At 69.9% G+C, this 47,150-nt stretch carries 49 protein-coding genes; 28 read left to right on the top strand and 21 right to left on the bottom strand.

Annotated elements, in window-relative coordinates; translation table 11 throughout:
- Nucleotides 1-119: 119 nt before the first annotated feature.
- The 6 genes from ABZ796_RS23660 (at nt 120) to ABZ796_RS23635 (ending at nt 5,880) form a co-directional block, all read left to right on the top strand.
- Nucleotides 120-1,394, top strand: coding sequence for a DUF222 domain-containing protein (locus tag ABZ796_RS23660; RefSeq protein WP_357340265.1), 1,275 nt, complete (start codon nt 120-122; stop codon nt 1,392-1,394).
- 324 nt (nt 1,395-1,718) lie between these two features.
- Nucleotides 1,719-2,288: a Uma2 family endonuclease gene (locus tag ABZ796_RS23655; protein WP_357340263.1), complete on the top strand. Its 570-nt coding sequence runs from the start codon at nt 1,719-1,721 to the stop codon at nt 2,286-2,288.
- A 120-nt stretch (nt 2,289-2,408) separates the two neighbouring features.
- A complete protein-coding gene (locus ABZ796_RS23650; RefSeq protein ID WP_357340261.1) occupies nt 2,409-3,245 on the top strand; it encodes a phosphatidylinositol-specific phospholipase C/glycerophosphodiester phosphodiesterase family protein in 837 nt (278 codons plus the stop codon).
- Between the two features lie 64 nt (nt 3,246-3,309).
- Entirely contained in the window at nt 3,310-4,518 is a 1,209-nt protein-coding gene (locus ABZ796_RS23645; RefSeq protein WP_357340259.1) for an FAD-dependent oxidoreductase, read from the top strand.
- 8 nt (nt 4,519-4,526) lie between these two features.
- Entirely contained in the window at nt 4,527-4,841 is a 315-nt protein-coding gene (locus ABZ796_RS23640; protein ID WP_357340257.1) for a MauE/DoxX family redox-associated membrane protein, read from the top strand.
- Between the two features lie 91 nt (nt 4,842-4,932).
- The gene (locus tag ABZ796_RS23635; protein WP_357340255.1) at nt 4,933-5,880 is read left to right on the top strand and encodes an RNA polymerase sigma-70 factor; all 948 of its coding nucleotides are present in this window, start codon (nt 4,933-4,935) and stop codon (nt 5,878-5,880) included.
- Nucleotides 5,881-6,058: 178 nt separating this feature from the next.
- Here ABZ796_RS23635 and ABZ796_RS23630 read toward each other — a convergent pair whose 3' ends face one another.
- The 3 genes from ABZ796_RS23630 to ABZ796_RS23620 all read right to left on the bottom strand — a co-directional run bounded on the left by ABZ796_RS23630 (nt 6,059) and on the right by ABZ796_RS23620 (nt 9,097).
- Nucleotides 6,059-7,390 carry an MFS transporter gene (locus tag ABZ796_RS23630; protein ID WP_357340253.1) on the bottom strand — a complete coding sequence of 444 codons (1,332 nt, stop codon included), beginning with the start codon at nt 7,388-7,390 and terminating at the stop codon, nt 6,059-6,061.
- A 90-nt stretch (nt 7,391-7,480) separates the two neighbouring features.
- Nucleotides 7,481-8,341 carry a shikimate dehydrogenase gene (locus ABZ796_RS23625; protein WP_357340252.1) on the bottom strand — a complete coding sequence of 287 codons (861 nt, stop codon included), beginning with the start codon at nt 8,339-8,341 and terminating at the stop codon, nt 7,481-7,483.
- A 132-nt stretch (nt 8,342-8,473) separates the two neighbouring features.
- Nucleotides 8,474-9,097 (bottom strand): TetR/AcrR family transcriptional regulator, encoded by a 624-nt coding sequence (locus ABZ796_RS23620; protein ID WP_357340250.1) that lies wholly within the window; start codon nt 9,095-9,097, stop codon nt 8,474-8,476.
- A gap of 82 nt (nt 9,098-9,179) precedes the next feature.
- Between ABZ796_RS23620 and ABZ796_RS23615 the strand changes: the two genes are divergently transcribed.
- Nucleotides 9,180-10,991, top strand: a complete 1,812-nt coding sequence (locus ABZ796_RS23615) for a TIM barrel protein (RefSeq protein ID WP_357340248.1) — start codon at nt 9,180-9,182, stop codon at nt 10,989-10,991.
- 126 nt (nt 10,992-11,117) lie between these two features.
- Here ABZ796_RS23615 and hppD read toward each other — a convergent pair whose 3' ends face one another.
- Nucleotides 11,118-12,323 carry a 4-hydroxyphenylpyruvate dioxygenase gene (hppD, locus tag ABZ796_RS23610; RefSeq protein WP_357340246.1) on the bottom strand — a complete coding sequence of 402 codons (1,206 nt, stop codon included), beginning with the start codon at nt 12,321-12,323 and terminating at the stop codon, nt 11,118-11,120.
- 119 nt (nt 12,324-12,442) lie between these two features.
- Between hppD and ABZ796_RS23605 the strand changes: the two genes are divergently transcribed.
- The 7 genes from ABZ796_RS23605 to ABZ796_RS23575 are packed head-to-tail and all read left to right on the top strand — an operon-like array spanning nt 12,443 to nt 19,200.
- The gene (locus ABZ796_RS23605) at nt 12,443-12,913 is read left to right on the top strand and encodes an Lrp/AsnC family transcriptional regulator (RefSeq protein WP_357340244.1); all 471 of its coding nucleotides are present in this window, start codon (nt 12,443-12,445) and stop codon (nt 12,911-12,913) included.
- 48 nt (nt 12,914-12,961) lie between these two features.
- Nucleotides 12,962-14,155, top strand: a complete 1,194-nt coding sequence (locus ABZ796_RS23600) for a 4-oxalomesaconate tautomerase (protein WP_357340242.1) — start codon at nt 12,962-12,964, stop codon at nt 14,153-14,155.
- The gene (locus tag ABZ796_RS23595) at nt 14,152-15,189 is read left to right on the top strand and encodes an amidohydrolase family protein (RefSeq protein WP_357340241.1); all 1,038 of its coding nucleotides are present in this window, start codon (nt 14,152-14,154) and stop codon (nt 15,187-15,189) included. Before ABZ796_RS23600 ends, ABZ796_RS23595 begins: the two co-directional genes overlap by 4 nt.
- A 24-nt stretch (nt 15,190-15,213) precedes the next feature.
- Nucleotides 15,214-15,897: a 4-carboxy-4-hydroxy-2-oxoadipate aldolase/oxaloacetate decarboxylase gene (ligK, locus tag ABZ796_RS23590; protein WP_357340239.1), complete on the top strand. Its 684-nt coding sequence runs from the start codon at nt 15,214-15,216 to the stop codon at nt 15,895-15,897.
- Nucleotides 15,898-15,901: 4 nt separating this feature from the next.
- Nucleotides 15,902-16,813, top strand: coding sequence for an amidohydrolase family protein (locus tag ABZ796_RS23585; protein ID WP_357340237.1), 912 nt, complete (start codon nt 15,902-15,904; stop codon nt 16,811-16,813).
- Nucleotides 16,806-18,167 (top strand): MFS transporter, encoded by a 1,362-nt coding sequence (locus ABZ796_RS23580; protein ID WP_357340235.1) that lies wholly within the window; start codon nt 16,806-16,808, stop codon nt 18,165-18,167. Before ABZ796_RS23585 ends, ABZ796_RS23580 begins: the two co-directional genes overlap by 8 nt.
- A 10-nt stretch (nt 18,168-18,177) precedes the next feature.
- A complete protein-coding gene (locus ABZ796_RS23575) occupies nt 18,178-19,200 on the top strand; it encodes a VOC family protein (protein WP_357340233.1) in 1,023 nt (340 codons plus the stop codon).
- On the opposite strand, the gene ABZ796_RS23570 is transcribed toward ABZ796_RS23575, so the two are convergent.
- Complete coding sequence (locus ABZ796_RS23570; protein WP_357340232.1) at nt 19,197-20,294, bottom strand: HAMP domain-containing sensor histidine kinase; 1,098 nt, start codon at nt 20,292-20,294, stop codon at nt 19,197-19,199. The two genes, ABZ796_RS23575 and ABZ796_RS23570, sit on opposite strands and share 4 nt — an antisense overlap.
- Before the next feature lie 10 nt (nt 20,295-20,304).
- Nucleotides 20,305-20,970: a response regulator transcription factor gene (locus tag ABZ796_RS23565; protein WP_357340230.1), complete on the bottom strand. Its 666-nt coding sequence runs from the start codon at nt 20,968-20,970 to the stop codon at nt 20,305-20,307.
- Between the two features lie 85 nt (nt 20,971-21,055).
- On the opposite strand from ABZ796_RS23565, the gene ABZ796_RS23560 reads away from it, so the two are divergent.
- Together ABZ796_RS23560 and ABZ796_RS23555 are read left to right on the top strand one after the other, a co-directional pair.
- Nucleotides 21,056-22,186 (top strand): peptidoglycan bridge formation glycyltransferase FemA/FemB family protein, encoded by a 1,131-nt coding sequence (locus ABZ796_RS23560; protein WP_357340228.1) that lies wholly within the window; start codon nt 21,056-21,058, stop codon nt 22,184-22,186.
- 40 nt (nt 22,187-22,226) lie between these two features.
- Nucleotides 22,227-22,811 carry a VanZ family protein gene (locus ABZ796_RS23555; RefSeq protein WP_357340226.1) on the top strand — a complete coding sequence of 195 codons (585 nt, stop codon included), beginning with the start codon at nt 22,227-22,229 and terminating at the stop codon, nt 22,809-22,811.
- Here ABZ796_RS23555 and murF read toward each other — a convergent pair.
- Nucleotides 22,767-24,110 (bottom strand): UDP-N-acetylmuramoyl-tripeptide--D-alanyl-D-alanine ligase, encoded by a 1,344-nt coding sequence (murF, locus tag ABZ796_RS23550; protein WP_357340225.1) that lies wholly within the window; start codon nt 24,108-24,110, stop codon nt 22,767-22,769. The genes ABZ796_RS23555 and murF overlap by 45 nt on opposite strands.
- Nucleotides 24,111-24,318: 208 nt before the next feature.
- On the opposite strand from murF, the gene ABZ796_RS23545 reads away from it, so the two are divergent.
- The 3 genes from ABZ796_RS23545 to vanX are packed head-to-tail and all read left to right on the top strand — an operon-like array spanning nt 24,319 to nt 26,949.
- Nucleotides 24,319-25,299 (top strand): D-isomer specific 2-hydroxyacid dehydrogenase family protein, encoded by a 981-nt coding sequence (locus ABZ796_RS23545; protein ID WP_357340266.1) that lies wholly within the window; start codon nt 24,319-24,321, stop codon nt 25,297-25,299.
- Nucleotides 25,292-26,338: a D-alanine--(R)-lactate ligase gene (gene vanA / locus ABZ796_RS23540; protein WP_357340224.1), complete on the top strand. Its 1,047-nt coding sequence runs from the start codon at nt 25,292-25,294 to the stop codon at nt 26,336-26,338. Before ABZ796_RS23545 ends, vanA begins: the two co-directional genes overlap by 8 nt.
- On the top strand, nt 26,335-26,949 hold the full coding sequence (vanX, locus tag ABZ796_RS23535; protein ID WP_357340223.1) for a D-Ala-D-Ala dipeptidase VanX: 615 nt from the start codon (nt 26,335-26,337) through the stop codon (nt 26,947-26,949). Before vanA ends, vanX begins: the two co-directional genes overlap by 4 nt.
- A gap of 1 nt (nt 26,950) precedes the next feature.
- Here the strand turns inward: vanX and ABZ796_RS23530 are convergent, their stop codons facing one another.
- Together ABZ796_RS23530 and ABZ796_RS23525 are read right to left on the bottom strand one after the other, a co-directional pair.
- On the bottom strand, nt 26,951-27,799 hold the full coding sequence (locus ABZ796_RS23530; RefSeq protein WP_357340221.1) for a CHAD domain-containing protein: 849 nt from the start codon (nt 27,797-27,799) through the stop codon (nt 26,951-26,953).
- 10 nt (nt 27,800-27,809) lie between these two features.
- Nucleotides 27,810-28,796 carry a hypothetical protein gene (locus ABZ796_RS23525; protein WP_357340220.1) on the bottom strand — a complete coding sequence of 329 codons (987 nt, stop codon included), beginning with the start codon at nt 28,794-28,796 and terminating at the stop codon, nt 27,810-27,812.
- A 112-nt stretch (nt 28,797-28,908) separates the two neighbouring features.
- Here ABZ796_RS23525 and ABZ796_RS23520 point away from each other — a divergent pair, with 112 nt between their 5' ends.
- On the top strand, nt 28,909-29,514 hold the full coding sequence (locus ABZ796_RS23520) for a TetR/AcrR family transcriptional regulator (protein WP_357340218.1): 606 nt from the start codon (nt 28,909-28,911) through the stop codon (nt 29,512-29,514).
- 27 nt (nt 29,515-29,541) lie between these two features.
- On the opposite strand, the gene ABZ796_RS23515 is transcribed toward ABZ796_RS23520, so the two are convergent.
- From ABZ796_RS23515 to ABZ796_RS23490, 6 genes are all read right to left on the bottom strand, one after another.
- The gene (locus tag ABZ796_RS23515; protein WP_357340216.1) at nt 29,542-30,036 is read right to left on the bottom strand and encodes a hypothetical protein; all 495 of its coding nucleotides are present in this window, start codon (nt 30,034-30,036) and stop codon (nt 29,542-29,544) included.
- Nucleotides 30,033-30,893 carry a dihydropteroate synthase gene (gene folP / locus ABZ796_RS23510; protein ID WP_357340214.1) on the bottom strand — a complete coding sequence of 287 codons (861 nt, stop codon included), beginning with the start codon at nt 30,891-30,893 and terminating at the stop codon, nt 30,033-30,035. Before folP ends, ABZ796_RS23515 begins: the two co-directional genes overlap by 4 nt.
- Complete coding sequence (locus ABZ796_RS23505) at nt 30,893-31,807, bottom strand: glucosyl-3-phosphoglycerate synthase (RefSeq protein WP_357340213.1); 915 nt, start codon at nt 31,805-31,807, stop codon at nt 30,893-30,895. The genes folP and ABZ796_RS23505 overlap by 1 nt, the downstream gene beginning before the upstream one ends.
- 70 nt (nt 31,808-31,877) lie before the next feature.
- Nucleotides 31,878-32,390 carry a DUF3830 family protein gene (locus tag ABZ796_RS23500; protein ID WP_357340212.1) on the bottom strand — a complete coding sequence of 171 codons (513 nt, stop codon included), beginning with the start codon at nt 32,388-32,390 and terminating at the stop codon, nt 31,878-31,880.
- Entirely contained in the window at nt 32,390-33,838 is a 1,449-nt protein-coding gene (locus tag ABZ796_RS23495; protein WP_357340210.1) for an amidase, read from the bottom strand. The genes ABZ796_RS23500 and ABZ796_RS23495 overlap by 1 nt, the downstream gene beginning before the upstream one ends.
- Nucleotides 33,835-34,830 (bottom strand): D-2-hydroxyacid dehydrogenase, encoded by a 996-nt coding sequence (locus tag ABZ796_RS23490; protein ID WP_357340209.1) that lies wholly within the window; start codon nt 34,828-34,830, stop codon nt 33,835-33,837. The genes ABZ796_RS23495 and ABZ796_RS23490 overlap by 4 nt, the downstream gene beginning before the upstream one ends.
- 96 nt (nt 34,831-34,926) lie before the next feature.
- Between ABZ796_RS23490 and ABZ796_RS23485 the strand changes: the two genes are divergently transcribed.
- The 4 genes from ABZ796_RS23485 (at nt 34,927) to ABZ796_RS23470 (ending at nt 38,715) form a co-directional block, all read left to right on the top strand.
- Entirely contained in the window at nt 34,927-35,637 is a 711-nt protein-coding gene (locus tag ABZ796_RS23485) for an Asp/Glu/hydantoin racemase (protein ID WP_357340208.1), read from the top strand.
- Nucleotides 35,634-36,353 carry a maleate cis-trans isomerase gene (locus tag ABZ796_RS23480; protein ID WP_357340206.1) on the top strand — a complete coding sequence of 240 codons (720 nt, stop codon included), beginning with the start codon at nt 35,634-35,636 and terminating at the stop codon, nt 36,351-36,353. Before ABZ796_RS23485 ends, ABZ796_RS23480 begins: the two co-directional genes overlap by 4 nt.
- Nucleotides 36,354-36,522: 169 nt before the next feature.
- Nucleotides 36,523-37,896, top strand: coding sequence for an MFS transporter (locus tag ABZ796_RS23475; RefSeq protein ID WP_357340205.1), 1,374 nt, complete (start codon nt 36,523-36,525; stop codon nt 37,894-37,896).
- 162 nt (nt 37,897-38,058) lie between these two features.
- On the top strand, nt 38,059-38,715 hold the full coding sequence (locus ABZ796_RS23470) for a GntR family transcriptional regulator (RefSeq protein ID WP_357340203.1): 657 nt from the start codon (nt 38,059-38,061) through the stop codon (nt 38,713-38,715).
- A 7-nt stretch (nt 38,716-38,722) separates the two neighbouring features.
- Here ABZ796_RS23470 and ABZ796_RS23465 read toward each other — a convergent pair whose 3' ends face one another.
- Nucleotides 38,723-40,189, bottom strand: a complete 1,467-nt coding sequence (locus tag ABZ796_RS23465; protein WP_357340201.1) for an NAD-dependent succinate-semialdehyde dehydrogenase — start codon at nt 40,187-40,189, stop codon at nt 38,723-38,725.
- A 107-nt stretch (nt 40,190-40,296) separates the two neighbouring features.
- Here ABZ796_RS23465 and ABZ796_RS23460 point away from each other — a divergent pair, with 107 nt between their 5' ends.
- Nucleotides 40,297-41,550: an aminotransferase class III-fold pyridoxal phosphate-dependent enzyme gene (locus tag ABZ796_RS23460; RefSeq protein WP_357340199.1), complete on the top strand. Its 1,254-nt coding sequence runs from the start codon at nt 40,297-40,299 to the stop codon at nt 41,548-41,550.
- A 16-nt stretch (nt 41,551-41,566) separates the two neighbouring features.
- Complete coding sequence (locus ABZ796_RS23455; RefSeq protein ID WP_357340197.1) at nt 41,567-41,761, top strand: hypothetical protein; 195 nt, start codon at nt 41,567-41,569, stop codon at nt 41,759-41,761.
- Here the strand turns inward: ABZ796_RS23455 and ABZ796_RS23450 are convergent.
- Together ABZ796_RS23450 and ABZ796_RS23445 are read right to left on the bottom strand one after the other, a co-directional pair.
- On the bottom strand, nt 41,745-42,491 hold the full coding sequence (locus ABZ796_RS23450; protein WP_357340195.1) for a DoxX family protein: 747 nt from the start codon (nt 42,489-42,491) through the stop codon (nt 41,745-41,747). The two genes, ABZ796_RS23455 and ABZ796_RS23450, sit on opposite strands and share 17 nt — an antisense overlap.
- Nucleotides 42,492-42,532: 41 nt before the next feature.
- Complete coding sequence (locus ABZ796_RS23445) at nt 42,533-43,642, bottom strand: FAD-dependent oxidoreductase (protein ID WP_357340193.1); 1,110 nt, start codon at nt 43,640-43,642, stop codon at nt 42,533-42,535.
- An 18-nt stretch (nt 43,643-43,660) separates the two neighbouring features.
- Between ABZ796_RS23445 and ABZ796_RS23440 the strand changes: the two genes are divergently transcribed.
- Together ABZ796_RS23440 and ABZ796_RS23435 are read left to right on the top strand one after the other, a co-directional pair.
- Nucleotides 43,661-44,131, top strand: coding sequence for a hypothetical protein (locus ABZ796_RS23440; protein WP_357340192.1), 471 nt, complete (start codon nt 43,661-43,663; stop codon nt 44,129-44,131).
- A 47-nt stretch (nt 44,132-44,178) separates the two neighbouring features.
- A complete protein-coding gene (locus ABZ796_RS23435; protein ID WP_357340190.1) occupies nt 44,179-44,565 on the top strand; it encodes a nuclear transport factor 2 family protein in 387 nt (128 codons plus the stop codon).
- Between the two features lie 6 nt (nt 44,566-44,571).
- Here ABZ796_RS23435 and ABZ796_RS23430 read toward each other — a convergent pair whose 3' ends face one another.
- From ABZ796_RS23430 to ABZ796_RS23420, 3 genes are all read right to left on the bottom strand, one after another.
- The gene (locus tag ABZ796_RS23430; protein ID WP_357340189.1) at nt 44,572-44,883 is read right to left on the bottom strand and encodes a hypothetical protein; all 312 of its coding nucleotides are present in this window, start codon (nt 44,881-44,883) and stop codon (nt 44,572-44,574) included.
- 36 nt (nt 44,884-44,919) lie between these two features.
- On the bottom strand, nt 44,920-46,191 hold the full coding sequence (locus tag ABZ796_RS23425) for a PHB depolymerase family esterase (protein WP_357340188.1): 1,272 nt from the start codon (nt 46,189-46,191) through the stop codon (nt 44,920-44,922).
- A 129-nt stretch (nt 46,192-46,320) separates the two neighbouring features.
- Nucleotides 46,321-46,944: a flavin reductase gene (locus tag ABZ796_RS23420; protein ID WP_357340187.1), complete on the bottom strand. Its 624-nt coding sequence runs from the start codon at nt 46,942-46,944 to the stop codon at nt 46,321-46,323.
- Nucleotides 46,945-47,150 lie beyond the last annotated feature (206 nt).

Raw genomic sequence — 47,150 nt, 5'->3', positions numbered from 1 at the left:
GAAGCGACGCCGTTCGCTCACCGCGAAAATAGTGTCTGACCTGGGGAAATAGATAGCCAGGGAAGTGGTTGAGGCGTAGAATCAGACCCATCACAGCACACCTCTGAAAGAGGCATTCGATGAGTCTCGGCCGCGACATCGACCACTGGGGTACCAACCCCGGCGACGCGATCGACGCTGCCTTGCAGGCCATCGAGACCGCCCTCCACGACCTGCTCGCGAGTGACCCGGTCTATTGGCGCACCGAGCAGAAGAAGGACCTGCTTGAACGCCTGGAGAAACTCCAAGCCCAGCAGGCCGCGCTGAAGCTGCGGGTCCTCGCATCTGCCGGTGATATCGCCGAGGAGACCGGCGCGAAGGATGCCTCTGCCTGGATGCGGGCCGAGTTGTCGGTGGACAGGGGTGTGGCGCGCTCGCAGATCAAACTCGCCGCCGGGGTCGCCAAGTACGACCTGGTGGCCGCCAGGCTGGCCGAGGGTGTGGTGTCTCTGGATAAGGCCCGGGTGATCACCAAGGCGTTGGACAAGATCGACGCCGATCCGGTCGCCAGTGCCGAGGACCTGATCCTCGCGGAGAAGCTGCTGGTCGACTACGCGACCCAGCTGACCGAGAACGAGCTCCGGATCGCCGGGAAGCGGGTACTGGTCGAGATCGACCCGGCCCGGTTCGAGGACGCCGAAGCCAAAGCCCTCCTCGCCGAGGAACAACGCGCCCAGCAGAGGACCGCGCTGCGGGTGTGGGACAACCACGACGGCACCATCGGGTTCGACGGGGTGCTCCCGACCTCGATCGGGATGCGGTTCAAACGACTCGTCGAGGCCTACGCCCAACCCCGCAAACAACAGCTCGTCGCCAAAGGCAGCCCGTTGCCGCCGTGGGAGCGGTTGATGGGCCAGGGGTTCTCGCGGCTGCTGAAGACCATCGACCCCGCCGGCCTGCCCCGTCACGGGGGCGATGCCACCACTGTCAACGTGGTGATCAGCCTCGAGGAGCTCCGCAAGGACCTCGGCATTGCCACCTTGGGTTATGACGAGACCAACGGGGCCACCATCACCGCGGCCGAGGCTCGTCGGATGGCGTGCAACGCGACCATCATCCCCTGGGTGCTCGGTGGTGAGGGTGAGGTCCTCGACGCCGGCCGAGGCAGCAGGTTCTTCCAGCCGATCCAGCGCAAGGCACTCCGGCTGCAGCACAAGTGCTGCCAAGCCGAGGGGTGTGACATGCCACCGGAGTGGTGCGACGCCCACCACCTCGACCCCTGGGCCACCGGCGGAAAGACCGATCTCAAGGACGGGGCCCTGTTGTGTCCGCACCATCACCGGCTCGCGCACAACCCGGCTTACGTTCATGAGCGACTACCGGACGGCACCATCCGATTCACTCGCCGCCCCTAGACCGGCAGGGTCACGACTCAAGCCGGTCAGTCATGACCGTGCTAGCCCGCCCGTTTCCGCAGGTGTTTCCCCACCGGTGCGGAGACTTCCCCACCGACAAAGACGTTCCCCCTGCTCCGGAGCCGGGGGGAACCTCCCGAAGTGGGGGGAGTGTTCGGCCGGGTGGGACGTCGGCTCCCGATTCACCCAACCGAGACTTCCAGCATCGAGCGAACACCCACCCAGCCCCAAGCACGCACCGAACTGAATCCGCTGCACCACACCCTCGCCGCGGAACAGCCGCTTACGCGATCCTCGAGAAGAATCAGGCGGTATCCTCGAAGCATGACCGCGTTGCCCGACTGGATGCACCCTCCCCGTGAGGAGGGTTGGTACTCCGAAGACCTCGACATGCTCGTCGAGGCGCCGCGTCATACCGAACTCATCGACGGAGCCCTGGTCTTCAATATGTCACCGCAGCGCCGCTGGCACAGTCGCCTCGTCACCGCCTTGACCAACGCGCTGACGGCGCAGGCTCCCGACGGGTTCGAGGTGGATCGGGAGCTGACGGTGGTGCTCGACAGACGCAACCGGCCCGAGCCGGACGTGCTGGTGAGCACGGCGCGGATCCCCGACCAGGCTTCGTTCTACGATGCCGATTCGGTGGTGCTGGTGGTCGAGGTCGTCTCGCCGGAGTCCGAGCACCGTGACCGGGCGGTGAAACCGCAGAAGTACGCCGAGGCGGGCATCTCCCATTATTGGCGGATCGAGAACGAGGACGGCGCGCCCGCGATCCATGTCTACGAGCGCGACGACCTCACCAACGCCTACGTCCCGATCGGGATCTTCCGCGACCGGCTCGACGTGCCGGTGCCGTTCCCGGTCAAGATCGATCTGACCGATCTGCTCCGCTGACCTCCGCCCGCGAGGGCTGGTGCTGCGTCGGGAGGAGTTCAAGCGGCCGTCGTACGCCGGTTGCCACCGCATCACGTGACCAGGACAGGTTGAGGGCCACCCTCACCGATGGAGATCCTGATGCGTACCTTCGTCCGTTCCCTGGCCGCTGTCCTCGCCGCCGCGGCGTTCCTCTCCCCCACCGCCGCGACCGCGAGCGGGACCGAGCTCGGCACGCCGCACCCACAGGCTCACGCCCACAACGACTACGAGCACGAGCGTCCTCTCTACGACGCGCTGGCCAGCGGGTTCACCAGTGTCGAGGCCGACGTGTGGCTGGTCGACGGCGAGCTCCTGGTCGCGCACGATGCCGTGGATCTCGACCCCTCGCGGACTCTGGAGAGTCTCTACCTCGAGCCGCTCAAGCGGCTCGTCAAGGGCCGGGGACGCGACGTCTACCCGGGATACGACGGCACCTTCCAGCTCCTGATCGACATCAAGAACACCGGTGAAGCGACGTACGCGGCGGTCGAGGACGAGCTCGCCGGTTACGAGGAGCTCTTCACCCGCTACGAGGATGGCACCGTCAAGGACGGCCCGGTCGAGGCCGTGATCAGCGGTGACCGGCCGCTGGAGACGATGCGGAACCGGACCGAGCGGTTCGGCTTCTACGACGGCCGGATGAGCGATCTCTACTCCGGCAGTCCCGCGTCCCTCATGCCGCTGGTCAGCGACAACTGGACCAAGGTGTTCACCTGGCAGGGCGTCGGTCCGATGCCCGAGACCGAGCGCCGGCTCCTCCACGAGATCGTCGACCACGCCCACTCGCAGGGCTACCGGGTGCGGTTCTGGGCGACTCCGGACACCGCCGGCGCCGCTCGTGAGGCGGTCTGGCGCGAGCTTCTGGACGCCGGGGTCGACCACATCAACACCGACGACCTCGAGGGCCTCGACGCCTTCTTGACCGACCGAGCCTGACCGACGACCGCTGACGAGCCTCGGCACGCTGTCACAGCCGGCAGGCTCCCGGTGTCCTAGGGGTATGAACCTCGACAAGCAGAACGAACCCCTGAGCAAGCCCCACGTGGTCGTCGTCGGCGGCGGGTACGCCGGCGTGATGGCCGCCAACCGGCTCACCAAGCGCGACGACGTCGCGATCACCCTGGTCAACCCGCGCGACCACTTCGTCGAGCGGATCCGGCTGCACCAGCTGGCCGCCGGGTCCTCGGAGGCCGTGGTGGCCTACGCCGACGTACTCAGCGACCGGGTGCGCCTGGTGGTCGACACCGTGGGATCCATCGACGCGGAATCGCGGACGGTCGCGCTCGGGAGCGGGCAGGAGATGGCGTACGACTATCTGGTCTACGCCGTCGGGAGCGCAGGCACGACCCAGGTCGCGGGCGCCGCGGAGCACGCCTTCGGGGTCTCGACCTACGAGGAGGCGACCCGCCTGAAGGTGGCCCTGGACGCGGTGTCCGCCGATGCTCCGGTGGTCGTCGTCGGTGGCGGCCCGACCGGGATCGAGGTCTCCTCCGAGCTCGCCGAGGCCGGCCGGAACGTGGCCCTGATCTGCGGGGAGAGGCTCGGTCCGTGGCTGCACGAGAAGGGCCGAGCAGTGGCCGAGCGCGACCTGCGGCGGCTGGGCGTCGGCATCATCGAGGGCGCCCGGGTGACCGAGGTGCTGGCAGGCCGCGTACGGCTCGACAACGGCCGCGAGCTGCCCAGCGAGGTCACGATCTGGACTGCCGGCTTCGCTACGCCGGACCTGGCCCGGACGAGCGGGCTGACCACCGACGAGCTCGGCCGGCTGATCACCGACGAGACCCTGACCAGCGTCGACGACGACCGGATCATCGCGACCGGGGATGCCGCGGCGCCGTCAGGGATGGCGTACCGGATGAGCTGCCAGGCCGCCAACCAGCTCGGGCCGCTGGCCGCGGAGACGGTGCTCGCCCGGCTCGCCGGCGCGAACCCGGAGCCGGTCAGCATCGGGTTCGTGGGCCAGTGCATCAGCATCGGCCGCGGGCTGGGACTGGTGAACCTCGCCCGACGAGATGACTCGGCGATCGCCGCCCGGATCCGGGGCGTACCGGCGGCCAAGGTCAAGGAGCTGGTCTGCCGCAGCACGGTCTGGGCGCTCGGGATGGAAGCACGCCGGCCGGGATCCGCCTTCGGTTTCAAGGACCGTTCGCGCGCCGGGCGCGTCCGGGCGACAGCGGTCACGCCACTGGTGAGCGAGCCGAGCCGTTGAGCCTGGCCGTGACCGTCGTCTCCTGGCTCCTGGCCGCACTCCTGCTCGTCGTCGGCGTGGCACACCTTGTCGCCCCCGCCAAGGTAGAGCCGCTGGTCCCGGAGTGGTGGCCGGCGAGGCGGGCGACGGTGTACGCCTCCGGCGTCGCCGAGGTGGTGATCGGGATCGGTCTGCTGGTCCCGGCTACCCGCACCTGGGCAGCCGGGGTTGCGGTGTTGATGTTCCTCGCCTACACGCACGTCCACTTCGAAGGTCGCCGCCTCACCTCGGGTGTGGTCAACCTCGGCTACGCGGCACTGGCGCTCTTCGTCTGCCTCGGCTGACGCCGCGATCGAGGCCGCGATGTCACAGTCCCGGGCGCTGTCTCGTCCCAAGGTGGAAGATGTCGACCGAGCCTGGAAACGAGGACCAACCGTGACACCACAGACCGAGATCGAGTTCGAGGAGCTGCGCCCCCTGCTGTTCTCGATCGCCTACCGGATCCTCGGCAGCGTGAGCGAGGCCGAGGACGCAGTGCAGGAGACCTGGATCCGGCTGGAGGGAACCTCGACCGAGCCCGATTCACTCAAGGCGTACCTCTCGACCGTGGTCACCCGGATCTCCCTCGACGTGCTGCGCTCGGCGCGGGTGCGGCGGGAGACGTACGTCGGGCCCTGGTTCCCCGAGCCGCTGCCGACCGACACCCAGGTCGACGACCATGCCGACCTCTACGCCAGCCCCGAGCGCGCGACGGAGCTGGCCGACTCGGTGTCGATGGCCGCGCTGCTGCTGCTCGAGCGGCTCAGCCCGCTGGAGCGGGCGGTCTTCGTGCTGCGCGAGGTCTTCCACTTCGGCTTCGCCGACATCGCCGCGGCGGTCGACCGGTCCGAGGCCGCCTGCCGTCAGCTCGCCTCCCGGGCCCGGCGGCACATGGAGGAGGGCAAGCCGCGGTTCGAGGCCGACCGGCGCAAGCGCGTCGAGCTCTCCAGCCGGTTCTTCGATGCACTGCGCGACGGTGACCTGGACCAGCTCCAGGCGCTGCTGGCGGCCGATGTGGAGACCGTCAACGACGGTGGTGGCGTGGCCGGTGGCGTGGGTGGCCGGTTCGGTGCGGAGAAGGCCGCGCGCATCCTGATCGCGGCGGTGCCGCCGCTGCTGGCCATCGGTGCCCGCCTCGAGCAGCGCGAGCTCAACGGCGAGCCGGGCGCCATCCTCCGCGACGCCGACGGTGCCATCCTCGGCACCTGGACCCTCGACATCCTCGACGGCCAGATCCAGCGGATCCGCTCGGTCACCAACCCCGAGAAGCTGGGCCACCTGGGCCCGGTGGCAGACCTCAAGGACGTCGTACGCCGCCGCAACCGCCACCGCCGCGGGCAGTGACCCGCTGGTCGAGCCGCTCGCTGGTCGAGCCGCCGGAGCCGCTAGGCGGAGGCGTGTCGAGCGTTGTATCGAGCTTGTCGAGATGACCAACACAGTCCCCTCGGCGCTCTATGGGGCCGTGTTGGTCTCGACACGCTCGGCCGCAGGCGGCCTCGCGGCTCGACCAGCGGAGGGACCCTCAGGCGACGGCACCCTGCGGGGTCGGCGCCGGCCGCAGACCGAGGTCGGCGGTGCGTACGTCCTTGGTCTCGCGGGCGGTCAGGGCGGCGACCGACGCGACGAGGCAGACGACCGCGGTGTAGCCCGCCGTGACGACCCAGCCGCCCTCCTGCACGCCACCCAGCGCGGTGACGATCGACGGCGTGAACCCGGCGAGCAGGAAGCCGATCTGGGTGCCGATCGCGACGCCGGAGAAGCGCACCGGGGTCGAGAACATCTCGCCGTAGAACGACGGCCAGGTCGCGTTCGCGGCCGCGTAGCCGAACGAGAAGGTCACGATCGCGAGCGCGAAGACGAGCAGCTCGCTGCCCTGGCTCATCGAGAGCAGGTAGAACGGCATCATCACCGCACTGGCAACGGCGCCGTAGATGAAGACCGGCTTGCGCCCGATCCGGTCGGCGAGCAGGCCGAACATCGGCTGGGTGAACAGCGCGACGACATTGGCCGCGACGACCAGCCACAGCGTGATCGAGTCGACCATGCCGACCGCGACACCGTAGGCGATGGCCAGGTTGCCGAAGACCGTGGAGACGGCCGCGATGAAGGCGCAGCAGATGACCCGCAGCACGTCGACCCAGTGGTCGCGCAGCAGCACCGCGAGGGGCAGCTTGGCGACCTCGTTGTTGGCCTTGGCCTCCTCGAACTCCGGGGTCTCGTTGAGGCGGCTGCGGATGAAGAAGGCCACCACGACCACGATCGCGGAGAGCCAGAACGGGATCCGCCAGCCGATGGTGTACTTGATGTCGTCGGGCAGCGCGACGACCGGGATGAAGACGAGCGCGGCCAGGATCTGGCCGCCCTGGGTGCCCGTGAGGGTCCAGGACGTGTAGAAGGAGCGCCGGTCGTCGGGGGCGTGCTCGAGCGTGAGCGAGCTGGCGCCGGCCTGCTCGCCCGCGGCCGAGAGCCCCTGGAGCAGCCGGCAGAAGACCAGCAGCGCGGGCGCGATCCAGCCGGCCTGGTCGTAGGACGGCAGACAGCCGATCATGAACGTGCCGCCACCCATCAGCAGCAGGGTGAACAGCAGCACCTTGCGGCGGCCGATCCGGTCACCGAAGTGACCGACGAAGACCGCGCCGACAGGGCGGGCGACGTACGCGAAGGCGAAGGTCGCGAACGACATCACCAGCGCGGCATCGCCGGCGCTGGGGAAGAAGACGTGCGGAAAGATCAGCGCCGCGGCAGAGCCGAAGACGAAGAAGTCGTAGTACTCGACAGCACTGCCCATGAAGCTGGCCAGCGCGGCCCGGACCGGGGTCTTGCCTTCTTGGTTCTCGGTGACAGGTCCCGCCATCGGGTCCTCCTCGGGGTCTGTCCCGCGGTCCTGACCGCGGGCTGTGGGGGGGGGTTGTGGATGTGTGGCTCTTCGATTTCTTGGGCGAGGTCAGCCGGCCGCGGCCAGCTCGCGCAGGTGGGCGAGCATCCGCTCGGCATCGGGGTCGATGCCGGTGATCAGCCGGAAGGCGTCGACGGCCTGGTAGACCGCCATGTGGCCTCCGTGGAGCGTCCGGCAGCCGACCTCACGCGCCGCCTGCAGCAGCGCGGTGTCCAGAGGCCGGTAGACGATGTCCGCCACCCACAGCTCGGGGCGGAGGAGGGTCGTGTCCAGCGGCGTACCGGGGTGGTCGGCCATGCCGACCGGAGTGCAGTTGACCAGTCCGTCGGCGTCGGGGACGAGCGCCGGCAGCTTGTCGACGTGGCTCGCCTCGACGGTGCTCTCCGGGTGGTGGCGCCGGATCTCCTCGACCCGCGCCTGGGCACGGTCGAGGTCCATGTCGGCGATGACCAGCCGCTCGACGCCTTGGCCCACGAGCGCGTGCGCGACGGCCGAGCCCGCCCCTCCCGCACCCAGCTGCACGACGGTGCCGATCGGGGCACCCGGCATCCCGGTACGCAGCGCGTGGCCGAAGCCGGTCGTGTCGGTGTTGTAGCCGACCGCACCCTCATCGGTGAAGACCACGGTGTTGACCGCACCGAGCCGGGCCGCGGTCTCATCGAGCCGGTCGAGGTGCTCGATCACGAGCTCCTTGCACGGGTGGGTGATGTTGAGCGCGTCGAAGCCGAGCCGCCAGGTCTCCCTCATCAGGTCGCCCACGCCTTCGGCCGGGATCCCCAGATCGGTGATGTCGAGCGTCTTGTAGACGTACGACAGCCGGTGCTCGAACCCTTCGCGCATGTGCAGCGCCGGACTCAGCGAGGGTCCGACGCCCGCGCCGATCAGGCCGACAAGAAACGAAGACTTCATCTGAGCGATCCTTAATGTACGAACTAGTACGTTACGAGAGTGAAGGGGATCACATCTCCGCTCGACTCGTCAACCCCCGCATGACAAAAGCGCCCGCCCCGTGGTGCGGGACGGGCGCTTCGGGCGCATCTGTCAGTCGGCGGTCAGCCAGCCGACGACGATGTCGCCGAGGATGCGCCGATGGCGCTCGCGTACGTCAGGTGCGAGCATGTCGCGACCGAAGAGGAAACCGAAGGTGGCGCTGTTGGCGACCTGGAAGACGCAGTAGGCGCTGATCATCATGTGCACGTCGATGGCGTCGACGTCGGCACGGAGCTCGCCGGAGGCACGGCCGCGGGCGAGGACCTCGTCGAGGACGCTTGCGGCCGGGGCACCGAGCTCGCGCAGCGACTCGACCTTCTCCAGGTGCCGGCCACGGTGGATGTTCTCGACAGAGACGAGGCGGATGAAGTCGGGGTGGTCGACATGGTGATCGAAGGTGAGCTCGGCGATTCGGCGGATCGCATCGACCGGCTCGAGATCACCGGCGTGCAGGCTCTGCTCGAGGTCGCGGATGCGACGATAGGCAGCCTCGAGCACAGCCAGGAACAGCCCCTCCTTGCCGCCGAAGTAGTAGTAGATCATCCGCTTCGTGGTGCGGGTGCGCTCGGCGATCTCGTCGACCCGGGCGCCCGAGTAGCCCTGCTCCGAGAACACCTCGGTCGCGACGTCGAGCAGCTCGGACCGGGTACGTTCGGCATCACGCGACTGAACCATGCCCCGAGCCTAGAGCACGGCCCACTTCCCAAGGCGCAACAATGTATGTACCGTTTCGTACATTAGCGACGAACGGAGAACCATGCGCACCTCGATCGCCACGGTCTGCCTCAGCGGCGGCCTGGTCCAGAAGATGTACGCCGCGGCCGAGGCCGGCTTCGACGCGATCGAGATCTTCGAGCCCGACCTCATCGCCGCCCCCCAGTCCCCCGAGGAGATCCGGGCGCTGGCGTCCCGGCTGGGCCTGACCCTCGACCTCTACCAGCCCTTCCGCGACGCGGAGGGCGTCGACGAGTCGGCCTTCGCCGACGTGCTGCACCGTGCCGAGGCGAAGTTCCGGCTGATGCGCCGGCTCGGCATGGACCTGATGCTGGTCTGCAGCAACGTCGACACCGCGACCGTCGATGACGACGGGGTCTCCGCGGGACAGCTGCGGCGACTGGGCGAGCTCGCGGCGACGTACGACATCCGGCTCGCCTACGAGGCGCTGGCGTGGGGACGGTTCGTCGACGACTACCGCCGCTCGTGGCGGATCGTCGAGCTCGCCGACCACCCCAACGTCGGAATCTGCCTGGACAGCTTCCACATCCTCTCCCGCGGCCACGACCCCAAGCAGATCGAGGACATCCCGGCCGAGAAGATCTTCTTCCTGCAGCTCGCCGACGCCCCCGCGCTCAGCATGGACGTGCTCTCCTGGAGCCGCCACCACCGGCTCTTCCCCGGCGAGGGCAGCTTCGACCTGCCGGCCTTCCTCGGTCACGTCCTGCGCGCGGGCTACGACGGCCCGCTGTCGCTGGAGGTCTTCAACGACACCTTCCGCCAGACCGACCCGGTCCGCACCGCTCGTCAGGCCCAGCGCTCGCTGCGCTGGCTCGCCGACCGCACCGCCGACCTGCTCGGCGAGGAGACCGGCCTCTTTGCCGGACCGCTCCCCCGACTGCCCGAGGTGGCTGCGCCGGAGGCCTTCGACTTCGTCGAGATCAAGGCGCAGGACACCTCCGGGGTCGAGGTGGTGCTCGAGCAGCTCGGCTTCGGCTTCGGGGGCCGCCACCGCAGCAAGCAGGTCCGCCTGTGGACCTGGGGCGAGGCCCGGATCGTGTGCAACGACGTACCCAGTGCCTCCCCCGAGCCACACATCGCCGCCGTCGGCTTCGACGTCGCCGACTCGGATCCGGCCGCCGAGCGCGCCGCACGGCTGATGGCGCCGCCGGTCTACCGCCGGACGTACGCCGGTGAGCAGGCCCTGCGCGCCTTCACCTCCCCCGACGGCACCGAGGTCTTCCTCTCCCATGCGGAGGACTGGATCGGCGAGTTCCCCTCGACAGGCTCAGGACATCGCGACGGCGGCGCGCCACGCTCCGATCGACGGGCCGCGCGGATCGACCACGTCAACCTGGTCCAGCCCTGGCACAGCTTCGACGAGGCGGTCCTCTTCTACACCAGCGTCCTGTCGCTGACGCCGCAGCCGACCCAGGAGGTCGCCGGTCCCTCCGGCCTCGTCCGCAGCCAGGTGATGAGCTCACCGGCCGGCGGCGTACGTCTTCCGCTCAACCTGCTTCCGACCGAGCAGCAGGGCCAGGCACAGCACATCGCGCTCGCCTGCCACGACATCATCGGCGTCGTCGCGGCCGCCCGGGAGCGTGGCCTGCGACCCCTCGAGGTCCCGGGCAACTACTACGACGATCTGGTCGCCCGGTTCGGTCTGCCCGAGGACCTCGTCGCCACCCTGCGCGAGCTCGATCTGCTCTACGACCGCGACGCCGACGGTGAATACCTGCACTGCTACACCGAGACCGTCGGCGAGGTCTTCTTCGAGCTCGTCGAGCGCCGCGAGCGCTACGACGGCTACGGCGCCGGCAACGCCCCCGTCCGCCTGGTCAGCCAGGCCGGCTGACCCCCGCCGCCGTCGGTCGAGCCGCGAGCGCAGCGAGCGTGTCGAGACCAACACAGTCGCGTACGAACCGTGTTGGTCTCGACACGGATTCGCTCGTTCCTCACGAATCCGGCTCGACCAGCGGTATCAGAAGTTGCCGCGGAGCTCCTGCTCGCGCTCGATGGCCTCGAAGAGGGCCTTGAAGTTGCCCTTGCCGAAGCCGAGAGAGCCGTGGCGCTCGATCAGCTCGAAGAAGACCGTTGGGCGGTCCCCGATCGGCTTGGTGAAGATCTGCAGCAGGTAGCCGTCCTCGTCACGGTCGACCAGGATGCCGCGGGACTGCAGCTCCTCGATCGGCACGCGCACCTCACCGATCCGGGCGCGCAGCTCGGGGTCCTCGTAGTAGGAGTCGGGGGTGTTGAGGAACTCGATGCCGGCATCGCGCAGCGCGTCGACGGTGGCCAGGATGTCGCCGGTGGCCAGCGCGAGGTGCTGGGCGCCGGGACCCTGGTAGAACTCCAGGTACTCGTCGATCTGCGACTTCTTCTTCGCGATCGCCGGCTCGTTGAGCGGGAACTTCACCCGGTGGTTGCCGTTGGCCACGACCTTCGACATCAGCGCGGAGTAGTCGGTGGCGATGTCGTCACCGATGAACTCGGCCATGTTGGTGAAGCCCATGACGCGACCGTAGAAGTCGACCCACTCGTCCATCCTGCCGAGCTCGACGTTGCCGACCACGTGGTCGAGCGCCTGGAAGAGGCGCTTCGGGGCACCCGCGGGCTTCTTCAGCGTCGAGGTGCGGGCGACATAACCGGGCAGGTAGGGGCCGTCGTAGCCGGAGCGGTCGACCAGCGTGTGGCGGGTCTCGCCGTAGGTGGCGATGGCGGCGATGCGTACGGTGCCGTGCTCATCGCTCACGTCGTGGGGCTCCTCCAGGACGCGGGCACCCTGCTTGCGGGCGTGCTCGATGCAGCGGTCGACGTCGGGCACCTCGAGGGCGATGTCGACGACGCCGTCACCGTGACGGGCGTGGTGGGCGATGATCTCGCTCCCGGGCGCGACCCCGCCCTTGATCACGAAGCGCACTCCCCCGCTGCGCAGCACGTAGGAGTGGTGGTCGCGGTTGCCGGTCTCGGGGCCGGAGTAGGCGACCAGCTCCATGCCGAAGGCGCTCTGGAAGAAGTGGGCGGTCTGGGTGGCATTGCCGACAGCCCATACGACCGCGTCCCAGCCGGTGACCGGGAAGGGGTCGGAGGTGTCGTCGTAGGCCACCAGGCCGACGAGCTGCTCCAGCTCGGCCAGCCCGAGTCCGGCGAGCTTCTCTTGGTTGGTCAGGGTGTCTGCAAGCGTCATGCGGGCAAGTCAAGTGGGCCGAGTCACACCAAACAAGTTGACCACTGAGCACTGGTCAATCTGTCAGATCGGACCAGCGATCGCCGCCACTTGCTAGACAATCTGACTACCATCGAGCCATGAACCTCGACGACCTCGATGTCACGCTCCTGGAGACCCTGTACGCCCACCCGCGAGTCGGCGACCTCGAGCTCTCCCGGGTCGCCGGCGTCGCCCGAGCCACCGTGCAGAGCCGGCTGCGCAAGCTGGCCGAGGCCGGCGTGATCCGCGACTGGGCACCGACGATCGACCCGGCCGCGGCCGGCCACGCGGTCCAGGCGTTCGTGACCCTGGAGATCTCCCAAGGAGCCCTCGAGGACGTACGCCGCGACCTCGCCGAGATCCCCGAGGTGCTGGAGGCGTACGTCACCACGGGCTCCTTCGACGTCTTCTGCAAGGTGGCAACCGGGTCGCACGCGAAGCTCCAGGAGGTGCTCGTACGCATCGACCAGTCCCACGCCGTCGTCCGCTCGACCAGCGTGGTCACCCTCTCCACCCTCATCGAGCCGCGCACCCTCGACCTGCTGCGCACCGGAGCCACACCGCGCTGACCGACCGATTTTCATTGACGAGATTGCTAACAATCTTGTTGATGATCTATGGTCTGTGACGTGCGTCATGCCCAACACCTCCGAAACCAGACACCCGTGCGGTGTCTCCTCATGCGCGGCGGGACCTCTCGCGGTCCGCTCTTCGACGCCCGCGACCTGCCCGCGGACACCGCGCAGCGCGACGCGGTGCTGCTGGCGGCGATGGGGTCGCCCGACCCGCTCCAGGTAGACGGGATCGGCGGCGGCCACCCGCTGACCAGTAAGGCCGGCATCGTCGCGCCCGGCGCCGCCGGGAACGAGCAGGGCATCGACATCGAGTGGACCTTCGCCCAGCTCCAGCCCGACTCGGACCAGGTCGACACGACACCCAACTGCGGCAACATGCTGGCCGCGGTGCTGCCCTTCGCGATCGAGACCGGCATGGTGACGCCCGTCGGCGAGACCACCACGGCCCGCGTCCTCACCCGCAACACCGGCGCGGTCGCCGAGATCACTGTGCAGACGCCGGCCGGGCCGGACGGACAGCGCTTCGTACGCTACGACGGCGACGCCCGCATCGACGGCGTCCCCGGAACGGCTGCGCCGGTGCGGATCGGGTTCCTCGACACCGCCGGCTCGGTGGCCGGGAGCCTGCTGCCGACCGGCAACGTACGCGACACCGTCGAGGTCCCCGGCGTCGGCCCGATCGACGTCACCCTGATCGACAACGGCCAGCCGCTGGTGATCGTCGATGCCCGGGACCTGGGCGCGACCGGCGCCGAGAGCCCCGAGGAGATCGATGCCGACGAGCCGCTCCGGGCGCGGATCGAGGCGCTGCGCCTCGTCGCCGGCCACGCGATGGGTCTGGGCGACGTGACCACGAAGCCCTACCCGAAGATGACGCTTGTCTCCGCCCCGAGGAACGGCGGAGCGATCGGCACCCGCAGCCTGATCCCCCGCCGCACCCACCGCTCGATCGGTGTCCTGGCCGCCGTCACCGCCGTGACCGCGGCCGTGCTGCCCGGCTCCGTCGCCCACGACCTCGCCGTCGCTCCCCCGTTCACCACGACCGATGCCGGCCCCGAGGCGACCCTCGGCGTCGAGCACCCCACCGGCGAGTTCAGCGTGACGCTGGGCCTCGACCCCGAGGACCCGACGCACGTGACCCGATCCGCCCTGCTGCGTACGGCTCGCCTGATCATGGCCGGTCAGGCCATGGTCCCGAGCGCCGTCTTCACCGCCACCGAGGAAGCCCCCGCATGATCATCGACATCCACGGCCACTACACGACCGCACCGGCGCCGCTGGGCGAGTGGCGCGACGCGCAGGTGGCGGCGCTGACCGACCCGGGCGCCGCGCCGGATCCGGCGGGCCCGCAGATCTCCGACGACCAGATCCGCGAGACGATCGAGGCCAACCAGCTGCGGCAGATGGACGAGCGCGGCATCGACCTGACCGTCTTCTCCCCGCGGGCCTCCTTCATGGCCCACCACATCGGCGACCTCTCGACCTCCACGGAGTGGGCGCGGATCTGCAACGACCTGTGCGCCCGGGTGGCCGAACTCTACCCGACCCGGTTCGCCGCGGGCGCGATGCTCCCGCAGTCGCCCGGCGCCGACCCCGCGACCACGGTCGCCGAGATCGAGCGGGCGGTCACCGAGCTCGGCGCGGTCGCGGTCAACGTCAACCCCGACCCCTCCGGGGGCCGCTGGGACTCCCCGCCCCTGACCGACCGGTCCTGGTATCCCGTCTGGGAGAAGCTCTCCGAGCTCGACGTACCGGCCATGATCCATGTCTCCACCAGCTGCAACCCGGCCTTCCACACCACCGGCGCCCACTACCTCAACGCCGACACGACCGCGTTCATGCAGCTGCTGACCGGCGACCTGTTCGCCGACTTCCCCGATCTGCGCCTGGTGATCCCCCACGGCGGCGGCGCGGTCCCCTACCACTGGGGCCGCTTCCGCGGTCTGGCCCAGGCCCTCGGCCGCCCCGACCCCACGGACACGCTGATGAGGAACGTCTTCTTCGACACCTGCGTCTACCACCAGCCCGGCATCGACCTCCTCCTCGACGTCGTTCCCCACAGCAGCGTGCTCTTCGCCTCGGAGATGATCGGCGCCGTCCGCGGCATCGACCCGAACACCGGCCACCACTTCGACGACACCCGCCGCTACGTCGAGGCGTACGCAGCCCGCCACGGTCTCACCGAGGCCGAGCTCACCGCCCTGACCGAGACCAACGCCCGCCGCGTCTACCCGCGCCTGGACCAGCGACTCATCGCCCAGGGCCGCTGAGCGCGCCCCCGACCAAGGAGACCCATGCACGAGCTCGGAGTAGTTCACACCAGCATCACCCGCGCCGACCGCGCCGCCGTCGACGCCCTCGGACAGTTCGGCGTCGCCACCATCCACGAGGCGATGGGACGCCTGGGGCTGCTGCGCCCCTACATCCGCCCGGTCTACGAGGGCGCGAGGCTCTGCGGCACGGCCGTGACCGTGCTGCTCCAGCCCGGCGACAACTGGATGCTGCACGTCGCCGCCGAGCAGGTCCAGGAGGGTGACGTCGTCGTCGCCGGCTGCGTGACCGAGTCCGAGGACGGCTTCTTCGGCGAGCTGCTGGCCACCTCGCTGCGCAGCCGCGGCGCCCGCGGCCTGGTCATCGACGGCGGCTGCCGCGACGTGGACGAGCTGCGCGCGATGGACTTCCCCGTCTTCTCCCGCGCGATCAACGCCAAGGGCACCGTCAAGGCGACCCTCGGCTCGGTCAACGTCCCGGTCAACGTGGCGAACGCGCTGGTCAACCCCGGCGACGTCGTCGTCGCCGATGCCGACGGGGTGGTCGTCGTCCCGGCCGTCCGCGCGGCCGAGGTCGCCGAAGCCTCCCGCAGGCGCGAGGAGGCCGAGGTCGGCAAGCGCGCCCGCTTCGAGGCCGGAGAGCTCGGCCTCGACATCTACGACATGCGCCCGAAGCTCGCTGAGCTCGGCCTCACCTACAAGGACTGATCCGATGGTCACACCCGGCTGGCTGCACTGGTTCGAAGGACCCACCGAGCCCACCTTCACGCTCCCCGAGGGCGCGGTCGACGCCCACTGCCACGTCTTCGGCCCGGCGGCCGAGTTCCCGTTCGCGCCCGAGCGCAAGTACACCCCGGTCGACGCCTCCAAGGCCCAGCTCTTCGCGCTCCGCGACCACCTCGGCCTGGCCCTCAACGTCATCGTCCAGGCGACCTGCCACGGCGCCGACAACAGCGCCCTCGTCGATGCCTTGCGGCACTCCGACGGAAAGGCCCGCGGGGTGGCGACCGTCCGCGCCGACGTCAGCGACGACGAGCTGGCAAGCCTCCACGAGGCGGGCGTGCGCGGCGTACGTTTCAACTTCGTCAAGCGCCTCGTCGACGTCACTCCCACGGAGGTGCTGGAGACCATCGCGGCCCGGATCGCCCCGCTCGGCTGGCACGTGGTGATCTACTTCGAGGCCGCGGATCTTCCCGGCCTGAAGGACTTCTTCGCGAGCCTGCCGGTGCCGCTGGTCGTCGACCACATGGGCCGACCCGATGTGACCAAGGATCCCGAGGGACCCGAGTTCGCGGAGTTCCTCGACTTCGTCGCGGCAGGCGATGTCTGGGTGAAGGTCTCCTGTCCGGAGCGCCTGACCGTGACCGGACCCGCCGCCCTCGATGGCGAGACCGAGGCCTACCGAGACGTCGTCCCCTTCGCCCGCAAGGTCGTCGAGCGCTTCCCCGACCGCGTCCTGTGGGGCACAGACTGGCCCCACCCCAACCTGAAGGACCACATGCCCGACGACGGGCTGCTGGTCGACCACATTCCACACATCGCCCCCACACCCGAGCTGCAGCAGGCGCTGCTCGTGGACAACCCCATGCGCCTGTACTGGCCCGAAGGAGAGCACAGTGCCTGACCTCACCCCCACCAACGCAGCCAACCGGCTCGACCGGCTGCCCATCTCCCGGTTCCACAAGCTCGCCACCGTCGCCCTGGCGTTCGCCTACTTCTTCGAGTTCGCCGACATCAACACCTTCGCCACGACGGCACCGGTGATGCGCGAGCAGTGGGGGGTGACGATCAACCACATCGCGTACGTCACCTCCCTGTCGTTCGTCGGCATGTTCATCGGGTCCGTGGTGGCCGGCGGCCTGGCCGACCGGCTCGGCCGGAAACGTACCCTGGTGGCGACCACCATCTGGTTCTCGATCTGGTCCTTCGCCAGCGTCTTCGCCTGGGACATCGTCGCGATGGGCTTCTTCCGGGTGATGACCAGCGCCGGGCTCTCCGCGATGACCGTGGTGGCCGTGGTCTACATGAACGAGCTCTTCCCGCGCGCCAAGCGCGGCAAGTTCCAGGCGTACGTCATCGTCATCGGCATCTGCGGCACCCCGGCGACCAACCTGATCGCCTCCGCGGTGGTCCCGATCGCCGACTGGACCTGGCGCCTGGTCTTCCTGTGGGGCGCCCTCGGTGTCCTCTTCCTCTTCTTCGTACGCCGCCTGGTCGAGTCGCCGCAGTGGCTGGAGTCGCGGGGTCGCCATGCGGAGGCCGAGGAGATCCTGGTCGGCCTGGAGCGGGACGCGGCCGCCGAGCACGGGACGCTGCCCGAGCCGGCCGCGCCGGTCGAGGAGGGCCCCGCCACCAAGGCCGGGCTGGCGATGCTGAGGGACAAGCGGTTCCTCTACCCGACGATCCTGCTCTCGGTGCTGTGGATCTCCCAGACGATCGGCTTCTTCGGCTTCTCCTCCTGGGCGCCGACCCTGCTCGCGGCCGAGGGCGTCAGCGTCGAGGACTCGATCTTCTACGTCGCGCTGACCACCATCGGCGCCCCGCTCGGCTCCTTCCTGGCCTCGCTGGTCACCGACCGTTACGAGCGCAAGTGGTGCCTGGTCGTCTTCGGCCTGATCATCGCCGGCTCGGGTCTGCTCTACGGGCTGACCTTCACGCCGCTGCTGATCGTCGCCTTCGGGTTCCTGGTGAACCTGTTCGAGCGCGGCTACACCGCGCTGGCCTACGCCTACTCCCCCGAGCTCTACGACACCAGGGGCCGCTCGCTGGGCACCTCGGTCTCCTACGGCCTCGGCCGGCTCTCCAACGCCGCCGGCCCGCTGATCATCGCCGGGCTCTACAGCGGGCTGGGCTACCAGGCCGTCTTCTACTTCATCGCCGGCACCTGGGTGGTCGGGGCGCTCGCCCTGGCGATCTTCGGCCCGGCCACCCGTAAGGCCCGCCTGGCCGCCGAGGCCGCCGCCGTCCCGGCTCACTGAGGGAGTGACCATGCCCGACCCCGTTCCGGAGAACCTGACCACGCTCAAGCGGATGGTCGCCGACTCTCCGACCCGCCCACCGCTGGGCGAGGTGGCGCACATCGGCCACGCCCAGCTCTTCAGCCCGAAGCCGGCGGAGACCGTCGCGTTCTTCACCGACTTCCTCGGCCTGACCGTCTCGGGGCAGGACGGCGACCACACCTACCTGCGTACCTGGGACGACTACGAGCACCACAGCGTCGTCGTCACCGGGCGCGCCACCCCGGGCATCGGACGTACGGCACTGCGCTGCTCCTCCCCCGAGGCGCTCGCGCGCAGGATCGAGGCGGTCGAGGCCACCGGGGCTCACGGCGAGTGGAAGCAGGACGAGCCGGGCGTCGGGCCGCTGTGGGTGACCCAGGACCCCGACGGGCACGAGTTCGCGCTCTACCACGAGACCGACTACTGGGAGGCTCCCTCCGACGACCTCCGACCGGGGCTCAAGAACCAGCCCCAGGCCAAGCCCGGCCACGGGGTCGCGGTGCGGCGCCTGGACCACATCAACTACCTGGCCCGCGACGTCGAGACGACGACCGGCTTCGTGATCGACGCCCTCGGCGCGCGGCCCACCGAGCAGATCCGGCTGGACGACGGGCACCTCGGCGCCCGCTGGTCGACCTTCACCCAGAAGTCCTACGACCTGGTCTACACCGAGGACCGGACCGGGTCGACCGGCCGGCTGCACCACCTGGCCTTCGCCACCGACACCCGCGAAGACATCCTGCGGGCCGCCGACCTCGCCCTGGACACCGGCGTGTTCATCGAGACCGGACCGCACAAGCACGCGATCCAGCAGACGTTCTTCCTCTACGTCTACGAGCCCGGAGGCAACCGGATCGAGCTGTGCAACCCGCTGACCCGTCTGGTCCTCGCCCCCGACTGGCCGCTGATCACCTGGACCGAGGCCGAGCGCGCCAAGGGCCAGGCCTGGGGCCTGAAGACGATCGAGTCCTTCCACACCCACGGCACCCCGGTCGTCGACGGGCCTCCCTAGGGCATCCGGGGCAGCTCCACCGAGACCCGCAGCCCGCCGCCGGGCCGGGCGAGGACCGCGAGGTTGCCGTCGTGGGCACGGGTGATGCTCTTGACGATCGCCAGCCCCAGACCCACGCCGGCGTGGTCGCCGTGGATGCGCTGGGTGCCGCGCTGGAACGGCTCGGTGAGCGTGGCGACGAGCTCGCGGGAGAGCTTCTCGCCGGTGTTCGCGACCGTGAGGACCACGCTCCGCTCGTTGGCGGCGATCGTGACCGACACCGACCCGTCCTCGGTTCCGTCCTCGGGCAGGTTGTGGACGATCGCGTTGTGGATCAGGTTGGTCGCGAGCTGCAGCAGCAGGGCCGGCGAGCCGCTGACCGCGGCCTGCTCACCGGAGGTCTCGATGCGTACGCCGCGCTGCTCGGCCAGCGGCAGCAGCGTCTCGACCGCCTCCTCGGCGACCAGCGACAGGTCGATCCGCTCGCGGACGAAGGAGCGCTGGTCGGCACGGCTGAGGACGAGCAGAGCCTCGGTGAGGTCGATCGCGCGGGAGTTGATCAGCCGGAGCCGGTCGACGAGCTCGTCGACGTCGCGGTCCGGGTCCCTGCCGGCGACATCGAGCAGCGTCTGCGTGATCGCCAGCGGGGTGCGCAGCTCGTGGGAAGCGTTGGCCGCGAACCGCTGCTGCTCGGCGACCTGCGACTCGACCTTCTCGAGCATGTCGTCGAAACCGTCGGCGAGCTCACGGAACTCGTCGCCGGGGCCCTCGAGCTCGATCCGGTGCGAGAGGGAGCCGGTCGCGGCCGTACGTGTGGCCTCGGTGATCCTCCGCAGCGGCGCGAGCATCCGGCCGGCCAGGATCCAGCCCCCTACCAGCCCGAACACGAGCAGGAAGCCCATCATCGTGGCCGCCCGTGGAACGAACGCCCGCTCGAGGTCGGAGCGGTTCGGGACGAAGGGAGCGCTCGGCCTCCCCGGCTGCTGCGGCCATTCCATCCACACCCCGTCGGGGACGTAGCGCAGCAGGAAGACCCACACGACCGCGAGCAGGAGCACCCCGGTGACCACGATGACCGCGGCATAGCTCAGCGTCAGCTTGAGCCTGACACTCATCCCCGGGCGTCTAGGAGTCGACATCGATCCGGTATCCGACACCCGGCACGGTCGCGATGATCGCGGGCTCGCCGAGCCGTTTGCGCAGGGCGGAGACGGTGATGCGTACGGCATTGGTGAACGGGTCGGCGTTCTCGTCCCAGGCCCGCTCCAACAGCTCCTCGGCGCTGACCACCCCACCCTCGGCGGCGGCGAGGACTTCGAGGACCGCGAACTGCTTGCGGGTCAGCGCCACGTAGCGGCCATCGCGGTAGACCTCCCGCCGGAACGGGTCGATCCGCAGGCCGGCGATCTCCCGCACCGGCGGCCGGCTGTGGGCGCGGCGCCGGTCGAGCGCCCGCAGCCGCAGCACCAGCTCGCGCAGCTCGAACGGCTTGGTCAGGTAGTCGTCGGCGCCCAGCTCGAACCCGGAGGCCTTGTCGTCGAGCCGGTCGGCGGCGGTGAGCATCAGGATCGGCATCCCGGTGCCGGAGGCGACGATGCGCTTGGCGACCTCGTCGCCCGAGGGCCCGGGGATGTCCCGGTCGAGCACGGCGATGTCGTAGGCGTTGACGCTCAGCAGCTCCAGAGCCGTGTCACCGTCACCGGCGACGTCGGCGGCGATCGCCTCCAGCCTCAGCCCGTCCCGGATCGCTCCAGCCATCAACGGCTCGTCCTCGACCACCAGCACCCGCATGCTCTGATCCTAGGTTGATGACATATCGCTGACGTATTCGAATTGCCATACGCCCTGGTGACACCGTCGCGGGTTGACTGGCACGGTGAGCTTCACTGTCCGACCGATCAGCCCCGCCGAGCACCTCGACCACGTCAGGTCGCGGCGATCGGTCAGCTTCCAGCAGACCCCCGCCTGGGCCGAGGTGAAGACCGAGTGGCGCGGCGAGTCGCTGGGCTGGTACGCCGGCGACCGGCTCGCCGGGACCGGGCTGGTGCTGCACCGGCCGGTGCCGCGGCTCGGCTGCACGCTGGCCTACCTGGCGTGGGGTCCCGACATCGACTGGGCCGGCGGGCTCACCGTCTGGTTCCCGCCGCTGGTCTCCTACCTGCGGTCACAGGGCGCGTTCGCGATCCGGGTCGCGCCCCCGGTGCCCACCCACACCTGGGACGCCGCGCAGGTCAAGGAGGGCATCGCCGACCCGGGCGTCGCCCGCCTCACCGACCTCCCCGGCCGGCCCGACCCGGTCGGCGCCGAGGTGACCCGCTACCTCCGCGACTCCGGCTGGATCCCGCAGAACCCCGAGGACGGGTTCGGGGCGGGGCAGCCGCAGTTCACGTACGAGATCCCGCTGCGGCACCCCGACGGGACCGCGCGGTCCGAGGACGACGTGCTCCGCGGCATGAACCAGCTGTGGCGGCGCAACATCAAGAAGGCCGCGAAGGCCGGCGTCGAGGTCACCACCTCGGCCGGCGGCGAGGACCTGAAGGCGTTCCACGACCTCTACGTCCACACCGCCGAGCGTGACCGCTTCACGCCGCGGCCGCTGGCCTACTTCGAGAAGATGTTCTCGGCGCTCGCCGCGGAGGATGACGAGCGGATCAAGCTCTACCTGGCCCGTCACGACGGCGATCTGGTGGCCGCGACGATCCATGTCCGCGTCGGCGGCCACGCCTGGTACGTCTACGGCGCCTCCTCGACCGAGAAGCGGGACGTACGCGGCTCCAACGCCTGCCAGTGGGCGATGATCCGCGACTCGCTGGCCGCCGGGTGCGACGTCTACGACCTGCGCGGGATCACCCCGACCCTGTCCACCGACGACGCCCACGTCGGCCTGATCCAGTTCAAGGTCGGCACCGGCGGGCGGGCGGTGAGGTACGTCGGCGAGTGGGACCTGCCGCTGCGGCCGATCCTCTACCGGGCGTTCGACCTCTACATGAGCCGGCGGAGTCGATGACGAAAATGTCGAGCAGGAAGATCAGAAAAGAGGACCTCGGATGATCGTGAACGAATCGGGCTCGCTGACCGAGACGGGCATCGTCGTGCTGACGGTGCTGGCGTTTCCGGTGGCCGCGCTGACGGTGCCGGTGCTGGCGGTGCTGCGCCGGGTTCTCGGCGTCGCCTGGCCGCGGGCATGGCGCCACTCGCTGGCCGAGGTCGCCATCGTCTACGGCACCGTGCCCGGGCTGCTGCTGACGATGGTTCCGGGCAGCGAGGCGGGCCTCGTCTCCGGAGCCGTCAGCCTGGAGCCGTTCACCGACATGCCCACCATGGGACGGATCGGCATCATCGGCAACCTGATCCTGCTCGCCGCCCTCGGCTTCTTCGCGCCGATCCGGTTCCGCGGGCTGCGCTCGGTGTGGCGGGTCCTGGGCCTCGCACTCGCGGTGTCGGTCTCGATCGAGGTGCTGCAGTACGCCCTGGTGCTCGACCGGGTCTCCTCGGTCGACGACGTCATCCTCAACGCCGGTGGGGCCACCGCCGCCGCGATCGTGTCGTGGCCGTGGTGGCGCCGCCGGCGCCCGCGTCCGGGAGTCTCAGACCAGCGCCGCGGCGACCTGGTCGAGGCGGGCTCCGCGTGAGGCCTTGACCAGCACCACGTCGCCGGGAGCGAGGTGGCTCCGCAGCCACTCGATCGCGGCGGCGTTGTCGGGCAGGTCGATCGCCTTTGCCCCGGCGCCGTCGGCGATGACGGCGGCGGCCTCGCCGACGGTGACGACGAGGTCGGCCCGGGTCGCGGCGTACGTCCCGATCTCGTGGTGCGCGTCGCGGCTGGCCGCCCCCAGCTCGAGCATCTCGCCGAGGACGGCGATGCGCCGCTTGGCCTCGAACGCGGCGAGCGCGTCCAGGCCGGCGCGGGTGGACTCGGGGTTGGCGTTGTAGGAGTCGTCGAGGAGGGTCGCGCCGTCGGCGAGGGCGCGCAGCTCCATGCGCCACTTCGAGATCGAGGCGGTGTTGAGTGCGGTCGCGGCCTGCGCGAGCGGGACCCCGGCGGCCAGGCCCGCCGCCGCGGCGGCCGCGGCGTTGAGCGCCCAGTGGGCACCGACGAACGGGAGCGTGACGACCGCCTTCTCATCGTCGTTCTGGAGCGTGAACGAGGGCCGGCCGAGCCGGTCCAGGGCGAGGTCGCGAAGGCGTACGCTCGCCCGCTCGCCGGCCCCGAAGGCGAGCACCGGACCGGCGGTGAGGTCGCTCATCGCGAGCACCCGCGGGTCGTCGGCGTGGAGCACGGCGGTGCCGCCGCTCGCCATTCCCCGCACCAGCTCGCTCTTGGCCACGGCGATCGCCTCCCGCGAACCGAACTCGCCCAGGTGGGCCTGGCCGACGTTGGTCACGACGGCGATGTCGGGCGCGACCAGGCCGATGAGATCGGCGATGTCGCCGATGTGCCGCGCCCCCATCTCGAGCACCAGGAATCTCGTCGTCACGTCGGCGCGCAGCATGGTGAGCGGTACGCCGAGCTCGTTGTTGAACGAACCGGAGGTCGCGACGGTCGGTGCGGCGCTCGCCAGCACCGCCTCGATCATGTCCTTGGTGCTGGTCTTGCCCTGGGAGCCGGTGACCGCGACGACGGTCAGCTCGTCGCGCAGCAGCGCCACGACGTGGGCGGCCAGGCGCTGGAGCGCGGCCTGCGCGTCGTCCACGACGACCGTCGGGAGCGCGGTCGGGCGGGACCCGAGCACGGCGACGGCGCCGGCGTCGGCGGCCTGCGGTGCGTACTCGTGACCGTCGGTGTGCTCACCCGCGAACGCGACGAAGAGGCCGCCCGGGTCGGCCTCGCGGCCGTCGATCACGGCCGGCGCGCTCACGGTCACCGAGCTGTCGCCGACGACCTTCCCGCCGACCAAGGAGGCGATCTCGTCCAAGCTGAGGGGAATCATCCCCTCAGTCTTCGGAACCCCACGTTGCCGGAGCGTATCCGCTCATCGATATACGGACGATAACTCTCCCCCGAGATCGGAGCCTTCCTATCGTCGGCATATCAGAAAATCCATACGGGCGGGCAACCGCTCCTGAGGTTTGCTGGCGTCGATGATCTACCACGAGCCGACCCTGACGGCGCCTACCGAGCCGATGGAGCAGACCGTGATCTCGCCGACCGTCGGGATCACGGTCTACGGCTGCGCCCCTGATGAGAGCCTTCTTTTCGACTCCTTGGCGCCCGCTCTCGGCGTTTCCCTGAGGACCACGACGGAGCCCGTCTCCGAAGACAATGCCACCCTCGCGGCCGGAGACCGGTGCATCAGCGTCAGCCACAAGTCGCCGATATCGAACGAGACGCTGCTCGCTCTGAAAAACAGCGGCGTCCGGTATATCTCGACGCGAAGCGTGGGTCTCGATCACATCGATGTCGACTTCGCGGCGAGCATCGGGACAACGGTCGGAAACGTCGCCTATTCACCCGACTCCGTGGCCGACTACTCGTTGATGCTGATGCTCCTGTCGGTGCGCCAGGCGAAGGCGGCGATCCGGCGCACCGACGTCCACGACTACCGCCCGGCGGCCATGCGCGGCCGTGAGCTGCGCGACCTGACCGTCGGCGTGGTCGGGACCGGGCGGATCGGCGCCGCGGTCATCGACCGGCTGCGCGGCTTCGGCTGTGACGTACTCGCCTACGACGTCCGGCCCCGGCCGGCGACCGAGGGGGTGGAGCACGTCGATCTGGACACGCTCGTCGAGCGCTGCGACATCATCACCCTCCACGCGCCGCTCAGCGAGGAGTCGCACCATCTTCTCGACCGGCGGCGCATCGACCGGATGCGCCCCGGTGCGTACGTGATCAACACCGCTCGTGGCGCGCTGGTCGAGACGCCGGCGCTCATCACCGCGCTCGAGGAGGGCCGGCTGGGTGGTGCGGCGCTGGACGTCATCGAGGGCGAGGAAGGCATCTTCTACGCCGACCTCCGGGGACACGAGATCCCCAACGGCGGCCTGGCTCGGCTCCAGGAGATGCCGAATGTGCTGGTCAGCCCCCATATCGCCTACTTCACCGACCATGCCCTCATGGACACGGTCGAGAACTCCATCGTGAACTGTCGTGAATTCGAAAGCAGGTTTCCGCATGTCTAAGCTCAAGGTCGGCATCATCTTCGGTGGCGTCTTCGAGGAGCACCCCGTCTCGGTGAAGTCGGCGCAGGAGGTTGCCAAGCACCTCGACGCCGACACGTACGAGGCCTACTGGATCGGCATCACCAAGAGCGGCGACTGGCGCCTGTGCGACGGTCCCGAGGCGAGCTGGGAGGACGGCGCGCACCGCCCGGTCGTGCTCTCCCCCGATCGCAGCGTCCACGGGCTGCTCGTGCTCGACCAGGGCAACCACGGCTACGAGACGATCCGGCTCGACGTGGTGCTCCCGGTCCTGCACGGCAAGCTCGGCGAGGACGGCGCGATCCAGGGCCTCTTCGAGCTCTCCGGGATCCCGTACGTCGGCTGCGACGTGCAGAGCTCGGCTCTGTGCATGGACAAGTCGCTGGCCTACACGGTCGTCGGCGAGGCCGGGATCCCGACGCCGACCTTCTGGATCCTGGGCCCCGGCGAGTCGGTCGACGCCGGCGTGCTCCCCTATCCGGTCTTCGTGAAGCCGGCCCGCTCGGGGTCCTCGTTCGGGGTCAGCAAGGTGACCTCGGCGGCGGAGCTGGACGCCGCGGTGGCGACCGCGCGGCGCTACGACGAGAAGGTGCTCATCGAGGAGGGGGTCGTCGCCGAGGAGATCGGCTGCGCGATCCTCGGCAACGACGGCGAGCTGGTCACCGGAGAGGTGGACCACGTCGCACTCACTCACGGCTTCTTCAAGATCCACCAGGAGGACGCCCCCGAGACCGGCTCGGAGAACGCCACCTTCATCGTGCCCGCCGACATCCCGGCCGAGGCTCAGGAGCTGGTCAAGACCGAGGCGCAGCGGGTCTACCGGGCGCTGGGCTGCCGCGGGCTGGCGCGGGTCGACATGTTCCTGAAGGCCGACGGCACGGTGGTGCTCAACGAGGTCAACACGCTGCCCGGGCTCACCTCCTACAGCCGCTACCCACGGATGATGGCCGCCGCCGGGATCTCGATGACCGAGCTCCTCGACCGCGCGGTCACCCTGGCGCTGGAGGAGACCGTCCGATGAGGGACGGCTTCGGCTTCGTCGACGAGCTGGCGCCGGGCATCCGCTGGGACAGCAAGTACGCCACCTGGGACAACTTCACCGGCAAGCCGATCGACGGCTACCTGGTGAACCGCATCGTCGGGACCCGTGAGCTGTGCACCGCCCTCGCCCAGGCACGCGACAAGGCCGCCGCCCTGGGCTTCGGGATCCTGCTGTGGGACGGCTACCGCCCCCAGCGCGCCGTCGACGCGTTCCTGCGCTGGGCCGCGGAGCCCGCGGGCGACGACGATCCCCGCAAGCCCGTGCACTACCCCGCGATCACCCGGCCGGAGATGTTCGAGAAGGGGTACGTCGCCACGAAGTCCGGCCACAGCCGCGGTAGCACCGTGGACCTGACCCTCTTCTCGCTGGCTACCGGTGCACTGCTGGACATGGGTGGTGACCACGACCTGATGGATGAGATCTCCCATCACGGCGCGGCCGGGGTCTCCGAGGTCGCGGCCCGCAACCGGACGCACCTGTGCTCGGTGATGGAGTCCTGCGGGTTCAGTCGCTACCAGAACGAGTGGTGGCACTACTCGCTGGTCGAGGAGCCCTTCCCCGAGACCTACTTCGACTTCCCCGTCGGCTGACTCAGGGACTCAGCCAGCCCTGGACCTTCGAGCGGTTCGCCTTCGCCCAGACGGAGGCGAACCGTTCCTCGGCGGCGTCGGCGGCAGCCCGCTCGGCCGCGAGGAAGTCGCGAAGGGCATCGTCGGGCCCGGGGATCTCCTCGATCGCCTGGATCATGACCGCGGAGTCGTTGAGGTCGCCGAGGGCCGACTGGACCGACCTGGCGGCATCGGCCAGGCGCACGGCCTCCTGACCGAAGACCTCTCGCAGCGACTCGGCCGCGTAGCGGGTGCGCTTGGCCTCCTTGCGCACCTCGTGGAGCCGCCGGCGACGCTCGCCGGGAGCATCGGCGCGCTCGGCGGCGGCGACCGCCGCCACCAGACGTCGCCAGTCGCGGCGGAGTCGTTTGCGCAGCGCCTTCTTGCCCGGGGCACCTCCGGACCAGGGGAAACCATCGGCGGCGGCGAGGGCGGCGGTCAGGGTGCGGTAGCGCTCCCCCTCGAGCTCCGGGAACAACCGGGCCCGTCCCGCGACCCGGCGCTCGGTGAGCGCCGCTCGAAGCGCGTCGACACCCGATGGCCCGGGACCGTGCTTCGCCGCCCACTGCCGCAGCCGTTCGCGGAGCACCTCGGTGTCGCGTACGTCTCCGAGGAGGGCGCCGAGCCACTTCAGCTCCTCGCGGAGCGGCTCGGTCCGCTCCGCGTCGAGGAGCGGGCGGTACGTCGCCAGGACGCTGCGCAGCCTGCGTACCGTCACGCGCATCTGGTGGACCGCGTCGTCCTCGTCACGCAGCACGAGCCGGCCCCAGCGGTGGAGCACGGCCACCTGTTCGCGCCACCACTCGCTGACCGGCTCGTGTGGATGAGTCATCCCCACAGTTCTACCCTGCTACGGGCTCCAGGTCACCCACCTTCTCCTCGGCCTCCGAGCCGCCCTTCTCACGGTGCGGGAGGAGGGTCAGGAGCAGACCCGCACCAGCCCAGCAGGCGAGCACGATCAGCGGGGTCGTGGAACCGGCACCGTCGAAGAAGGACAGGCCACGGAGCGCCGAGCCGGTCGCACCCGGGGGCAGGAGCTGGCCGAGCCAGCCGAACGGGATCATCTCCGGGGCCGAGGAGATGCCGGAGAGCGGGTTGCCGACCAACATGATCAGCAGCGCCATGATTCCGACGCCGGCCATGCCGATGAAGTGGCGCAGGCCAACGATCGGCAGCGCGACCGCGAGGATGCCCAGGGCAACGACGCCGGCGTTGACCACGTAGGTGCCCTCGAGAGCGCCGAGCCAACCCTGGATCACTCCGGTCATCGCCAGCCCGCCTCCGATCGCGATGAGGAAGGCCGCGGCGACGCGGTCGCGGGTGCGCTTGAGCGCCAGCGAGGTGATCGCCCCGGCCATGATGCCGCCGAGCGCGAGGGGCAACGCCGCGGTGCCGAAGACGAGTCCGCGCGGGTCGTCCTCAGGAGCAGCGACGACGTCGGTCACCTTCGGGGCGGTGCCGGTCTCAGCGCCCATCGCCGTCGCCATCGCGGTGAGCTGCTGGGCGACGATGGCGCTGGCGGCGGTAGCGGTCAGCACCTCCTGACCCTTCGGGGCGACGACGATCGCACCGTACGCCTCGCGGTCCTCGATCGCCTCGACCGCCGCATCCCGGTCGGCGACCGCGATGACGTCGAAGGCGTCTTCGCCCGCAGTGGTGGCGAGCTGCGTCTCGATCTGGGCGACGGCCTGTTCCGGACCGGCGACAGCCAACGGCAGCGCCCGTGGCTCCATCTCGCTGGAGGGCCAGGCGAATGCGGTGATGAGCAGGGCGAGGAGGGCGACCAGACCGAGGCTGACCCCGATCACGGCTTGCACTGACTTGGGCATGTCTGTTCCTTCTTAAAAAAACGAATGTTCATTCTCTTTGGGAGAACTCTCCTCCTCTCCATTGGATTTATCAAAAATGAATGTTCGTTTTCTTTTGAGGTACTCTCGTCCCATGCCCAAGGTCAGCGAGCAGCACCGCGCAGAGAAACGCCAGCAGATCATCGCGGCGACGCTGCGCTGCGTGGAGCGCGACGGCTTCCACAAGACGACGATGGCCGCGGTCGTCAAGGAGTCCGGCCTCTCGGCAGGGTCGGTCTACACCTACTTCCGCGGCAAGAACGACATCATCCACGCGATCGCCCAGTCCGGCCTGACCGGTGTCACCGCCGCGATCAACCGCCTCGTTCCCGAAGAGGGCTCAGGCATGGACGCTCCCCCGCCGGAGTGGGCGATCGAGGCCGCCACCCAGCATCTCCTCGATCTCGGCGCCGAGCTGGGAGTCGATCTCCCCCGGATCGCCCTGCAGACCTGGGCGGAGGCCGCGCGCGACCCGGAGATCCACGCGATCATGGCCCCCGAGGCACGCCGGATCCGCGACGCCTGGCGCAACTACGCCGAGAAGGCCATCGACGCGGGCCAGTTCCGCCGGGGCGCCGACCCCGAGCGGATCGCGATGGTCCTCACCGGTCTGCTGCCGGGCTTCATCCTGCAGCGGATCATGCTGGGTGACGTCACGCCGAAGATCTACGCGGCAGGGCTCGCCGACCTGCTCGACTGACCCGCGCGACCGGGACCGACCCCGACCTCACGCCCAGCGGGCGACCCAGTAACGCACGCCGTAGGGGTCGTCGTCGTAGTCGACCGCCACCGTCCTGACGGTGCGCAGCAGGTCGGCGGCCTCCACGATCGGGCCGACGTCGGCCCAGAGCTCATCGGCCAGCCCGAGATCGAGCGCGTCGAGCGCCTCGGGGTCGGGAGTCGTCAGCGCCTTGCCGAGCACGTCGTCGAACCCGGCGGCCCGCGGGTCGAGGTGCCCGGGCGCCTTCTCGCTGCGGCGGGCCGAGCCGTTGGCGACGATGAGGTAGGCCGCCTCGCCGCTGCTCACCGGAGCCGTGCCGACCTCGGCCAGCAGCGCGGAGGCCACTCGGGCACCCTGCGCCCCGGCGATGACACGTACGTCCTCCCCCAGCCATGCCGCCGCTGCCAGGCAGGCCGAGCGGAGCTCGTCGACAGGGTCCTCGAGCGAGGAGTACTCCGGCAGCAGGGCCAGACATCCCGGAACCAGCGCCACTCGAGTCACTGCAGCCCCCTGATCGCTCGCGCCGGGAGCCGTCTCCCGGCGATCGTCCAGGCCATGTCGACGGTCTGCCGCGTCTCCGGCACCTGGTGGACCCGGTAGATCCGGGCACCGGCCATCGCGCAGACGGTCGTCGCGGCCAGGGTGCCGAGGAGGCGCTCCCCGACCGGCAGGTCGAGCGTCTCCCCCACGAAGTCCTTGTTGGAGAGCGAGACCAGCACCGGCCAGCCGGTCGCGACCATCTCGCCGAGACGGCGGGTGATCTCGAGGGAGTGGAAGGTGTTCTTCCCGAAGTCGTGGGCCGGGTCGATCACGATCGAGTCCTTCGCGACTCCGGCGTCCAGGGCGCGCTGGGCGTAGCCGAGGGTCGAGTCGATCGCGTCGCGGACCACGTCGTCGTACTCGATCCGGTAGGGCCGCGTCCGCGGCGTCACCCCTCCGGTGTGGGTGCACACGATCGCGGCGCCGTGGGCGGCGGCGACGTCGACGAGCTCCGGGTCGGCCCCGCCCCAGGCGTCGTTGATGAGGTCGGCGCCGGCCGCGCACACCGCGTCGCCGACCTCGGCACGCCAGGTGTCGACCGAGATCACCAGCGCCGGGAACTCCTCGCGCACCCTGGCGACGAAGTCGACCACACGGGCCTTCTCCTCCGCGGCGCCGATCTCGGTGCCGGGGGCGGCCTTGATCCCGCCGATGTCGACGATCTCCGCGCCCTGGGAGGCCACCAGGCGTACGCGCTCGAAGGCTGCGTCCTCGGCCCAGGTCGCTCCCTTGTCGAAGAACGAGTCCGGGGTGCGGTTGACGATCGCCATCATGAGCGCGTCCTCATCACCGAAGGCATGTCGTCCCAGGCGCAGCATCAGGCGACCATACCGCCCGAGGCGTCGCGCACCGGCGGCCGCTCCAGCAGGCTCACGGAGCGGTCGACGACCTTGGTCGAGCCGTCGATCGGGATGTACTGCCGCATCTCGACGTCGTCGCCCGCCGGGCCGGTGCCGAGGCGGCGCGACATCATGCCCACGATCTGGGTCGCCATCAGGCCGAGATCGAAGAGGTCCTGGTGGCTGTGGTCGCGCTGGCCGAGGTCGACCTGGGCGATCGCGTCCATCCCGCGCGTGTCCAGGGTGTCGACGAGGGCGGCGAGCTCCACGCCGTAGCCGGTCGGGACCCGCAGCCGCTCGAACAGCGATCGCCGGATCGACCACTCCCCCGCCAGCGGCTGGATCAGGTCCCGTAGCGGCCTGCGGTGGAGGGCTAGTAGCGGGCGGGCGACGAGCTCGGTGACCCGGCCGCCGTCGAGACCGTGCTCCCCCGGGCGCCGGTAAAAGCCCTTGACCAGCTCGATCGTCGGATTGTTGACAAGGGGGCCGACCAGGCCGCGTACGAAATGGGTGTCCCAGTCGGTCAGGTCGGCATCCATGAAGACGATCAGCTCACCGGTGGTCACGAACTGCGACTTCCACATCGCCTCGCCCTTGCCGGGGTAGGAGCCGAGCTCCGGCCGGATCGCGGCCGAGGCATAGACGTCGGCGCCGGCATCGGCGGCGATCCGCGCGGTGTCGTCGGAGGAGTCGGAGTCGATGACGACGAGCTCGTCGACCAGGTCCGAGGTCTCCATCAGGCTGGTGCGCAGCTTGTCGACGAGGCCGCCGACGGTCGCGGCCTCGTTGCGCGCCGGGACCACGAGGCTCACCCGCTGGCCCTGCTTGGCCGCGACGAGGTCGGCCAGCGACCAGTCGTCCCAGTGATGGGTGTTGCTCTGCGACCACGACATGTCCAAACCCTATCGACGGTGTCCTCGAACACCGGACCGATACCCGATCCGGCCGGTTCCCAGCCGTCGGTTACTGCGTGTCCTCGTGCGAGCGCGCGAAGGTGAGGGTCTCGTCGGTGGCGCCGTTCATCCACACGTCCTGGCAGGCCTGCGCCATCTCGTCGAGGCCGTCGACGACCGTGCCGAAGACGTTGCCAGGCACCCACCCCTGGTCGCCGTTGATGAGCAGGTTGTTGCGGCCGTAGAAGAGTGCAAGGTCGACGATCTCGCTCATCGCGCCCGGGCCGCGGTCTTCCGGATAGCCGTAGGACGGGTTGCCGAGGTCGTCGGAGGAGAAGGCGAAGTAGCACAGGTCGCCGGGGATCGGGGTGACCGTCGTGTTCTCCTTGCCGGGCTCCTTCGCGGCGAAGGCGGGCACCAGGTGATAGATCTCGTTGCGGGCGTACTTGCCGTGGAAGACCTGGCTGCTGAGCGGCAGTGCGTCCCAGACGGCACCGGCGGTACGCGGCGCCTCCTCATCGAGCAGGCGGGCGAGGCAGGAGACACCACGGCGCTCCAGGGTGACGGTGATGTAGCGGCTCATCAGGCTCCTCGTGGATTGTCGACAGGTCGGACGAACAGCTCGCCGCTGGCCCGCTCGTAGGCTCGCGCCGCTCTGAGTACCCGGGCGTCGTCGTGGCGGGCACCGACGATCTGGAGGCCGACCGGCAGGCCAGCGGCGGTGGTGCCGCAGGGCACACTCGCCGCCGGCTGCTGGGTCATGTTGAACGGGTAGGTGTAGGGCGTCCAGCTCGGCCACCACTGCGAGGGCCAGCCCGCCGGCGCCTGCAGTCCCCTCTCGAAGGCGGTGATCGGCATGGTCGGAGTGACCAGGAGGTCGTACGTCTCGTGGAACCGCCCCATGAGCCGGCCGAGGTCCATCCGGACCGCCATGGCGTCCAGGTAGTCGGCCGCGGAGCCGCGGCCCTTGGTCTCGATGCCTTCGCGCAGCAGCGGGTCGATCCGGTCGATCGCACCGGCCGGGTAGGCGTCGACGACCTTCGCCGCACCGCAGAACCAGAGCACGTCGAACGCCTCCACCGGGTCGGTGAAGCCGGGGTCTACCTCCTCGACCTGGGCGCCCTCGGACGCGAGCACAGCGGCTGCCGCGCGGACCAGCCGCTCGACCTCCGGGTCGTTCTGGACGTACCCGAGAGTCGGCGAGAACCCGATCCGCAGCCCTTCGACACCGTCGTCCAGGCCGGTCAGGAAGGAGGCTCCCGGCGTGGGCATCGCCGACCAGTCGCGCGAGTCGAAGCCGGCGACCACGTCGAGCAGCGCCGCCGCGTCGGTGACGGTCCGGGTCATCGGGCCGGCGTGCGAGAGGGTGCCGAAGGGGCTGGCGGGATAGAGCGGGATCAGTCCGTAGGTCGGCTTGATGGTCACCGTGCCGGTGAAGGAGGCCGGGATCCGGACCGAGCCGCCGCCGTCGGTGCCGAGCCCCCACGGGCCCATGCCGAGGCCCACCGCCGCCGCGGCACCGCCGCTGGAGCCGCCGGAGGTCAGGCCCGGGTCCCAGGGGTTGCCGGTGGAGCCGTGGCGGAGCGAGTCGGTGACGCCCTTCCAGGCGAACTCCGGTGTCGTCGTCTTGCCGGTGATCACGGCGCCGGCCTCGCGCAGCCGCGCGACCGCGGGTGCGTCCTCGGTCCACGGCCCGGCCTCGTCGATGAGCCAGGTGCCGCGGATTGTCGGCAATCCTGCAGTCCACAGGATGTCCTTGACCGAGGTCGGTACGCCGTCGGCGCTGCCGAGCGGACGCCCGGCCCGCCATCTCTCGGTGGACGCGGTCGCCTGGGCGAGGGCGCCGTCGGGATCGACCCGGACGAACCCGTTCACCGCGGCGTCGCGCTCCTCGATCGTGTCGAGCACCGACCGCGTCGCGTCGAGAGGGGTGAAGGCGCCCGAGCGGTAGCCGGCCACGAGCTCGGCAGCGCTCAAGGCGCTCAGCTCGGATCCGGAGGCAGGCTTCGGGTCGCTCATCGGGTCGGTCATCGTCCCTCCCCCTGCTCCGCGATGACGAAGCCGCGCTGCTTGTCGACGACGTTCAGCAGCGGCTCGCCTCTCGTCCAGCGCCGTGCGTTGTCGACGAACTGGTCCGCCAGCGCCTCCCGCCAGCCCTCGTAGTCACCCGACATGTGCGCCGAGACCGCTACCCCCGGCATCGTCCACAACGGGCTCTCGGCCGGCAGCGGCTCGACCTCGAAGACGTCCAGGGACGCCGCCTCGACCGGACCGTCACGGAGTACCGAGACGAGCGCTGCCTCATCGACGATCTGCCCCCGCCCGACGTTGACCAGGTGACTGCCCGGCTTCATCGCCGCGAGCACGTCCTCGCTGATCAGGCCACGAGTCTCCGCGGTCAGCGGGGCCGTGATGACGACGTGGTCGGCCCAGCCGACATGGGCGACCAGGTCGGTGCTAGCGAGGACCTCACCGAAGTCGGGATCGTCGCTGCGGGCGGTGCGGCCGGCGCCGCGTACGTCCATCCCGGCCGCGCGCAGCAGCCGCGCGGTCTCGCGACCGATCGAGCCGGTGCCGACCACGAGCGCGGTCTCGGCGCTGATCAGCCGAGTCTCGCGACGCAGCCACTTCCGGGCCGACTGCAGGTCGCGGCTGAGGTGGATGTCCTTGGCCACGGCCAGGATCGAGCCGAGCACGAACTCCGCCATCGCCCGGTCGAAGATCCCACGGGCGTTGGTGACGATCACGTCGGAGGCGACCAGCTCCGGGAACAGCAGCTTGTCGACCCCGGCGGCGGCGACGTGGATCCAACGCAGAGCGCCGGTGCTCGGCCACGCGTCACGGACAGCCTCGGAGAAGTAGTCCCACAGCAGCAGCGCCTCGGCTCCGCGGAGTGCGTCGGCCAGGCCCGGGGCATCGGTATAGGTGAGCTCGGCATCCGCCTCGAGGCGCTCCATCCCCGCTGGTCTGCCGCCGTCGGGCGGACAGAGGATCGTGATCGCGGGGCGCCGGGACGTCTCCAAGAAAAATCCTCCGTCGCACTAGACACACCTCGGCAACAATCTGGGACTACGCTAGGAGAGCAGATTGCAGATTGTCAACAATCCTAGCGAGGTGCGATGTCTTCAACGGTACGCATCGCCGTGGTCGTCCCCCATGACATGGTGCTCGACCACGAGCTGTGGCGGTGGGCCCCGGCCGACACCAGCCTGCTCTTCACCCGGACGCCCTACACCGATCGCGAGGTCACCCTCGAGATGGCCGAGGAGATCAGCGAGACCGCGGTCCTCGAGCAGGCCGTGCGTGACCTCTCGGCCGCCGAACCACACCTCTACGTCTACGCCTGCACCTCCGGCAGCTTCGTCCACGGCCGGCACGGTGAGCGCCGGCTGGCCGCGGTGATGCGCCGCGCCGGCGGCGCTCCCGCGGTCACCACCTCCGGCGCCGTGCTGGAGTCGCTCTTCGCCCTAGGCGTCTCCCGGGTCGCGGTCGCGACCCCCTACGACGCCGCACTCGCCGCCCGGTTCGGCGCCTTCCTGGCCGAGGCCGGCATCACGGTCGTGAGCACCGGCGACCTCGGACTCGGCCACCACATCTGGGAGGTCCCCTACGAGACCACGCTCGAGCTGGTGCGAGCCGCCGACACCGACGCCGCCGAGGCGGTCGTCGTCTCGTGCACGAACCTGGCGACGTACGACATCATCGGCCGGCTCGAGGCCGAGCTCGGGAAGCCGGTGATCTCCGCCAACCGGGCGACCATGGAGGCCGCGCTCCGGATGGTCGGGCGCACTCCGCCGACGACCGAGAACCTGTGGGGGCAGGCCTCATGACCCGGCCGCCGGTCATCGGGCTGCTCTATCCCGGCCACGCGGCCGAGGACGACTTCCCGGCGCTCGAGAACGCGCTCGGCGGCACGATCTGGCTACCGCTGGTCCACACCTCGATGGGTCGCGACGAGCACACCGTCGCGGCTCTCCTCGACACGGGCTCCGCGGACAGGCTCGCCGCGGGCGCCGACGCGATCGGGGTCCACTCCCCCGACGCGGTGATGTGGGCGTGCACGTCGGGAAGCTTCGTCTTCGGGTGGGACGGCGCCGCGGCCCAGGCAGCCGCGATCGGCGAGCGCCTGCGCTGCCCCGCCTCATCGACCTCGATCGCCTTCATCGAGGCGGCCAGGACGCTCGGGCTCAGGAAGGTCGCCGTCGCCGCGTCCTACCCCGAGGAGCTGGCCGGGCACTTCCGCTCCTTCCTGGCAGCCGGCGGGATCGAGGTCGTCTCCTTCGGCGCCAGCGGGATCTTCACCGCCGTCGACGTCGGCCGTCTCGGCCCGGACGCGGTCCTCGAGATGACCCTGGCCGTCGACGTTCCCGACGCCGAGGCCGTCCTCGTTCCCGACACCGCGATGCACACCCTGACCTGCATCGATACGTTGGAGAAAGCCCTCGGGAAACCCGTGCTGACGGCCAACCAGGTGACCATCTGGGAAGGCATGCGACTCGCCGGTGTCTCCCGCCCCCTGCCCGGGCTCGGAGAGCTGTTCAGGTAGCGTCGCGGCTTTACGTAAACCTCCCGTCACACCCCGCGCCACCTTCCGCGCGCCTAGTCAGGGCGCACAGACAGCGCTAACGTGGCGCAAATTGTTGACAACCCTACTGTCAACACTGCGGGTCAACAGCGGTCCCCAGCCATCAATCACACCGAATAGGTGAGAAGAAATGTCAGGAACCCCAACCATCCCCTCCAACGAGGCACAACCCGACAAATCGAAGCTCCGAAGAGCCATCACCGGCTCAGCGGTCGGCAATGCGACCGAATGGTTCGACTACGGCGCCTTCGCCTACGTCGCGACAGAGATCACCGCCAACTTCTTCCCGGAGTACGGCTTCGCCGGCACGGCTCTGACCTTCGCGATCTCGTTCATCCTGCGACCGCTCGGCGGCATCTTCTGGGGCCCCCTCGGCGACCGCATCGGTCGCCAGCGCGTCCTCGCGATGACGATCATCCTGATGGCGGCCGCCACCTTCCTGGTCGGCTGCCTGCCGACGTACGACTCGGTCGGCATCTGGGCCGTGGTCCTGCTCGTCCTGCTCCGGGTGATCCAAGGATTCTCGACCGGCGGCGAGTACGGCGGTGCTGCGACGTACATGGCCGAGTGCGCCCCCGACAAGAAGCGTGGGTTCTACGGCAGCTTCCTGGAGTTCGGCACCATCGTCGGCTTCACCGCCGCCATCGCCGTCGTCTTCACCACCGAGTCGATCATCGGTGACGCGGCGATGACCGAGTGGGGCTGGCGCATCCCGTTCCTGATCGGTGGTCCGATCGGCCTGGTCGGCCTCTACATCCGGTCCAAGCTCGAGGAGACGCCGGTCTTCCAGGAGCTCGAGACGCAGGACGCCGTCGAGGGCGGTGCCGGCGCCGCGCTGAAGGATCTCTTCTCGCTGTTCTGGAAGCCGATCCTCACCCTGATCGGGCTGGTCGCCGCGCTCAACATCGCCAACTACACCTTGCTCGCCTACATGGCGACCTATCTGCAGGAGGAGGCCGGCTTCAGCAGCACCGACGCCGACCTGCTGGTCATCTTCGGACAGATCGCGATGCTGGTCTTCCTGCCGATCGCCGGGGCACTCTCGGACAAGGTCGGCCGCAAGCCGATGTGGGGTGGCTCCTTCATCGGGCTGATCGTGCTGTCGGTCCCGATGTTCCTCCTGATCGGCCAGGGCTTCTGGCCGGCGGTCCTCGGGTTCACGGTTCTGGGCATCGTCTACGTCGCCCAGCTGGCGACCATCTCGGCGACCTTCCCGGCGATGTTCCCCTCGCAGGTGCGCTACGGCGGCATGGCGATCGGCTACAACATCTCCACCGCCGCCTTCGGCGGCACGGCCCTGTACGTCAACAACGCGCTGATCGGCGCCACCGGCGACGTGCTGATGCCGGCCTACTACATGATCGCCGGATCGGTGGTCGGCCTGATCGCGCTGTTCTTCGTCGTCGAGACGGCGGGCAAGTCGATCCGGGGCACCGAGATCCCGGGTACGCCGGAGTCCGAGGCCGAGCTCGCCGAGCTCGACAAGGCCGCCGAGGTCGACTGATCGACGACCACGATCGAGCGTGCCGGGCGCCCCACCCGCACCCGGCACGCTCGATCGATCGATTCACCGCCGGACCGGCCACATGCAATGATTGTCAACAATCAAACTCTTTCTCGGTGACCATCGGAGACCACGTTGACAGTGACATCGAGCTTCGAACCCGTGCACAGGGAGTCGACGGCCTCGGTCATCGCTCGCCAGCTGCGTACGGCGATCATGGAGCGCACCCTGCAGCCGGGCGCGCAGCTGAGCGAGACCGCGCTCTCGGCCCAGTTCGGAGTCAGCCGCGGACCGCTGCGCGAGGCGATGCAGCGGCTGGTCCAAGAGGGCCTGCTGCGCAGCGAGCCCAACCGCGGGCTCTTCGTGATCGAGCTCGACGAGGCCGACATCCGAGACATCTACGTGGCCAGGGCGGCCGTCGAGGGCGCCGCCGCCACGATGATCGCCAAGGCACGGATCCCCGCGGCGCTGCGCGAGCTCCGCGCCGCCTGCGACGCGATGACGAAGTCGCTCGAGCTGGGCGACCCGGCGGCGCTGAGCGACGCTGACTTCCACTTCCACGACGTGCTGGTGCAGTGCTCCGGGAGCCGGCGCCTGGCCCGGATGCACCAGACCCTGATCGTCGAGACCAGGATGTGCCTGACCGCGCTGGAGGGCACCTATCAGCAGCCGCTCGAGCTGGTCGAGGAGCACAACCAGATCGTCGACGCCATCGAGGCGGGCGACGTGAAGCTGACGCTCAAGCGCGTCGAGCTGCACATGGACGAGGCGCTGCGGCGCCTCATCCACGCCGAGGACGACGACCAGGGCTACGTCTAGCCCCGGGTCACATCGCGATCCCGACATACTTGGTCTCGAGGAACTCCTCGATCCCGGTACGCCCGCCCTCCCGCCCCAGTCCCGAGGCCTTGACGCCGCCGAAGGGCGCGGCGGGGTTGGAGACCACGCCCTGGTTGAGCCCGACCATGCCGGACTCGAGCGCCTCGGAAACCCGCAGACCGCGGCGCAGGTCATTGGTGAAGACGTAGTTGACCAGGCCGTACTCGGTGTCGTTGACCGCCTCGACCACCTCGTCCTCGGTGTCGAACGGCGTCAGCGGCGCGACCGGCCCGAAGATCTCCTCGCTGCCCATCTTCGCGGAGGCGGGGACGTCGGTGAGCACGGTCGGCGGGTAGAAGTAGCCGGGACCGTCGGGGGCGGTCCCGCCGGTCAGCACCCGCGCCCCGCCGGCGACGGCGTCGTCGACGAGGGTCTGCACCTTCTCCCTGGCCGCCTCGTCGATGAGCGGCCCGACGCGTACGCCCTCCTCGACCCCGCGACCGACGGGCAGCTCGGACATCGCCTTGGCGAGCCGTTCGCCGAACTCCTCGATGACGGAGCGCTGCACGAAGATCCGGTTGGCCGCCGTGCACGCCTCCCCCGTGTTGCGCATCTTCGCCGCCATCGCGCCCGCAACCGCTTCGTCGATGTCGGCGTCCTCGAAGACGACGAAGCCGGCGTTGCCGCCGAGCTCCATGGACGTACGCAGCACCTTGTCCGCGCTCTGCGCGAGCAGGACGCGGCCGACCGCGGTGGAGCCGGTGAAGGAGAGCTTGCGGATGACGCCGGAGCGCAGCAGCGGCTCGGTCAGCTCGCCCGGCCGGGTCGTCGGAAGAATGTTGACAGCCCCCTCGGGCACACCGGCCTCGCGCAGGATCTCCCCCAGCGCCAGCATCGAGAGCGGTGTCTGCTGGGCGGGCTTGATGATGCTCGTGCAGCCGGCCGCGATCGCCGGTCCGATCTTGCGGGTCCCCATCGCCATCGGGAAGTTCCACGGCGTGATCAGCAGCGCCGGCCCGACCGGCTGCTTCGTGATCAGGAACCGGGAGCCGCCCGCGGGCGCGGTCTGGTAGCCGCCCTCGATCCGTACGGCTTCCTCGGCGAAGTGGCGGAAGAACTCCGCGGCGTACGCGATCTCGCCCCTCGCCTCGGCCAGCGGCTTGCCCATCTCGAGCGTCATCAGCAGGGCGAGGTCGTCGACCCGCTCGTGCAGGAGGTCGAAGGCGGCCATGAGCATGTCCGCCCGGGCCCGCGGCGCGGTGGCGGCGAACTCCTTCTGCACCCCTGCCGCGGCCTGGAGCGCACGGGCACCGTCCTCGTGGGTCGCGTCGGCGACCGCACAGAGCACCTCCCCCGTCGACGGGTCGAGCACGTCGAAGGTCGCACCGTCGCCGGCATCCACCCAGCGACCCGCGACAAGGAGCCCCTTCGGTACCTCGGCGACGACCCGTGCCTCGTTCGGTTCCTTGCTCATGCCGCATCAGCCTCCCAGGTCAGCGTACGGCCGTCCGGCTGACAGCCGACCAACGCTGGCCTACTGTAGTAGCCAGTCGGATTGTCGACAATCAACAGGAGTCCACGGTGGCCAAGCTCTCCCCCATCCTCAAGCAGGCAACCCCGGTGGTGGCGGCTCGCGGCGAAGGCGTCCAGCTCTTCGACGAGGGCGACCGCCGCTATCTCGACTTCACCGCCGGCATCGGCGTGACCAGCACCGGCCACAGCCACCAGAAGGTCGTCGAGGCCGCGCAGCGTCAGATCGCCAACCTGGTCCACGGGCAGTACACGACGGTCAGGCACCGCCCGCTCCTCGACCTGGTCGACCGCCTCGGCACCGTCCTCCCCGCCGGCCTCGACAGCCTCTTCTTCGCCAACTCCGGCTCGGAGGCCGCCGAGGCCGCGATCCGCCTGGCCCGCCAGGCCACCGGTCGCCCCAACATCGTCGTCTTCCACGGCGGCTTCCACGGTAGGACCGTCGCGGCCGCCTCGATGACCACCTCGGGCACCAAGTTCCGCGCCGGCTTCAGCCCGCTGATGGCCGGCGTCGTGATCTCCCCCTTCCCCGATGCGCCCCACTTCGGCTGGCCGCAGGAGCAGGCGACCGAGTTCGCGCTGCGTCAGCTCGACTACACGCTGCAGACCCAGAGCGCCCCGGCCGACACGGCCGCGTTCCTCGTCGAGCCGGTCCTCGGCGAGGGCGGCTACGTGCCCGCCGACAAGGCCTTCCTCGACGGCCTGCGCGAGCGTGCCGACAGGCACGGGATCCTGCTGATCATCGACGAGGTGCAGACCGGCTTCGGTCGCACCGGCGAGTTCTGGGGACACGACCACTTCGGCTCGCGTCCCGACATCATCATGACCGCGAAGGGCCTGGCCTCCGGGTTCCCGCTGTCCGCGATCGCGGCGAGCGAGGCGCTGATGTCGAAGGCCTGGCCCGGATCGCAGGGCGGCACCTACGGCGCCAACGCCGTCGCCTGCGCCGCTGCCCTGGCGACCCTCGATGTCATCGAGGAGGAGGGCCTGGTGAAGAACGCCGCCGAGCGCGGCGCCGAGCTCCGCTCCGCCCTGGAGCAGGTCGCGAGCAAGCACGAGGCGATCACCGACGTACGCGGCCTCGGGCTCATGCTCGGCAACGAGTTCCGCAACCCTGACGGCGAGCCGGACGGCGCCACCGCCGCCGCGGCCCAGCAGGAGGCTGCCAGGCGCGGCCTGCTGCTGCTCACCTGCGGCGCCTGGGGCCAAGTCGTGCGGTTCATCCCCGCCCTCGTCGTCGACTCGGCGGCGATCGACGAGGCAGCCGGTCTCTGGGCCCAATCGGTCGAAGCCGTCCTCGGCTGACCGCGCGGATCACACCATGACGTACGACCTCGAGCGGTTGCTCCGCTGGGAGCAGGCCGGCGCGACCTGGGAGGCGCTCTGGCCACGCGCCGGAGAGGTGACCATCGTGCTGTGCACCTGCGACAGCGGCGAGGAGGTCGACCGCTTCACCTCGGCCGCCGCCGACCTGCTCGACCATGTGAGAACGGCCGAGCTCAGCGCAGGAAGCTGAACCCGAGCACTGCCACGCACATGACCAGCGAGGACATGGCGTTGAGAAGCAGGTTGCGGCCGACATCGTGGGCCCGGAGATGGGCACAGACCGCGAGCACGAAGTAGGCCACCAGCGCCGCGCTGGTCAGCGCCCCGACGTACGGCACCCACAGCCCGGCGATCAGGCCGGCGGTCGCGGCGACCTTGACCCAGGGCATCACCGGCCACAGCGCCCGCGGCAGCCCGACGTCGGTGAAGCACCGAGCGATGAAGGCGGCCGGCTTGAAGCACATCGCCGCATCGACGAGCTGGATCACCGCGAGCAGCACGACCGGCCACCACGGGTTCGGAAGATCGTTCACGTACGCCGAGACGACCCCGCCCAGATCGTCCTGCCCTGCGGCGTACATCCCAGTGACGACGAGCGTCGCCAGCGCCAGCACGAGACCACCGGTCGCGCGGCCCAGGCTTCGGTCCCCCACGCGCAGGTGCGCACCGACCGCGAGCACGAAGAACACCACGAATCCGGCGGCGGCGACGATCCCGACGGCCGGGACCGCCGGCCCGACGAGCAGGCCCAGGAAGCCCAGCCCGTAGGAGGCCCCGATCGGGAACCTCAACCATTCTTCCGGCACCGAGAGCCGTCGGGCCTCGGTCGCGGGTATCCGGTGGCCGGTCAGGTTGAGCACCGCCCCGCCGAGCGCGGCGATCGAGGCGAGGAGGGTCAGGGTGAGATAGGCGGCCGTCATGACCATGAGGACACCGGCGGCCCCACGGTTGTGCCGCGGACCTACCTGCTCAGCAGGCTCGCGATCGCGCCGAGTCCCGCGAGGCCGGCGTCACGGGCCGCGACGACCGGCCCGTTCTCGACCTGGCCGAGCGCGCCGACCAGTCGGGAGGCCCGTACCAGCCGCTGGGTCGCGGGGCGCCGGGTGCGGTCGTAGGCCACCAGAGCACTCTCGATGCGAGCGTGGCCGGTGAGCTGCGCGGCCAGGACGGCAGCGTCCTCGATCGCGGCGCAGGCACCCTGACCGAGGTTGGGGGTCGTCGCGTGCGCGGCATCCCCGAGGAGCACGACCCGCCCGTGGTCGAACCGCTTCAGCGGCAGCCGCAGGTCGCAGACGTCTCCGCGGAGTACGGCGCTCGGCGGGGTCGCCGCCAGCAGCTGCGGGATCGGCTCGTGCCAGTCGCCGACCAGCGCGGTGACGTCGGCGTGGTGGTCCCCGCCTGTCTCTCCCGCCGGTCGGTTGGCGGTGGCGAACCAGTAGGTCCGGCCATCGACCAGCGGAACGTGGCCGACGCGCACCCCGGTCCCCCAGGTCTCCCCGCCCGTGGTCGAGGCTTCACCCGGCACCGGCTCCGCGGTGACGCCGCGGTAGGCGGTGTAGCCGGCATAACGTACGTCATCGCGCTGGTGCAGCTCGTTCCTGATCGTGCTGCGGATCCCGTCGGCGGCGACCACCACGTCGGCCGGGCCGCGGCCGTCGACGTCGTCGAGATCAGCGAGGCCGGTGACGGTCACCCCGGTGCGTACCTCGACTCCGTCGCGCGTCGCGAGCTCGCCCACCAGAGCCTCGTGCAGCCGGGCCCGGTGCACCATCACCGGGGTCCGCTCGACGGCGTCGGGGCCCGCCTTCGCCAGCCAGCGCCCGTCGGGCCGCCGTAGCCCCGCCTGGATCGCCGGCCGGGCCCCGTCCGCCAGGCGATCCGCGACGCCGAGGTCGGCCAGGATCTTCCACGCCCGCGGCCAGATCGAGAGGCCGGCACCGACCTCGCCCAGCTCCGGAGCACGCTCCAGCACGGTCACCTGCCACCCCACCCGGGACAGCGCGAGCGCCGCGGTGAGCCCTCCGATCCCCGCGCCGACGACCAGAGCGCTGCGTCCCGCTGAGCTGTTCACGACTCGAAATCTAGCCGGATGAGTACTCGCACTCATGCGCCCGGCGCCCCGATCGGGGAGTCTGGAGACATGAAGCTCCTCGTACGCCTCGCTGTGATCCTCGGCGCCAGCATCCTGTACTCGTTCGTGATGACCAACGTCTTCCCCACCGAGGACGCCGACATCGGTGCCGGCCTGATCTACTTCGCGGCCCTCCTCGTCATCTCCGGGGCCTGGGGTCTGTGGGACGGCTACCACGCGACCGTCCTGCCGCCCGTCTTCGTACGCTGGACGGTGGTCGCCCTGGTGATCGGCCTCAGCGGCCCGCTCAAGATCTGGTTCGAGGAGGGCCGGGACGTCGGCGTACTGCTGAGCGACCTGCGCTTCCTGACCCCGTTCGTGGCCGGGCTCGTCCTCGCTCCCGCTGCGGTCGGGATCGCGCTCGGCTACGCCCTCAACAGCCGGGACCGGAGCCTGCCGGGGAGCGCGCCGCACCAGCCCTCCCTCTAGACCCTCCCTCTAGGCTCTCCCCAGCAACCGACCCAGGAGGAGCGCGCATGACCACCTTCCGTGAGGCCATCGAGGCCAAGGACATGGATGCCGTCGAGGCGATGCTCGCCGACGACGTCGTGTTCACCAGCCCGGTCGCGTTCAAGCCCTACCCCGGCCGGGCGATCACCGCCGCGATCCTGCGCGCGGTGGTCAAGGTGTTCGAGGACTTCACCTACGTGCGCGAGATCCACGACGGGGTCCATCACGCCTACGAGTTCACCGCCAAGGTCGACGGTCTCGAGCTCAACGGCTGCGACTTCCTCACCTACGACGCCGAGGGCCGGATCGTCGACTTCAAGGTGATGGTCCGCCCGCTGCGTGCCGCCGAGGCCCTCGCCGCCCGGATGGGCGAGCAGTTCGAGGAGATCAAGGCCGCCGCGATGCGGGGCTGAGGCCGACTACTCGGCCGGTCGACCCTCGCGCCGCTCCTGCTGCCGCTGCTGTGCCTCAGGCAGGAACTTCAGGCACGGCGCGTCCGCCTCGGGATGCTTCTGCGTCAGGTGGAAGATCCATCGGTCCATCGCCGCCATGAAGCCGTTGTCCTCACCGGCGCGATAGGTCGCCCACTTGATCCTGTCCCTGACGACGCACTCCGTGCAGGTGACCTTGTAGACGAACTGCTCCCGGGCGTCGAGGTCGATCCTCACCGTGGCCAGGGACCCGGCCTGGGAGGCGGCCTTCCGCTCACGAGCGGACCTGCTCGCTGTCATGCTGCACCTCGTTCTGGTCGGGAGGTGAAGCCTACGTCAGCACGTCGTGACCACGTCGAAGCGGCCGCCCGCAGACTCCTGGAGGGCCGTCACGGTGGCGTCGCCCTGCCCCAGGTAGTCCTCGGAGACGTTCGCGTAGAACGGGTTGTAGGGGTTGGTGCCGTAGGAGTGGGCGCGCCCGGCGGCCTCGTGCTGGGCGTTGGTCGCCGAGCCGCAGTAGAGGCCCGGCTCTGTCGGCGGGTCCGTGGGCTCCTCGGTCGGCGGGTCGGTCGGCGGGTCGGTCGGCTCGGTGCTCCGCTCGACCCGGCGGTTGTTGTCGAAGAAGAAGTCCGTGACGTACGCCGGGTAGTCGATCGAGTTCGTCGTGACGTACGAGCCACCGGGGCCGCCGCCGGCCGGCCAGTTGTGTCCCATCCCGGTGTTCTGGATCAGGGAGACGCGCGGGCCGCTGCCGTCCGACCACAGCGTGCCGGAGCCGGCGGTGTTGTTGCCGGCCAGACCCGAGAGCGAGAACGAAGACTGCGCGGAGGCACCGTAGATCCCGGCCATGACCTGCGCGTTCAGAGAGTTGTAGCCGGGCGCGACGGTGGTGTCGTTGGAGCCGTAGATCACCGAGGTGACCTGGCTGCCGAAGTCCGAGGACGCCGACCCGGCGAAGGTACGGCAGGTGTTGGTCACCTGCGTCTGGGTCACCGCCACGGACCCGATCTGCCCCGAGGTCGTGCCGACCGAAGGGCCGGCGTTGATCCCGATCCCGGCGAACACGTCGGGCGCGAGGCAGCCCATCACCATCGTCTCGCCACCGCCCGAGGACAACCCCGAGAGGTAGACCTGGTCGGGGTCGATGTCCAGCGCCGGATCGGCGAGCAGGTCGCTGACCAGCTGGAGGAGGTTGTCGTCGTGCCGCCCCGGCGAGGTCCGGGAGTGGTTGCCGTCGTAGTAGTCCCAGCACCCGAGGAGTACGCCGCCGTTCGGCGCCGCGGGGATCGCGACGACCATCCCCCGCGCGTCCGCGGTCGCGGCCCAGTTGCCGCCGTCGCGCAGGTTGGCCGAGGTCTGGACGCAACCATGCAGGTTGACCATGAGCGCACGCCCGGTGCCGAGCGTCGGCGCGGTACTGGGAACGTACAGCTGGGTCGTCATCCCGCCCGCCGTCCGGGCCGTCCACGTGCCCGCGGCGGCCGCCGGGTCGACGGAGGGCGCAACCGCGATCGCCGCACCTCCGGCCAGCACCAGGCCGGCCACCGCCAGCACGGCACCGATCCGTCGTTGCCGGAACCTGGGTGAGATCCGAAACCCGAGACGCATACCGATCCTCCTGAGCGAGCCCGCCCGCCGCCTCCCGGCGAGCAGATCGACGGTAGATGTGACGGCCGCCACAGGTCTATGTCGACGCGGACCACAATCCGCTGCTGGGATGTATCGATGCGATGCCGGTCACCGGTAGAGCTCCTCGTCGATGCTCGCCAGCCGCGACGGATGCACCCGCTCCCCCAGCCCGTAGAACTGCTGGAAGCTCATCACCAGCGGCCGCCACCGATCGGGGTCGATCCGGTTGGGGTGGCCCTCGAGGCGTAGCTCCGGCGCGACCCGCACCGCCGTCACCGCGACCTCCACCGCGGCCAGCTTCGGCTCGCCGAGCTCATGGAGCGCCCGCACCGTCCCCTCGATGTGCACCGGGCACTCCGCGACCGACGTCGGCAGCACCGTGTCCGATCCGTACGCAGTCAGCCCGGCATGCGCGTACTTGTCGGACACATGCACATACCCTCGCGCCGCCTTCGCCGCCGACATCGCCGCGTTGCCCGTGGTCAGCGCAATCCGATCGACCTCGGTGACCAGATCAACCCCCGGAAGGTTGAGCACGATCTCCGGCCGATCCCTCAGGTTGAGCGCCGTCTGCGACGAAGCCCCGACCCCAAGAACCGCCGTACGCCCCAGCCAGAACACCGACGACATCGGCATGAGATTCGTGGTGCCGTCCTCGTTGAGCGTGGAGAGCACCACCACCGGCGTGCCGAAGTAGAGGATGGCCGGATCGATGTCGACATGCGTACTCATAGCTCGAACCTAGGGCGACCCGCGCGCGGACTCCGGCGGAAACCGGACGACGCACTTCCCGATTGGGCGGAATTCGACCTCGCGGTCAGGGGCGGCGGGTGAAGCGGATGGTTGATTCGCCCTGGGTTTCGTTCCGACATCTTTGACAGGATTGGGAACGATGCCGAAGAAGTACTCCTCCGAGATGCGTGAGCGGGCGTTGCGGA

The organism is Nocardioides sp. NPDC047086 (assembly GCF_040643685.1).
Taxonomy (GTDB): Bacteria; Actinomycetota; Actinomycetes; order Propionibacteriales; family Nocardioidaceae; genus Nocardioides.
Note: the sequence above shows the minus strand (reverse complement) of the source record. Positions and strands in the feature narration are given on the sequence as shown.

Bases quoted from the DNA above. Each gene is read 5' to 3' on its own strand.
- folP (WP_357340214.1), bottom strand. From the start codon at position 30,893: ATGCTGCGCCTGGGACGACATGCCTTCGGTGATGAGGACGCGCTCATG.
- ABZ796_RS23655 (WP_357340263.1), top strand. From the start codon at position 1,719: ATGACCGCGTTGCCCGACTGGATGCACCCTCCCCGTGAGGAGGGTTGG.
- ABZ796_RS23430 (WP_357340189.1), bottom strand. From the start codon at position 44,883: ATGACAGCGAGCAGGTCCGCTCGTGAGCGGAAGGCCGCCTCCCAGGCC.
- ABZ796_RS23425 (WP_357340188.1), bottom strand. From the start codon at position 46,191: ATGCGTCTCGGGTTTCGGATCTCACCCAGGTTCCGGCAACGACGGATC.
- ABZ796_RS23615 (WP_357340248.1), top strand. From the start codon at position 9,180: ATGCGCACCTCGATCGCCACGGTCTGCCTCAGCGGCGGCCTGGTCCAG.
- ABZ796_RS23465 (WP_357340201.1), bottom strand. From the start codon at position 40,189: ATGAGCAAGGAACCGAACGAGGCACGGGTCGTCGCCGAGGTACCGAAG.
- ABZ796_RS23435 (WP_357340190.1), top strand. From the start codon at position 44,179: ATGACCACCTTCCGTGAGGCCATCGAGGCCAAGGACATGGATGCCGTC.
- ligK (WP_357340239.1), top strand. From the start codon at position 15,214: ATGCACGAGCTCGGAGTAGTTCACACCAGCATCACCCGCGCCGACCGC.
- ABZ796_RS23660 (WP_357340265.1), top strand. From the start codon at position 120: ATGAGTCTCGGCCGCGACATCGACCACTGGGGTACCAACCCCGGCGAC.
- ABZ796_RS23650 (WP_357340261.1), top strand. From the start codon at position 2,409: ATGCGTACCTTCGTCCGTTCCCTGGCCGCTGTCCTCGCCGCCGCGGCG.
- ABZ796_RS23455 (WP_357340197.1), top strand. From the start codon at position 41,567: ATGACGTACGACCTCGAGCGGTTGCTCCGCTGGGAGCAGGCCGGCGCG.
- ABZ796_RS23530 (WP_357340221.1), bottom strand. From the start codon at position 27,799: ATGACTCATCCACACGAGCCGGTCAGCGAGTGGTGGCGCGAACAGGTG.
- ABZ796_RS23480 (WP_357340206.1), top strand. From the start codon at position 35,634: ATGACCCGGCCGCCGGTCATCGGGCTGCTCTATCCCGGCCACGCGGCC.
- ABZ796_RS23565 (WP_357340230.1), bottom strand. From the start codon at position 20,970: ATGCGGGTGCTGGTGGTCGAGGACGAGCCGTTGATGGCTGGAGCGATC.
- ABZ796_RS23505 (WP_357340213.1), bottom strand. From the start codon at position 31,807: ATGTCGTGGTCGCAGAGCAACACCCATCACTGGGACGACTGGTCGCTG.
- ABZ796_RS23495 (WP_357340210.1), bottom strand. From the start codon at position 33,838: ATGACCGACCCGATGAGCGACCCGAAGCCTGCCTCCGGATCCGAGCTG.
- ABZ796_RS23500 (WP_357340212.1), bottom strand. From the start codon at position 32,390: ATGAGCCGCTACATCACCGTCACCCTGGAGCGCCGTGGTGTCTCCTGC.
- ABZ796_RS23630 (WP_357340253.1), bottom strand. From the start codon at position 7,390: ATGGCGGGACCTGTCACCGAGAACCAAGAAGGCAAGACCCCGGTCCGG.
- ABZ796_RS23450 (WP_357340195.1), bottom strand. From the start codon at position 42,491: ATGACGGCCGCCTATCTCACCCTGACCCTCCTCGCCTCGATCGCCGCG.
- ABZ796_RS23595 (WP_357340241.1), top strand. From the start codon at position 14,152: ATGATCATCGACATCCACGGCCACTACACGACCGCACCGGCGCCGCTG.
- ABZ796_RS23440 (WP_357340192.1), top strand. From the start codon at position 43,661: ATGAGTACTCGCACTCATGCGCCCGGCGCCCCGATCGGGGAGTCTGGA.
- ABZ796_RS23570 (WP_357340232.1), bottom strand. From the start codon at position 20,294: ATGAGTGTCAGGCTCAAGCTGACGCTGAGCTATGCCGCGGTCATCGTG.
- ABZ796_RS23625 (WP_357340252.1), bottom strand. From the start codon at position 8,341: ATGAAGTCTTCGTTTCTTGTCGGCCTGATCGGCGCGGGCGTCGGACCC.
- ABZ796_RS23485 (WP_357340208.1), top strand. From the start codon at position 34,927: ATGTCTTCAACGGTACGCATCGCCGTGGTCGTCCCCCATGACATGGTG.
- vanX (WP_357340223.1), top strand. From the start codon at position 26,335: ATGAGGGACGGCTTCGGCTTCGTCGACGAGCTGGCGCCGGGCATCCGC.
- ABZ796_RS23600 (WP_357340242.1), top strand. From the start codon at position 12,962: ATGGTCTGTGACGTGCGTCATGCCCAACACCTCCGAAACCAGACACCC.
- ABZ796_RS23475 (WP_357340205.1), top strand. From the start codon at position 36,523: ATGTCAGGAACCCCAACCATCCCCTCCAACGAGGCACAACCCGACAAA.
- ABZ796_RS23605 (WP_357340244.1), top strand. From the start codon at position 12,443: ATGAACCTCGACGACCTCGATGTCACGCTCCTGGAGACCCTGTACGCC.
- murF (WP_357340225.1), bottom strand. From the start codon at position 24,110: ATGATTCCCCTCAGCTTGGACGAGATCGCCTCCTTGGTCGGCGGGAAG.
- hppD (WP_357340246.1), bottom strand. From the start codon at position 12,323: ATGACGCTTGCAGACACCCTGACCAACCAAGAGAAGCTCGCCGGACTC.
- ABZ796_RS23575 (WP_357340233.1), top strand. From the start codon at position 18,178: ATGCCCGACCCCGTTCCGGAGAACCTGACCACGCTCAAGCGGATGGTC.
- ABZ796_RS23420 (WP_357340187.1), bottom strand. From the start codon at position 46,944: ATGAGTACGCATGTCGACATCGATCCGGCCATCCTCTACTTCGGCACG.
- ABZ796_RS23555 (WP_357340226.1), top strand. From the start codon at position 22,227: ATGATCGTGAACGAATCGGGCTCGCTGACCGAGACGGGCATCGTCGTG.
- ABZ796_RS23645 (WP_357340259.1), top strand. From the start codon at position 3,310: ATGAACCTCGACAAGCAGAACGAACCCCTGAGCAAGCCCCACGTGGTC.
- ABZ796_RS23525 (WP_357340220.1), bottom strand. From the start codon at position 28,796: ATGCCCAAGTCAGTGCAAGCCGTGATCGGGGTCAGCCTCGGTCTGGTC.
- ABZ796_RS23620 (WP_357340250.1), bottom strand. From the start codon at position 9,097: ATGGTTCAGTCGCGTGATGCCGAACGTACCCGGTCCGAGCTGCTCGAC.
- vanA (WP_357340224.1), top strand. From the start codon at position 25,292: ATGTCTAAGCTCAAGGTCGGCATCATCTTCGGTGGCGTCTTCGAGGAG.
- ABZ796_RS23520 (WP_357340218.1), top strand. From the start codon at position 28,909: ATGCCCAAGGTCAGCGAGCAGCACCGCGCAGAGAAACGCCAGCAGATC.
- ABZ796_RS23585 (WP_357340237.1), top strand. From the start codon at position 15,902: ATGGTCACACCCGGCTGGCTGCACTGGTTCGAAGGACCCACCGAGCCC.